Consider the following 55,310-nt stretch of genomic DNA (forward strand, 5'->3'; position numbering starts at 1 on the left):
GCGACGAGCTGGGCGACCTGGCCTCCACGATCAACCGCATGGCGGACGACCTGGAGGCGGTGGACCGGCACCGCAAGGAGCTGGTCGCCAACGTCTCGCACGAGCTGCGCACGCCCATCGCGGCGCTGCGCGCGGTGCTGGAGAACGTCGTGGACGGGGTGTCGGCGGCCGATCCGGAGACGATGCGGACGGCGCTGAAGCAGACGGAGCGGCTGGGCCGGCTGGTCGAGACGCTGCTGGATCTGTCACGGCTCGACAACGGTGTCGTACCGCTCCGGTCGCGGCGCTTCGAGGTGTGGCCGTACCTCTCGGGCGTACTGAAGGAGGCCAACCTGGCCGCTTCGCAGCGCGCCCTGAGCTCAGGCTCCGGCAATCACACCCGCAAGGACGTGCACCTGCACCTGGACGTCTCGCCGCCGGAGCTGACGGCGCACGCGGACGCCGAGCGGCTGCACCAGGTCGTCGCGAACCTGATCGACAACGCCGTGAAGCACTCCCCGCCGCACGGGCGGGTGACGGTACGGGCCCGGCGCGGGCCGCAGCCGGAGTCGCTCGACCTGGAGGTCGTGGACGAGGGGCCGGGCATTCCGGAGTCGGAGCGGCACAAGGTCTTCGAGCGGTTCAACCGCGGCAGCGTCGCCTCCCCGCACGGTCCGGGCGGCGACGGCGGTACGGGCCTGGGGCTGGCGATCGCCCGCTGGGCCGTGGATCTGCACGGCGGCCGCATCGGAGTGGCCGAATCCGCACGTGGATGCCGGATTCAGGTCACTCTTCCGGGGATCCCGCAGCCACGTAATTGACGTAGGGTTCGAACCGGAAGCACGGGTTCTGCGTGGACGTGTGCGGGACCTGTCCGAGGATGCGCACCACTGCGGGGCGCAGCCGCGATGGCGCCTACCCGCATGCGGCGGAACCACGCTTGTTTCCCGCCATTTCGTGCCCCGAAACACGACGATCAATGTGATGTACGCGACGATGGCCCGCCCGGCCTGCACCTCCAGGCCGGGGAGGCGTAGCCTTTATTTCCGCTGTCCATCACCTTGTGAAGCGGAAGAGGGCGGTTGCCGCCGTGTCGTCTCAGTCCCCCAGTAACCCGAGTATCTCGACCGACCAAGACGGCCAGGGGCCTCAGAACCCCGCCGCCGCCTTCGGTGCCAATGAGTGGCTCGTCGACGAGATCTACCAGCAGTACCTCCAGGACCCGAATTCGGTCGACCGCGCCTGGTGGGACTTCTTCGCCGACTACAAGCCGGGTGCCGCCGGCGCGGCGGACAAGCCCGCGGGCGAGGCCGTAGGTACGGAATCCGCAGCAGGTACGGAATCCGCAGCCCCGACCGCCCAGGCCCCGGCCCAGGCCTCCACTCCGGCTCAGGCCCAGGCCCAGGCCCAGGCTCCGGCCACTCCGGCGAAGCCGGCAGCAGCGGCACCCGCACAGGCCGCTGCTCCCGCCCCCGCCGCGAAGGCCCCGGCTCAGGCCCCGGCCGCCGCGCCCGCCGCGAAGCCCGCCGCCCAGGCGGAGGCCCCGAAGGCCCAGGCCCCGGCCCCGGCCCCCAAGGCGGAGACCGAGGGCCCAGCCGGCCCCGAGTACGTGCCGCTGCGCGGCCCCTCCGCCGCGGTCGCGAAGAACATGAACGCCTCCCTGGAGCTGCCGACGGCCACGTCCGTCCGCGCCGTCCCGGTGAAGCTGCTGTTCGACAACCGCATCGTCATCAACAACCACCTCAAGCGCGCCCGGGGCGGGAAGATCTCCTTCACCCACCTCATCGGGTACGCGATGGTCCAGGCCATCAAGGCCATGCCGTCCATGAACCACTCCTTCGGGGAGAAGGACGGCAAGCCGGTCCTGGTGAAGCCGCCGCACATCAACCTCGGCCTCGCCATCGACCTGGTGAAGCCGAACGGCGACCGCCAGCTGGTCGTCGCGGCCATCAAGAAGGCGGAGACGCTCGGCTTCTTCGAATTCTGGCAGGCGTACGAGGACATCGTCCGCCGCGCCCGCGCCAACAAGCTGACGATGGACGACTTCACGGGCGTCACCGTCTCCCTCACCAACCCCGGCGGCCTCGGCACCGTCCACTCCGTGCCGCGTCTGATGCCCGGTCAGTCGGTCATCATGGGCGTCGGCTCGATGGACTACCCGGCCGAGTTCCAGGGCACCTCGCAGGACACCCTGAACAAGCTGGGCATCTCCAAGGTGATGACCCTCACCTCGACGTACGACCACCGCGTCATCCAGGGTGCGGCGTCCGGCGAGTTCCTGCGGATCGTCGCCAACCTCCTCCTCGGCGAGGACGGCTTCTACGACGACATCTTCGAGTCGCTGCGGATTCCGTACGAGCCGGTCCGCTGGCTGAAGGACATCGACGCGTCGCACGACGACGACGTCACCAAGGCCGCGCGCGTCTTCGAGCTGATCCACTCCTACCGGGTCCGCGGCCACGTCATGGCCGACACCGACCCGCTGGAGTACCGCCAGCGCAAGCACCCCGACCTGGACATCACCGAGCACGGCCTGACGCTCTGGGACCTGGAGCGGGAGTTCGCCGTCGGCGGCTTCGGCGGCAAGTCGATGATGAAGCTGCGCGACATCCTCGGCGTGCTGCGCGACTCGTACTGCCGCACCACCGGCATCGAGTTCATGCACATCCAGGACCCGAAGCAGCGCAAGTGGATCCAGGACCGCGTCGAGCGCCCGCACTCCAAGCCGGAGCGCGAGGAGCAGCTGCGCATCCTGCGCCGGCTGAACGCCGCGGAGGCGTTCGAGACGTTCCTGCAGACCAAGTACGTCGGCCAGAAGCGGTTCTCGCTGGAGGGCGGCGAGTCGGTCATCCCGCTGCTCGACGCGGTCATCGACTCGGCGGCCGAGTCGCGCCTCGACGAGGTCGTCATCGGCATGGCCCACCGCGGCCGCCTGAACGTCCTGGCGAACATCGTCGGCAAGTCGTACGCGCAGATCTTCCGGGAGTTCGAGGGCAACCTCGACCCGAAGTCGATGCACGGCTCCGGCGACGTGAAGTACCACCTGGGCGCCGAGGGGACCTTCACCGGCCTGGACGGCGAGCAGATCAAGGTCTCGCTGGTCGCCAACCCCTCGCACCTGGAGGCGGTCGACCCGGTCCTGGAGGGTGTCGTCCGCGCCAAGCAGGACGTCATCAACAAGGGCGGCACGGACTTCACCGTCCTGCCGGTCGCCCTCCACGGTGACGCGGCCTTCGCCGGCCAGGGTGTCGTCGCCGAGACGCTGAACATGTCGCAGCTGCGCGGCTACCGCACCGGCGGCACGGTCCACATCGTCATCAACAACCAGGTCGGCTTCACCGCCGCCCCGGAGTCGTCGCGTTCGTCGATGTACGCGACCGACGTGGCCCGCATGATCGAGGCGCCGATCTTCCACGTGAACGGCGACGACCCGGAGGCGTGCGTCCGCGTGGCGCGGCTCGCCTTCGAGTTCCGCCAGGCGTTCAACAAGGACGTCGTGATCGACCTCATCTGCTACCGCCGCCGCGGTCACAACGAGGGCGACAACCCGCAGTTCACCAACCCGCAGATGGTGTCCCTGATCGACAAGAAGCGCTCGGTGCGCAAGCTCTACACCGAGTCGCTGATCGGCCGCGGGGACATCACGCTGGAGGAGGCGGAGCAGGCGCTCCAGGACTTCCAGGGCCAGCTGGAGAAGGTGTTCACGGAGGTCCGCGAGGCCACCGCGCAGCCCTCGCCGGCGCCGGTCCCGGACGTCCAGGCCGAGTTCCCGGTCGCCGTCACCACCGCGGTCTCCCAGGAGATCGTGAAGCGGATCGCCGAGTCGCAGGTCAACATCCCGGAGCGGATCACCGTCCACCCGCGTCTGATGCCGCAGCTGCAGCGCCGCTCCGCCTCGGTCGATGACGGCACGATCGACTGGGGCATGGGCGAGACCCTCGCCATCGGCTCGCTGCTGATGGAGGGCGTCCCGGTCCGCCTGGCCGGCCAGGACACCCGCCGCGGCACCTTCGGCCAGCGCCACGCGGTGCTGGTGGACCAGGTGACCGGCGAGGACTACACGCCGCTGCAGTACCTCTCCGAGGACCAGGCCCGTTTCAACGTCTACGACTCGCTGCTCAGCGAGTACGCGGCGATGGGCTTCGAGTACGGCTACTCCCTCGCGCGGCCCGAGTCGCTCGTCATGTGGGAGGCGCAGTTCGGTGACTTCGTCAACGGCGCGCAGACCGTCGTGGACGAGTTCATCTCCTCGGCCGAGCAGAAGTGGGGCCAGACCTCCGGCGTCACCCTGCTGCTCCCGCACGGGTACGAGGGCCAGGGCCCGGACCACTCCTCGGCCCGCCCGGAGCGCTTCCTCCAGATGTGCGCGCAGCACAACATGACGGTCGCCATGCCGACCCTGCCGTCGAACTACTTCCACCTCCTGCGGTGGCAGGTGCACAACCCGCACCACAAGCCGCTGGTCGTCTTCACCCCGAAGTCGATGCTGCGCCTGAAGGCGGCGGCGTCGAAGGCGGAGGAGTTCACCACCGGTGGCTTCCGCCCGGTGATCGGCGACGCCTCGGTGGACGCGAACGCGGTCCGCAAGGTCGTCTTCTGCTCCGGCAAGGTCTACTACGACCTGGACGCGGAGCGGAAGAAGCGCGGTGTGACGGACACCGCGATCATCCGCCTCGAGCGCCTGTACCCGCTGCCGGGTGCCGAGCTCCAGGCCGAGATCGCCAAGTACCCGAACGCCGAGAAGTACCTGTGGGCCCAGGAGGAGCCGGCGAACCAGGGTGCCTGGCCGTTCATCGCGCTCAACCTGATCGACCACCTCGACCTGGCGGTCGGCGCCGACCTGCCCCCGGCCGAGCGCCTGCGCCGCATCTCGCGGCCGCACAGCTCGTCGCCGGCGGTCGGTTCGGCCAAGCGCCACCAGGCCGAGCAGGTCCAGCTGGTCAACGAGGTCTTCGAGGCCTGAGCCGTTTCCGTACGCACCGGAGGGCCCGGCCCCGCGAGCTGATCGCGGTGCCGGGCCCTCCGGCGTCCTGACTTAATCTGAGGGCATGTACTTCACCGACCGTGGCATCGAGGAACTGGAGAAGCGGCGCGGCGAGGAGGAGGTCACCTTCGAGTGGCTCGCCGAGCAGCTGCGGACGTTCGTCGACCTCAACCCTGACTTCGAGGTTCCCGTGGAGCGTCTGGCGACGTGGCTGGCGCGGCTGGACGACGACGAGGACGACGACCTGTAGGCAGCCCGTTCAACTCCTTCAGCCCGTTCGCCAGGCCGAGCAGCGCGCCGTTGGCGATGAGCAGGGCGCCGGCCGTGGCCCATCCGGCGCTGCGGCGTGACAGGGCCCAGGCGAGCAGCGGCACACCGGCCGCCACCTGGACGGCGGCGAGGAACCTCGGGACCGGGAAGCCGTCGTCGGCGCCGACCGCGCTGCCGAGGGTGTGCACCTCGTCCCGTACGGCTTCGCGCAGGCCCGGCCACTCCACCGGGTCGGCGCCCTGCTCCTCGGCGGCGGTACGCAGACGGGCGGCCGGTGCGCCGGGGGCGAGGCCGGGCGGCAGTGCGAGGTCCAGCCGGGCCAGGACGGCGAGCAGGCCGAGCAGCCGGGCGCGGGCGTCAGCGACCCGGTCGGGGCGCGTGAGCGGTTCGAGGTCCTGGACGTCCAGGACCGGGTCGAGGCCCAGGCGGGCGGCGAAGGTGTGCATCGCCTCGTCCTCGCCGGCGGGGGTGCCGTCGGCCAGCCAGGTGTAGCCGACGGGACGGCGGAAGCCGGAGGCCAGGGTGTAGCCCGCCCGGTCCGGGTCCCACCACAGCGCGAGCACCGGCCAGGGCGCCGCGACCCCCAGGGCCGCGGCCCAGCCCGCGGCGACCCGCTCGACCGGTTCGCCCTCGTCCAGCCAGGGGCGGCCCTCGGGTACGAGCACGCTCCAGCCCTGGCCGGCGGCGGTGAGGAGCAGGCGTTCGCGCAGGAGCTGCGCCGGCGCCCGTACGACCGCCGGCTCGGCCCGGCAGAGCAGCAGGGCGCCCGTCGATGTCGCGTCCATGCCCCATACGCTAGGCCACTTCGCCCGGGTTCGTACTGCTACGTACGCCGTACCGCTGCGCACCGATCGAGGGCCGCTTGACTTACCGTCACCGCGATATATCGTGTTTTCGACAGCGGACGCGATATGTTGCGTCATGCCCCAGGGAGGCCCCATGCCGGAGTGGTCCGTCACCGAGCCGCGCACCTTCGCCCTCGACGGCGCCGTGACCGCACTGAAGGTCCGTGTCGTGAACGGGACGGTCAACGTCGTGGGCGTCGACGAGGGCCCGGCGCGGCTGGAGGTCTCCGAGATCGACGGCCCGCCGCTGATCGTCACCCAGCGCGGCTCGACGCTCACCGTGTCGTACGAGGACCTGCCCTGGAAGGGCTTCCTCAAGTGGTTCGACCGCAAGGGCCGCGACCGCAGCGCCGTCGTCTCGCTCGCCGTCCCGGCGGACGCCTCTGTGGAGGTCGGCGTCGTGGGCGCCGAGGCCGTGGTCTCCGGCGTCCGCGGGCGTACGGAGGTGCGCGGCGTCACCGGCGACACCACGCTGGTCGGGCTCGCGGGCCCGGTCCGCGCCGAGACCGTCTCCGGGAACGTGGAGGCGCAGGCGGTCGCGGGCGGGCTGCGGTTCTCCTCGGTCTCCGGCGACCTGACGGTCGTCGACGGCACGGGCGCGTCCGTGCGCGCCGACTCGGTCACCGGCGACATGGTCATCGACCTCGACCCCACCGGCCCGGGCACCGACATCCGGCTCACCACGGTCTCCGGCGAGATCGCGCTCCGCATGCCGCACCCGACGGACGCGCGGGTGGAGGCGAACACCACGAGCGGCGCGCTCTCCAGCGCCTTCGACGACCTGCGGGTGGGCGGCCAGTGGGGCTCCAAGAGCATCAAGGGCACGCTCGGCGCGGGCACGGGCACCCTCAAGGCGACCACGGTCTCCGGCTCCATCGCCCTGCTGCGCCGCCCCGAGGCCACGTCCGAGTCCGCCTCCGGAAAGGTGCTGTGACATGCCGCCCGTCTTCGCCCACGGCCGTCTGCGGCTCTACCTGCTGAAGCTCCTCGACGAGTCACCCCGCCACGGCTACGAGGTGATCCGGCTGCTGGAGGAGCGCTTCCACGGCCTGTACGCCCCGTCGGCCGGCACGGTCTACCCCCGGCTGGCCAAGCTGGAGGCCGAGGGGCTGGTCACGCACACCACCGAGGGCGGCCGCAAGGTGTACTCCCTCACCGACGCCGGCCGCGCGGAGCTGGCCGGCCGCAGCGGCGAACTGGCCGACCTGGAGCAGGAGATCCGCGCCTCCGTCTCCGAGCTCGCCGCCGAGATCCGCGCCGACGTGCGCGGCGCGGCGGGCAAGCTGCGCAGCGAGATGCGCGCGGCGGCGAGCGAGACCCGCAAGGACTCCTGGCGGGAGCAGGCCCGGCGGGCGAAGGAGGAGTCCCACAGGGCCCGCGAAGAGGCGAAGTGGGCGCGCCGCCAGGCCGAGGAGACGCAGGAGAAGGCCCGCGAGGAGGTGCAGCGCCTCGCGCAGCAGGTCCACGACCACCTGACGACGGGCGAGTGGCCCGCGGCCCTCTCCGACCTGACGGGCCGCCTGGGCGGCCTGGGCGGCCTGTTCGGCGGTACGCCCCCGGCCGCGCCGACCGTTCCCACCGCGCCCCGGCCCCCGTACGACCGGCCGGCCGACACGCCCGCCTGGCAGGACATCCCGACCACGGAGGACCCGGCCCGCGACCTGGAGCGCCTGCTGGACCGCTTCCGCGACGACATCCGCGACGCGGCCCGGGACCACGGCGTCACCCCGGCCCAACTCGCCGAGTCCCGCCGTCACCTCTCGACGGCGGCGGCCCACATCGCGGCCCTGCTGCGCGGCGCGCCGCGCGACTGACGGACGCGCCTCGCGGGCGCGGCCGGCTCCGCACCGGGGCCCCGGAACACGAACGAGTGAGGCGCCCGGGCGCGGCCGGCTTCGTACCGCCGACCGGCGCAGGGGCCGGGACGGGGGGGGAAGGCCTCAGCCGGCCTTCGCCGCGCCCCCGGCAGTTCCCAGCACCCGCTCCACCCCCGCGTACGTCGCCCCGTGCTCCGCCAGCACGTCCGCCACCACGCCCGGGCGGGCCGTCAGGGCCAACAGCAGGTGCTCGTCGCCGATGTGGCGGTCCCCGCGGCCCAGCGCGACGCGCAGGGAGCGTTCCAGGACGTCCTTCGCGGGGCGACTGAAGGAGGGCCGGGACCCCGACCACCAGCGCTTCGAGCCGTGGTCGCCCGCCAGGACGCCCTCGCCGTGCACCGCCTCGACGCGCGAGACGATCGCGGTCACGTCGATGCCGATGCCCTCCAGCGCCTCCGCGTCCGCCTTGGTCAGGCCGCCGCGCCGCCGGGCGTCCGCCAGGTCGGCCTCGACCGACGCGCGGCGCCCCGCGACGCCCAGGGCGGCGAAGGCCGCGGAGGACGGCGCGCCCTCCAGGTCCAGCAGGGCCAGCAGCAGGTGCTCCTCCGTCACGGAGTCCGCGCCGGCCCCCTCCGCGAGGGCGACGGCGCCGGTGACCACGGTCCGGGCGCTCTTCGTGAACCTCTCGAACATCAATGCCTCCCGTACTTCTTGTGTACGGCCTGCCGACTGACGCCCAGCTCGGCCGCGATCTCCTGCCACGACCAGCCCTGGGCCCGGGCGCTGCGAACCTGTACGGCCTCCAGTTGCTCCAGCAGCCGCCGCAGCGCGGCGACCGCGCGCAGTCCGACCCTGGGGTCGCGGTCGCCCGCGCGGGCGGCGAGATCGGTTGCTTCCGTCATGGTGTCAACTTACGTTGACACCGGCGGGAGCGTCAACCCCGGTTGACGGTCACCGTGACCGTCGCGCCCGGCACCGCCCGCACCACCACCCGCCCGGCCGGGCTCGGGAGCACCCACGCGCGTCCCTCCACCGTCACCCGCCAGCCGCTCGGGCTCGGCAGCGACAGCTCCGTGGCGCCGCCGCGACCCGCGACGTACACCAGCCGGGACGGGCTCTGCTCGACCACCCGGCCCGCCACCGCCTCCGCGTACGGCGCGGCCGTCTGCTCCTTGTTCGTACGCCAGGCGCCCGAGGCGTCGACGGCGCAGTAGCCGCCGCCGTAACACCACACATAGCCCGCCCACCCCGAGCTGTAGCGGTTCAGGGAGGCGAGCGCCTCGCGGTAGAAGCGGCCCATGTTGGGCAGGGAGTTGTTCAGCGGACCCCACTCCCCCACCACCACCGGCACCCGGTACTCCTTCGGGTACGCCGTCACCGCCGCCTCGTACGCCTCGATCCAGCCGGCCGCGGGGTCGTAGTCCGCGCCCGCCTCCATCGCGGTGTTGTAGAAGTGCGGCGCGTAGACGACCTTCGGGTCCTCGACCTTCCCCAGCCCCGTCGGCACGCCCTCCCCCACGATCGGGGTCGGCTCGACGAAGACCCAGGTGTCGTCGTCGACCGAACGGACCGCGTCCGCCAGGCGGTTGTACATCGGGGTGAGCTGTTCCCGCTCGATGCGGCGGGCGGCCGCCGGCAGGTCCTCGCCCTCGCGCAGCTCGCCCATGGGTTCGTTGATGAGGTCGTAGCCGAGGACCGCCGGATGGTGCTCGAAGCGGTCGGCGAGCACCCGCCACATCCTCGCCTGGGCGCGCCGCAGGTCCTCGTCCTCGTACAGGTGCGTGAAGGCCCGCTGGACGGCGGGCTCGAAGTACTCGGCGAACCAGTCGTCCGGGTGCGGGGTGAAGGGCAGCCCGTCGGTGCGCGTGGCCCACTCGGGGATGCCGCGGTGGCCGAAGGCCGGTCCGAAGACGTCCTGGTGGGCGTCGATGACGACGTGGATGTCGTACGTGTGCGCCCAGTCGAGGATCCGCTCGATCTTGCGCAGGTACGCCTCGCTGTACCGGCCGGGCCGGGGCTCCAGGTCGTCCCAGAAGACCAGCAGGCGGGCGAAGTTGAAGCCCCGCGCGCGCAGGTCGCGGAAGTGCTTCTCGGTGATGGCGGACAGGGCGGCGTCGCCGCGGTGCGTCTTGTCCTCGACGTTCCAGCCGCGCAGAGTCAGGACGCGGCCGCGGTCGTCGGTGAGGCGCGGTATGTCGGTGGTGTCCGCATCCGCGTGCGCGGCCGGGGCGAGGGCCAGCAGGACGGCGGCGGAGAGGGCGAGTGCGAGAGCGCGCATGGGGGACCTCCGGCATCGGGTGCCGGAGATCCCATCAGCGCGGCTGACGCCCCATCAAGAGGTGGTGAGGACAATCTTTCCGAACAGGTCCCCGGCGGCCATCTTCTCGAAGCCCTCGCGCGCCCGGTCCAGCGGCAGCACCTCGTCGATGACCGGCCGTACGCCCGTCGCCGCGCAGAAGGAGAGCAGGTCCTCCAGCTCGTCCTTGGTGCCCATGGTCGAGCCCACGACCTTCAGCTCCAGGAAGAAGATGCGGGTCAGCTCGGCGTGCGAGGGCCGGTCGCCGCTCGTCGCGCCCGAGATCACCAGCGTGCCGGCGGGCCGCAGCGACTTCACGGAGTGCGACCAGGTCGCCGCGCCGACGGTCTCGATGACCGCGTCCACCCGCCGCGGCAGCCGCGCGCCGGGCTCGTACGCCTCGACCGCGCCCAGCTCCAGCGCCCGCGCGCGCTTGGCCTCGTCGCGGCTGGTGGCGAAGACGTTCAGCCCGGCCGCCTTGCCGAGGACGATCGCGGCCGTGGCGACGCCGCCGCCCGCGCCCTGCACGAGGACCGAGTCGCCGGGCCGGACACCGGCGTTGGTGAACAGCATCCGGTACGCCGTCAGCCACGCGGTCGGCAGGCAGGCGGCCTCCTCGAACGACAGCTCCTTCGGCTTCGGCAGGACGTTCCACGCCGGGACGGTGACGCGCTCGGCGAAGGTGCCCTGGTAGCGCTCGGTGAGGATGGAACGGGGCTCGTCCGGTCCGACGCCGTGCCCGCTCTGGCCGATGACGGAGTGGAGGACCACCTCCCGGCCCTGCTCGTCGATCCCGGCGGCGTCGCAGCCGAGGATCATCGGCAGCTTGTCCTCGGCGAGCCCCACCCCGCGCAGCGACCACAGGTCGTGGTGGTTGAGGGAGGCGGCCTTGACGGTGACGGTGGTCCAGCCGGGGCGGACCTCGGGCTCCGGGCGTTCGCCCAGCTCAAGGCCGTTCAGGGGCTGGTCGCGGTCGATTTTGGCGGCGTAGGCAGCGAACATGACCCGAGGTTAGGGCGGCACCGGTGCGCGGCGGAACCGCGCACCGGTGTGATGTCAGTCCCTGCGCCACTGCGCCGGCGAGGACTTCGTCGCCGGGTCCTCGTATGAGCCCGCCCTCCCCCGGTCCACGTGGAAGCTGGTCAGCGTCGTCACCGGTGACACCGGGTCGCGGCGGTCGGCGATCACCCGCATGTGGGCGGAGAAACGTTCCGGCGTGACCTCGTAGACGTCGTAGCCGTACCGGTTGCCCTCGAAGTACTTCAGGTGCGGGTTGGCCTTGCCCATCAGGGGGCCGTTGGTCGCGTTCCAGTCGGCGGAGTACGCGCCCGAGGTCACGGAGTGGGCGGTGAACTCCGTCCCGACGAGCGGCGACGACGTGTCGTCGAAGTCCACCCGGACGTCGTCGACGAACGCCGAGTGCCAGTCGCCCGTGATCACCACCAGGTCCTCCAGCCCACTGGTGTGCACATGGCCGAGGACCTCCTTCCGCTCCGCCAGGAAGCCGTCCCACTGGTCGGTGAACATGTACGAGCCGCCCGGCCGGCCCCGCAGCTGGCTGAGCATGATCGAGTTCGCCCACACGTGCCAGGAGTCGGGTGCGCGGTCGATGTTCCCCTTGAGCCACGCCTTCTGGGCGCCGCCCAGGATGGTGCCGTCCGCGAGGTTCTGCGCCGAGCGGTACGAGCGCAGGTCGAGGACCGTCAGCTCCAGCAGGTCGCCCCAGCGGCGGGTGCGGTGGATCACCGGGTCCGGCAGCGCGGACTCGCCGCCGTCCCGGTGCGGCATGTTCTCGTACCAGGCCTGGTACGCGGCCGCCCGCCGCTGGAGGAAGGGCGCCCCGCCGCCCGTACCGCTGTAGTCGTTGGCGACCTCGTGGTCGTCCCAGGTGAGGAACCAGGGGTGGGCGGCGTGCGCCTCGCGCAGGGAGGCGTCGCCCTTGTAGAGGGCGTGGCGGCGCCGGTAGTCGGCGAGCGTGAACACCGCGGGGCCCTCGTGGTCGCGTACGTGGTCGCCGCCGACCGGCCCGTGCTCGTAGATGTAGTCGCCCAGGTGCACCACGAAGTCGACGTTCTCGCGGGCGATGCCGCGGTGGGCGGCGTAGTACCCGTCGTGGAACGCCTGGCAGTTGGCGGCGGCGAACCGTACGCGCGCGACGGCGCCGACCGGCGCGGTCCGGGTCCGGCCGACCCGGCTCGTCACGCCCAGCGCCTTGAAGGCGTACCAGTAGGGGCGGCCCGCGCTCAGGCCCTGCACCGGGACGTGGACGCTGTGCCCGAGCGTCGCGGAGGCGGGCGCGGTGCCTCTGGCGACGATCCGGCTCATGGCCTGGTCCTCGGCCACCGCCCACTCGACCTCGACGACCTCGGGCAGCCGCTGCTCGGCCGCGAGCGGCTCCGGCGCGAGGCGCGTCCACAGCACGACGCCGGAGGGCTGCGGGTCGCCGGAGGCCACGCCGAGGGTGAAGGGCGCCGGGTCGTACTCCGCGCCGAGCGCCTCGGCGGCCTCGCGGGCCTGCGCGGGCGAGAGGCCGGCGCTGAGCGGCCAGACCACGTTGAGCGCGCCGGCGGCCCCGGCGGCCTTGAGCAGGGTGCGTCGGTCGAGCGTCACTTCTGTACCCCCGTGAGCGTGAGCGTGATCCCGTCGGCGTACCCGTCGTTGGAGGTCCCGCCCCCGGTACGGGTCAGGACGAGCAGCACCCGCGCGGTCCTGGCGCCGGGCGGCACGGCCGCGGCGGCCTTCCGCTCCACGAGCCCCGTCCGCCCCTTGCGCTCGGCGGCCGTCACCGGCCCGAGCACGCTGAGCGCGACGGGCGTCCCCTTGGCGTCCCGGAACTCCACCGAGAGCCGCGCTCCGTCCTCCTGCGACGCGTATCCGCCGAGCCAGGCGCCGACGGCGTACCGCACCTGCCCCGCGTCGACGGCCGCGTGACCGGTGGCGCCGGTCGCGGGCAGCACGATGTCCTGCACCAGCGCGGTGCGCGGCGCGTTCCCACCGGAGAAGAACCGGCTCCCGCGCTGCGCGGGGCCGGGGTCCGAGGCGGTGGGGTATCCCCCGCCGTGGCTGTACGCGACGAGGGCGGGCGCGCCCTGCACGACCCGCCAGCCGGTCACGGCCCCGACGGGTTCGGCGGTCCCTCCGGGCCCGCTCTCGGCGTCACCGTTGACGACCAGGTTCACTCGCGCCTCCTCTGCGTCGGGTGGGGCTTGGCGCGCTGCATCACAGCAGCCGCACATGAACCGACGGAAGCCCGCGGACGAACTTTGCCCGCCGGGTCCAAGGACCTCCGCCGAAAGTCCAAGCCCCTGAGCCTTGGAGGCCCACGCGCGGGGCGTCCGCGTGGGCGGCTCCTGTCGGTGCGGGGTCCGGGGCGGGGCCCCTCCGGGCTCGACTCCTCGGCGCCTCCGGCCTTGGGTACCGCGATTCGGCATGCTTTCGTAGCCGTCGGTCGCCTGCGGGGACGACCCTCCACGGCCCCACCCTCGGCCCGTCGCCCGGCTGCGGGTCGACGTCGGTTTCCCCGCCCGGGTACGTCGCACGGACGGTGGACCGGACCCGGTCACGTGAGGGGGACGGGGGCGGAGCGTGGGGGGGTGCTCGGGCGTAAAACGACTGAACTCGCGCGAAGCGCGGTGAACGAGAGCCCGAGTACCCCCCACCGGAGCCCCCGGCACCCGACCCGCACCCACCGGGCAGCAAGCCTCGCGCAGCGGCCCGCGGACACGCGAAAGGGCCGTGCCGCACCCCCGCGGGGATGCGGCACGGCCCTCGAAACCAGCTACGCCACAGCGGCAAGCGTCACGCGGCCGGCGTCACGCGGCGAGCATCACGCCCGGGCCACGCCCTCCGCGCGCGCCGCCGCCGCGACGGCCGCCGTGACCGCCGGGGCCACGCGCTCGTCGAAGGGCGACGGGATCACGTAGTCGGCCGCCAGCTGGTCGCCGACCACATCGGCCAGCGCGTTCGCCGCGGCGATCTTCATGCCCTCGGTGATCCGGGAGGCCCGGACCTGCAGCGCGCCGGCGAAGATGCCGGGGAAGGCCAGCACGTTGTTGATCTGGTTCGGGTAGTCCGAGCGGCCCGTCGCGACGACCGCCGCGTACTTGTGCGCCACGTCCGGGTGTACCTCGGGGTTCGGGTTGGCCATGGCGAAGACGAAGGCGTTCGGCGCCATGGAGGCGACGGCCGCCTCCGGCACCGTGCCGCCCGAGACGCCGATGAAGACGTCCGCGCCGGCGAGCGCGGTCTCCAGCGAGCCGGTGATCCCGGCGCGGTTGGTGAGCTCGGCGAGCTCGCGCTTGACGTCCGTGAGGTCGTCGCGGTCGCGGCTGACGATGCCCTTGCGGTCGGCGACGGCGACGTCACCGAGACCGGCCTCGAGCAGCATCTTGGCGATGGCGACACCCGCCGCACCGGCGCCGGAGATGACGGCGCGCAGGTCGCCGAGCGTCCGCCCGGTGAGCTTCGCGGCGTTGCGCAGCGCGGCGAGGGTGACGACGGCGGTGCCGTGCTGGTCGTCGTGGAAGATCGGGATGTCGACGCGCTCCTGGAGCTTGCGCTCGATCTCGAAGCAACGGGGCGCCGAGATGTCCTCGAGGTTCACTCCGCCGAAGGAGGGCGCGAGGCGGACGACGGTGTCGACGATCTCGTCGACGTCGGTCGTCGCGAGAGCGATCGGCACCGCGTCGACGCCGCCGAACTGCTTGAAGAGGATCGCTTTCCCCTCCATGACCGGAAGCGACGCCTCCGGGCCGATGTCACCGAGTCCCAGCACGGCCGTGCCGTCGGTGACGACGGCGACGACCTGGGACTTCCAGGTGTAGTCGTGCACGAGCTCGGGACGCTCGGCGATGGCGCTGCACACCTTGGCGACGCCGGGTGTGTACGCGAGGGACAGGTCGTCCTTGTCCCGCACCGGCACCGTGGCCTGGACGGCCATCTTTCCGCCCCGGTGGAGGGCGAATGCCGGATCGATGTCCAGGTCGAAGGACTCGTCGGCCGAGCCCTCCGCGCCGGCACCGCTGTCGGTGCGAGGATTGACGATCTCCGCTGCCATTTGTTTGACCCCTTAAGTCTTTACAGTTGAGGGTGGCCACTCCTGGTTGAGGAGGGGTGGGCGGGCACCGCGTCCGCGCCCCGGCCGGGCGTACTGCCCTGCCGGGAGGAGGTACGGACGCGTCGGACGCGCCGCACACGCGCCCTGAGCCCCGGATGAGGGGTGTAAAGGTCCTTCTTACCGGACGGACCTGTCCGCGGACGAGTCGGTATCCGGTGAGCCAAGGCACCGGATGATCCGGAGGACGCCGCCGCTTCTCTATTCCCCCAGGTGGCGAAGGTGCGACTCATGACCGAATATCTGGACAAGTCCGCACGCCACCCGGATTGCGACCGCAATCCCGTCCATATGACGAGATCAACCGGAGATTTTCCGGCCGGATGAAGGCAACCCCGTAGAAGGTCCGGCCCTGATGTACCGGCCTGTTGGGGTTCGGGGGTCTCCCGTTATCCGATTTTGACATGCGGAGGCCCCTGTTCGGGCTAGTCCGAATGGCAAGATGCCGGTAATCACACGAGGTCGCGACACCCGAAGGTGCGTGCCCGACCCCCGTGCCGACGATGGGCCACCCCTCATACGCCGCTTTTAGCCGGAGGAAACCGACCATGACCGCAAGCACCACCCGCAGTACGACCGCAGCGAGGGCCCGGACGCCGCACACGTCCAAGATGGCCGCGGTCGCCGCGATCGCGGTCGCCGGCACCATGCTGCTGACCGCCTGCGGTGACCAGACCAACCGCGCCAAGTCCGGCGGCAAGGAAGCCGCGGCCGCCCCGGCCGTGCCGCACCCGCTGGCCCACCTCCTCCCGAAGGACATCCGCGACAAGGGCGTCATCAAGGTCGGTTCGGACATCGCGTACCCGCCGGTCGAGTTCAAGGACAAGGGCGGCAAGGTCACGGGCATCGACCCGGACCTCGCCTACGCGCTGAGCAAGCAGCTCGGGGTGCGGTTCGAGTTCGAGAACGGCACCTTCGACACCCTGATCACCGGTCTGCGCGCCAAGCGCTACGACATCGCCATGTCGGCGATGACGGACACCAAGGACCGCCAGATGGGTATCGACTCCGAGACGAAGAAGAAGGTCGGCGAGGGCGTCGACTTCGTCGACTACTTCAGCGCCGGCGTCTCGATCTACAGCAAGCAGGGCGTCGACACGGGCATCAAGACCTGGGCCGACCTGTGCGAGAAGAAGATCGTCGTGCAGCGCGGCACCGTCTCCGAGGACCTCGCCAAGAGCGAGTCCGCGAAGTGCGTGGCGGCGAAGAAGGGCCCGATCGCGATCGAGGCCTTCGACACCGACCAGCAGGCCCAGACCCGTCTGCGGTCCGGCGGCGCCGACGTCGGTTCGTCGGACTACCCGGTCGCGGCGTACGCCGTGAAGACCTCGGGCGGCGGCAAGGACTTCCAGATGGTCGGCGAGCAGGTCGAGGCGGCCCCGTACGGCATCGCCGTCGCCAAGGGCAACACGCAGCTGCGCGACGCGATCAAGGCGGCCCTGGACACCATCATCGCCACCGGCGAGTACAAGACGGTCCTGGACAAGTGGGGTGTCGCCGCCGGTGCGGTGACCGAAGCGAAGATCAACGGCGGTTCCTGACCAGCCGGCCACACCAGCACCGCGTAGGCCTCTGAAAGGCACCACCGTGACTGACATCAAGAAGACGGACGCGGCGGACGCCACGCCGCCCGCCGGACCGGAAGCCCTCAAGGCGATCCCGGTCCGCCACTACGGCCGGTACGTCACCGCGCTCGTCGCCATCGCGGCCTTCGTCGCGATCATCTACGCCTTCTCGCAGGGCAAGATCAACTGGGACGCCGTCCCCACCTACTTCTTCGACGACCGGATCATCGAGGGCGTCGGCCAGACGCTCCTGCTGACCATCCTGTCCATGGCGATCGGCATCGTCGGCGGCATCATCCTCGCGGTGATGCGGCTGTCGAAGAACCCGGTGACCTCCTCCATCTCCTGGTTCTACATCTGGTTCTTCCGGGGCACCCCGGTCCTGGTCCAGCTGTTCCTCTGGTTCAACCTGGGCCTGGTCTTCGAGTACATCAACCTCGGCCCGGTCTACAAGGACGAGTGGTCCGACTTCATGACGCCGTTCCTGACGGCGCTGCTGGGCCTCGGCCTCAACGAGGCCGCGTACATGGCCGAGATCTGCCGCGCGGGCCTCCTCGCGGTCGACGAGGGCCAGACCGAGGCGTCCCACGCCCTGGGCATGAGCCACGGCAAGACCCTGCGCCGGATCGTCATCCCGCAGGCGATGCGCGTGATCGTGCCGCCCACGGGCAACGAGGTCATCAACATGCTGAAGACGACCTCGCTGGTGGCGGCCGTGCAGTACTACGAGCTGCTGCGCAACGCGCAGGACATCGGACAGACGTCCGGCGCCCCGGTGGAGATGCTCTTCGTCGCCGCCGCCTGGTACCTGATCATGACCTCGGTGCTCAGCGTCGGCCAGTTCTACCTGGAGCGGTACTACGCGCGCGGCTCCAGCCGCACCCTGCCGCCCACCCCCTGGCAGAAGGTCAAGACGACCCTCTCCACGTTCCGCCGCCCGGAGGTGGCCCGATGACCGCCATGGTGAAGGCCGAGGGCGTCCACAAGTCCTACGGCGCCGCACACATCCTCAAGGGAATCGACCTGGAGGTCGCCGCGGGCGAGGTGTTCTGCCTCATCGGCCCGTCCGGCTCCGGCAAGTCGACCTTCCTGCGGTGCATCAACCACCTGGAGAAGATCAACGCCGGACGGCTGTACGTCGACGGCGAGCTCGTCGGCTACCGCCAGAAGGGCGACAAGCTGTACGAGCTGAAGGACAGCGAGGTGGCGCTCAAGCGGCGCGACATCGGCATGGTCTTCCAGCGCTTCAACCTCTTCCCCCACATGACGGCCCTCGAGAACGTCATGGAGGCGCCGATCCAGGTCAAGGGCGAGGCGAAGGCCGTCGCCCGCGAGCGGGCCGGCAAGCTGCTGGACCGGGTGGGCCTGGCCGACAAGGCCGGCAACTACCCCTCGCAGCTCTCCGGCGGCCAGCAGCAGCGCGTGGCCATCGCCCGCGCGCTGGCGATGGAGCCGAAGCTGATGCTCTTCGACGAGCCGACGTCGGCGCTCGACCCGGAGCTGGTGGGTGACGTCCTCGACGTCATGCGGGACCTCGCCGAGTCGGGCATGACCATGGTCGTGGTCACCCACGAGATGGGCTTCGCCCGCGAGGTGGGCGACTCGCTCGTCTTCATGGACGGCGGCGTGGTGGTCGAGTCGGGCAACCCGCGCGACGTCCTGACCAACCCGCAGCACGACCGGACGAAGGCGTTCCTGTCCAAGGTGCTGTGACCCCGGCATGACGGAAGGGGCGGTACGGATCACCCGTACCGCCCCTTTCCGCGTTCGGTCTACTTCAGCGCCAGGACGAGCGAGTCCGACGGCGAGGACCACACGGCCCTGGCCTCGGCGAAGCCGGCCTCGCGCAGGGTGCGCGCGTGCCACTCCAGGGACGGGGTGTCGCCCTCGGCGTGCTCGCCGTAGATCGCGAACCGCTCGGCAGTCGGCGCGGCGAGCACCGGGTCCTCGGCGGCGAGCTCCCACCACTGGGTCCAGTCGAGCGCGCCGGCGGCCTTGGCGCGCTCCATGGCGGCGTGGCGGTGGGCGCGCTCGGCGGCGTTGATGCGGGGCGTGGACTCGTCGCGCATGTGGTCGGCGTTCATGAAGACGCCGCCCTCGCGGACGAGGCCGCCGAGCCGCCCGTAGAGGGCGGCGAGCGGCTCGGTCCGCAGCCAGTGCAGCGCCGTGGCGGTCAGGACGGCGTCGTACGTGTCGTACGGCAGCGCCTCGGTCCACGCGGGGTCGGTGAGGTCGGCCCGGACGAACCGGACGCGGTCGTCCCCGGCGAAGTAGCCTTCGGCGATGGTGAGGAGGGCGGGGTCGAGGTCGACGCCGGTGCTGGTGGCGTCCGGGAACCTTCTGAGGAGCCGGTCCGTGATACTCCCCGTACCGCACGCGAGGTCGAGGACCCGCGGTGCCGGGCCGACGATCGCCTCCACCATGTCGAGCATGACCCGGAACCGCTCCTCGCGGTCGGGCATGTACCACTCCTGCTGGCGGTCCCAGCTCTCCTGCCAGGCCCGCCAGTCCGTGCGCGCGAACGCCTCCGTCACCACGACCTCCGTAATACCCTCGTAGGAGATGGGTCTCTTACAGGACCTTAGACCGCTGCCGTAAGGACTACAAGTGGAACTGGCCTCTTACTCGGATTACGCCGTTCGACTGGTGAACACCGAGGAGCCGGCGCGCAACAAGGACTCCCTCACCTCGGTGGAGGCGGTACGCGCGCTGTTCGGCGAGGCGTCGCAGATGGCGCGGCGCGCCACCGACGCGGACGTGACCCGATTCCGCTCCGTACGGGCCCGGCTGCGCGCGGTCTTCACGGCGGCGGACGCCGGCGACCAGACGCACGCCGTGGACCTGCTGAACTCCCTGCTCCTGGAGTTCCCGGTCAGCCCGCAGATCTCCGGCCACGACTACCTCGACGAGGAGGGCCGGCCGCGCTGGCACCTCCACCTGGCCGACCACCCGTCCAACGCGACCGCCGGGTACGCCGCCATCGCCGCGATGGGCCTCGCCATCCACCTGACCGAGTTCGGCGCCGACCGGCTGGGCCTGTGCCAGGCCGCGCCGTGCCGCAACGCGTACCTGGACACCTCGACCAACCGCTCGCGCCGCTACTGCTCCGACCGCTGCGCCACGCGCGCCAACGTCGCCGCCTACCGGGCCCGCAAGCGCCTGGAGACCGAGCGGTCGGCGGGCACCGGCCGCACCGCCGACACCAGCCAGGAGAGCACCACCCCGAGCGACCGCTGACGCCCGGGCCGGATGCCTCGGTACCGGATCCGCACCCGGCCCAGCACGAGCTCGACGGGCACCGCGCCGAACGCCCGGCTGTCCACCACGTCCGCGTCCGGGTTGTCCCCCAGCACCCACCAGCCGTCGGCGCGCCGCTCGGCCAGCCGCTTCACGACGAGCAGATCCTGCTGGAGCGGGTGGCGCAGCACCGCCACGTCCCCGGCCCTGAGCTCGGCCCCGTAGTGCACCAGCAGCTGGTCCCCGTGCCGGAGCGTCGGCACCATGGAAACCCCGGTGACCTCGGCAATCCCGAACGACACCCTCGTTCCCCGCCCCTGCTCCGCCATGACGGCACCTCCCGGTCCTTCCTCCACGAGTCCCATGGTGACCCTGGACTTTTGTCCTAAGCACCCGGGGGCGCCCGCGAAAACCGGTCCCCCACGGAGTAATGTCCCACCTGAGAAGACGATCACGAGGAAGGACAGCTCAATGCTCTCCCGCCTGTTTGCCCCGAAGGTGAAGGTCAGCGCGCACTGCGACCTCCCCTGCGGTGTCTACGACCCGGCCCAGGCCCGCATCGAGGCCGAGTCGGTCAAGGCCGTCCAGGAGAAGATGGCCGCCAACGACGACCCGCACTTCCAGGCCCGCGCCACGGTCATCAAGGAGCAGCGCGCGGAGCTGGCCAAGCACCACGTCTCGGTGCTGTGGAGCGACTACTTCAAGCCCCCGCACTTCGAGAAGTACCCGCAGCTGCACCAGCTGGTCAACGACGCCCTGAAGGCCCTGTCGGCGGCGAAGGCCTCCACGGACCCGAAGACGGGTGAGAAGGCGCTGGAGCTCATCGCCGAGATCGACAAGATCTTCTGGGAGACGAAGAAGGCCTGACCCCAGGTCCCTCTTTCCCCGAAAAGACCGCACCCGGCCTCCCTTGGGGGCCGGGTGCGGCCTTGTTCGCCCGGCCACGGTTCGCGTCAGGCCTCCTCGATGTCGCTCGGCCCAACGGGTTCAGCGGTCCGCACCGCGAGCAACCGCTCCGCCCACGCCCGGGCCTCGGCCAGGTGTTCAGCCTGGAGCCCGGCGCGGGGATCAGGTTGGAGCAGCAGGGTCGCCGAGCCACGGGTGGTGCGCTCCGCGGCCCAGGCGTGGTCGAGGCCGGTGAAGTCGTCGTCGATCCAGACGGCGGGGGCGTCTGCCAGCCAGGCGTCGACGTGGTCACGCTTCCAGAGGTAGCCGTTGGGGTGGCTGGTGGTGATCTGTGGGCGCGGCAGGTCGACGTACGGCAGGTCCGGGAGACCCAGGAGAGGGCCGATCAGGGTGGTGGCGTCCTGCCGCCAGCTGGTGCACCAGACCGGGGTGACCAAGTTGGTGCGGATGACGTCCATGAGCAGGCGGCCGTGGTCGGGGTGGAGCCAGACGGTGACCGGGTTGTCGGCGGTGCGGCCGCTGGGGACGACGTCGTGGCGGACGTGGGTGGCCGGGATCGAGCCGTGCACGTCGGGGAAGGGTACGAAGACGCCGTCGACGTCGAGGAGCAGGTAGGGCGAGCGCATCGGTTCCTCCATGGGAAGCCGGGCGAATGGCTGATCAGAGCTTGCGAGCGTGGATCAGCAGGGTCGTGGGCCAGTGGCCCATGCGGGGGTCGTGGAACTCCTGGGCAGAGGTGAGCCAGAAACCCGCTCGGCTGAGGTGCTTCTCCCACCGGTCCGTGGAGAACTCCCAGCGGGCGACGGGGAGCCGGGTGCGGTCGGGAAGGTTGACGTAGTCGCGGCGAGGCCGGTCGTCCCCCGAGGGGCTTCGGCCGCCGCGCTGCGGGTGGGGGACGGAGAAGGCCAGCACCCGGCCGGGCGTGAGGCGCTGGGCGATGGCTGGTAGCAGCAGTTCGGGGGCGACGAGGCCGACGGCGCCGAAGACGGAGTAGATCGCGTCAAACTGCTCATTGGAGGCGTGCAGGTAGTGCAGCGCGTGGCCGGCCACGAAGGTGAGGTTGTTCAGCCGTCCGTAGTGGGAGCGGGCGCGGCGGACCTGGAGGCCGACCAGGTCGACGCCGGTGACGTGGGCACCGTGGCGGGTGGCGAGGTGGGCGGCGTTGTGGCCGGGGCCGCAGCCGAGTTCCAGGAGCCGCTTGCCGCGCAGATCGGGGCCGAGAATCTCGACCCCGGGCCCCTGGCCGGGCCTCGTGGTCCATTCCATCCGGGCGGGTACGGACAGGGGTTCGGCGCGTCCGGCGGCGGTGCGTTGGAGGGCGTGGGCGTGCCACGGGGAAGCCTGGGCGAGCACGTCAGACCTCCAGGAGGTGGAGGACGTCGGTGAGGTGGCGGCGGACGGCCTTGATGTAGGCGGGGTCGGTGGCCGGGTCGTTGATCCAGCGGATGGCCTGCTCCATGAACCACTCGACGGCCCACATACGGTGCCAGCCCAGGGCCCAGTTCTCGGCGGTGAGCCCGCCGCGCGGAGCGAGGGCGTCGGGGGTACCGCCGGCGGTCACATACTGCTCCAGGAAGACACGCAGGCGTACGGGATGCGGGGGTTCGATGGTGCCGTGCCAACTGGCGAGGTCGAGCAGACCGGGACCGGTGAAGGCACGAGCGAAGTCGAGCAGCCGCCAGCCGCGCTCCCCGATGTGGAGGCTCGTGGGGTGGAACTCGGAGTGCACCCAGCCGAAGGGCTCCATCGTCGTTCCGGCCGAGCGGGCCTCGGTGGCCTGGGCGATCCGGTCGAGCGCGTCCGCGACGTCGTCCACGTCCTGCCACCGGTCGGCCTTGCGCAGCCGTTCGAGATGCTCCAGAGCCCGGGCCGGGAGTGTGCACAGCCGCTCCTGGTCGACGACGGGCAAGGGCGGAGCCGCACGGGTGCCGTGCAGCACCACGGCCGCGGCGACGCCATCGAGGTCGTCGGCCTCGCGTACGGACGGTCCGAGATCCTCCATGAGCATGCCGAGCCAGCCGTCCAGGACGGCGGAGGCGTGGACCTCCGGGACTGGTACGCCGAGGGTGCGGGCCAGGCGAAGGGCCTGGTCCTCGCTGTCGAAGGGCTTCTTGGCGTACTTGAAGATGGCCGTGGAGCCGTCGGGGAAGGCCACGCGTTCGACGCCGGACATGGACCAGACGCGCACCTCCTCCCGTACGGCGATGGTCTGGCCGGCCACGGTGAGCAGGTTGTCGAGGAGTTCGGCGCTGGGGTTCGTGGTCACGTGAGGACTCCGTGGGGCTGGTGGCGTCCGGGGCGGGCGAGGGATGCCGGCCCGCCCCGGAGCCTGATCGGGTGGGTTACGCGGCGGGGTTCACGCGGTGGGCGTAGACCTGCTCGATCCAGCCCGCCTTGAACGCGGCGAGGTCGTCACGGAAGTTCGCCATCGAGGCACCGTAGGGCGCAACGACGCCGCCGGTCTGATCCGGAACGGACTGGCAGCCGTGCACGAGCCGGCCGCCGAGGGCGGCGTGGGCCTTGATGGACTCGATGCGGCGGTGCTCGTTGAACCAGCCGCCGTGGTAGACCTCGTCGAGCATCCCGCCCATGTCGTCGTTCAGGTCGAAGACGACGGAGGTGGCGGCGGGGAAGAACCAGCACGGGCCGACGTTGGAGATGTGCCCATCGAGCTCGACCTTGTTGAGCGCCATGAGCGTGGCGGCCTCGCGGAGCATCCGCAGGTGGTCGGCGGTGATCTGCGGCAGGCCGAGTCCGGCCAGGTGCTCGTCGCGGAAGAGGTACGCGTACACCTCGTACGCGGTGGCCACGACGCGGGCCGCGTCGGATGTGGACTCACCGTGGTGCTTGATGAAGTCGAGCGCGAGCTGCTCAACCGCGCTCTCGGTCGTCTCATCCACGTCCAGGAGCCGGGTCTTGACCAGCTCCCAGTCGGCGACGAGCCACGTGTTCGACTCGAAGCGGAAGAAGTACTCGGCCGGGTCGATGGTGATACGCCGGCCGTCGACCTGGATGCCGGGCAGGCGGCTCCAGCGCGGGTCGAACGCCTCGAGCAGCTCGACCGTGATGGCCGTGGTGTCGATGGTGGTCACCGTGTCTCCGTCTCTGATCGGCCGGACGCAGGCACAGAAATGCCCGAGCCCGGTGTGGGCGTACGGAACTTCGGGGTGCCGCCCGGACCAAGGGGGAGCCTGGATCACGGTCGCGGCGTTCCGGGCGGCTACTGATAAGTGAACCGGCGGTCACGCTCAGTGGGTACGCTGGATGGCAGTTGAAGCGGTATACGCGGTTTACATCTCCGGAACGGAGGCGATCGTGGCGGCGGCGCAGAGAGAACCCAATTCCCGTCTGCGCGACGTCATCGACGCGGCCGGCTGCACCTACGAGGCCCTCGCCAGGGACGTTCGGCGGGTTGCAGCCGAGAACGGCGAGATCCTCCAGACCAACAAGTCGGCCATCTCGCACTGGGTAAACGGCACCCGCACCCCTTCGGGCCGGGTAGGCCAGTACCTGGCTGAGGCGCTGTCCCGCCGAGCGGGGCGTACGGTCACCCAGACCGGGATCGGCCTCCGTTCCGCCGAGGCCGAACAGCAGGCGGAGTCAGACCCTGTCCTCGCCGTTACCGACCTTGGCCGGGCCGACGTCGAGCGCCGACGCTTCCTCGCCATCGCGGCCTTCACCACTGCCGGCGTCGCGATGCCGCTCGGATACGACCACGAGGCCACCGCCCGCATGCTCCGCGCCCGCACCGGCACGTCCGTGGTCGGCGCGGAGGAGGTGGACGTCGTACGGCAGATCACGGCTGCCTTCAGCGCGGCCGACGAGCGCCTCGGCGGCGGGCACGGCCTGACCACGGTCACCGCCTACCTCGCCGACACCGCCGCCCCGATGCTCCGCGGACGCTTCTCCAGCGAAGCGTTACACCGGGCCGCCTTCGGCGCCGTCGCCGAACTCGCCTACCTCGCGGGGTGGAAGCACCACGACCTTGGCCAGGAAGGCGCCGCCCAGCTCTACTACCAGGTCGGCTACCAGCTCGCCTGCGAAGCCGACCCCCATGGCCACGCCGCCTGGATGATGCGCGCCCTTGCCCACCAGGCCCTCAGCCTCAAGCAGCCCCACCACTGCGTCGACCTCGTCGAAGGCGCCCTCCGCACAGGCCTCGGCCACGTCGACGGCCAGACCGAGGCCCTCCTCCACATCACCCACGCCCGCGCCTACGCTGCGGTGGGCGCGAAGCCAGCAGCAGCCCGCGCCCTGCTCGCCGCCGAAGATGCCCTCCTGCGCGAGGACGGCCCTCAGCCCAGCTACTCCCGCGTCAGCGGCCCAGCCGCCGGCACCGTCGCCAGCCACACTGCCCGCACCTTGACCGACCTCGCCGACCACATCGGCACCGAGCAGCAGCACCGCGACGCCCTCACCCGCTGGGACCCGGAGAAGTACAAGCGCGTCCATGCCCTCACCCACGCCGACCTCGGTGACAGCCTCGCCGCCCAGGCCCGCGCCGACGAAGCCGTCGCCTCCTGGACCCAAGCCCTCGTCCTCATGGAGGGCATGACCTCCGACCGCACCCGCAAGGCGATCACCTCGATCCGCTCCACCCTCGCGGTCTACCAGCGCCGCCGCGTCCCCGGCGCCGCCGATCTCGCCCGCCGCGCTCGTGAGGCCCTCGCCTAACATGCCCAACAACCCGCCCGACGAAGGGAACACCGTGGCCCAACAGACCGACGACCAGCCGAAGGCGCTCAAGCCAGCCCTGGAATCCATGACCCTGCTGGTCGCCGCCGTCATCGTCCACGACAAGGCCACCAACCGCGTCGTCCTCCTCCAGCGCAGCGAGAACGCCAAGTTCGCTCAGGGCATGTGGGACCTCCCCGTCGGCAAGAGCGAACCGGGCGAGCCCATCACCGAAACCGCAGTCCGCGAGCTCTACGAGGAGACCGGCCTCACGGTGAAGCCCGAGTCCCTCAAGGTCGCCCACATCATCCACGGCGCCCGGGGCGTCGAAGCTCCCAACGGCTTCCTCACCGTCGTCTTCGCCACCCACGACTGGACCGGCGAACCCGAAAACCGCGAACCCCGCAAGCACTCCCAGGTGTGCTGGGTCGACGCCGACGCCATCCCCGACGCCTTCGTGGACACAACGGCCAGCGCCCTCCACAGCTATCTGACGGGCGGGCCCCACGTATCGCTGGACGGCTGGCAGTAGGCAAGCTAAACCTGTCGAGCATGGCATGGTAAGCCGAAGCCTCCCCGCCGAGAGCTTGGCCCGTCCCAGCGGAGACAGGCAGCCGCGGCAATTCACATGGAACACGACCCCACTGGCCCTGCACGCTCGGTACCGTCTGGAGTGTCCGTCACGACCCGAATCCAACATGGACGAAGGGGGGTTCAAGTCATGGCAGTGCCGACCAGTCGCCCATTGCGTGACCTCGGGGTCGTCAAAGGCACCGCCATCCTCGCCGGACAGTCCGCCTAATCGGCCTGCACCGAACGCGACGAGGCCGCGTCACGGGCGCGACTGGGCCGACCACCTACGACTGCGACATCGCCCGCCTCTTCCGCCACAAGATCGACTAACTCGACAGCCCGCTGTTCCCGGCTGACATGAGGCCCGCGTCGAGCCGATCCGTGTGGAGGAATGCCTGCCTACAGACCAACGGAGCCTGGGCCTAGAAGGGACACCCACCCGTGGAGCCTTCGGAATTGAAAAGCAACGCGCGGACCGCAGGACCGGTGTCGACCAACGTCACACGCGCAGCCATTGCCGTGTGCCGTGATGCATTGCATTGGCGTGACGATCTACGTGCCATCTTCTATACGGCGGGCGTCCCTCGGCAGCTATGCGACCGATACGATCAACCTGGCATGAGCAAGGCGAAGATCGCGCGGGCCATCTTTGACGAACTCCACGAGAAAGGTGCATCTGGATACACCATCCAACGCAAGATCATCGAAGAGCTTTGCCATATGCGGAAGCCGCATGCGGACGCACCTGACCAAAAAGCTGGCGCCGAGGCTCTCGCCGAGCTGAAGCAAGTAGCACAGGAACAAAAGGTCCTTATCGACCCGGAACGAGCAGCAGCTACTGCCCGCCGGGCCACTGAAAAGAGACGCCTCCAACTGCTCCAAGAACGCCAGGCCACGATCGGAGAGCTGCGTCTCGACTTCTTGAAGCTCCTTCAGCAAGGTGCAACCGAATCTGCGCAACGGCGTGGTTACGACTTGGAGAGGCTATTCGCACAGCTTTTCCGGGCCTACGACCTGGACTACCGCCCCTCCTACCGCATAGCCCATGAGCAAATCGACGGCTCTTTCCACTTCCGAGGGTTTACATATATCGTCGAAGCCCGATGGCGAACCGCGCAGCCAGACCTTGGGGACCTGCTCGATTTCAAGGGCAAGGTCGATGGAAAACTCGACAGCACGCGGGGTGCTTTCGTATCCATGGCTGGCTACGACCCCGGCGTCCTTGACCACTTCGTGCGCAACTCCCGAGGCAGTCGCAACAACGTCATCATGTTTACTGGGCAGGACGTATCCCAACTGTTCGAGGGCCGTATCGGCCTCATTGATGCACTGACCAAGAAAGTCGACGCAGCCGAGCAAGAAGGTCGAGCGCTGTGTGAACTCTGATCGGGACCCCTACGCCCTGGCGATCACCCTGTGCGGCGCCGCCCACCTCCAGGCCTACACCGAGCACCTCGCCGGCCCCGGGGCCCTCCGCGGCACCCGCGAGCACCGCGTCGCCGCGCTCGTCGACACCCTTCTGGCCGCCGCGGCACCGCCCGTCGCGCCAGCGTGACCATCACTGCCGACAGAAAGCCGCCGAAGATGACCGCCCAGCTGACCCTGGAAGCCGCCAGGACCCTCCACCGCATGCTCGGGGCCGACATCGCTCCCGGTCTCAGCGACGCGGAGCTCGACGCGGTCGAGGAGCGGTTCGGCTTCACCTTCGCCGCGGACCACCGGGTCTTCCTGGCGGCCGGTCTTCCGCGGGGATCGCGACACTGGCCCGACTGGCGCCACGGCGACCCCGAGGACCTGACCGAGCGGCTGGCCAGGCCGGTCGAGGGGGTGCTCTTCGACGTGGAGCACAACGGGTTCTGGCATCCCGCCTGGCCGTCGAGGCCGACGGAGACAGCCGAGGCACTGCGCGCCGCGAGGGCCGAGCTGGCGAGCGTGCCGCGGCTGGTCCCGGTCTACAGCCACCGCTACCTGCCCGGCACGGCGGGCGAGCACGGTCATCCCGTTCTGTCCGTCCACCAGACCGACATCATCCTGTACGGCAACGACCTCGCCGACTACATCCGCCACGAGTTCACCAGCCGCGCGGGCTCCTCCCTTTCCGCCCGCGCGACCGTCGACTTCTGGTCGTACTTCGTGGAGGGCGGCCCCGACTTCGACGCCACCGCGCCCACGCCGTACGCCCCGTACGCCGCGACCGCCCCGGAGGCCGTCGAGTGCCTCCGCATGCTGGCGCTGGAACGCCTGATCGGCCGCCGCCCCTCTCCGGAGCAGCTGATCGAAGCCGGCCTCACGGCCCTGGTCCTCGACGTCGAGGCCCCGTCCCTCCCCCTGCTCGCCGGCCTGTTGCGCGCCGAGCGCGACAAGGCGGACGCCCTCTTCGACGAGGTACTCGCCGAGCTGGACCTGGTGCAGGACCTCCCCGCCGAAGCGGCCCGCCGGCAACTGCTGCACTGGTGGCTCCGCCTCATCGTGTCCGGCAGCCTGGCCCCCGGCCCCGGGGGCGACCTGGTCAAGCACGAGGGCTGGGCCGCCCTGGGCCACCCCGAGGAGCTCAGGCCTCTGGTCGACGCGGTCGACGCGTACAACGCCTGGGCGGCGCAGCCGCCGAGCCGCCGCGAGCCCCTGGCGGAGGCGATCGTCACCGAGGCCGAGCGGCTGCTCTCGGGGGCTTGGCCCCCGGGGGCCTGACACCGCCGGGGCCTGACTCCGGCGTCGCCGTAGGAACCGCCGGAGCCGCAGCCGCCCGTCCCGCAGGACTTCGGCCACATCGCGGGACGGAACCCGCCATCCCCCCGGCGGCCGGTTGAAGGTGCGACGAGTCATCAACTGAACTGGGGCGCGGGCCCGCCGCCTTGCCGCGTCTCACGAGGACGCGCCCGTGCCGCTCCCACACATGTGTGTGGTGACATCGCCTCCTCCCACACGTTGGACAGTGCGCACGTACGCACCCCCAGTCCCACCGACGTCAGGAACCGCCCGCATGACGACCGACGCCGTCACCACCCAGCTCGCCGAACGCCGACTGACGCTCGGGATCGACCCGGAGATCGCCGACCGCTACCCCGACTGCCGGACCGCCGTCGTCCTGGCGCTGGGCGTGGACAACTCCCGTCCGTGGACGCGGACCGAGTCCGAGCTGGCCGCCCTCGAGACCGAGGTGGCCGACGGCCGGCGTGCCATGCCCGGCGAGGACCACCCGGCCATCGCCGCCTGGCACAGCCTGCTGCGCAGCTTCGGGACCAATCCGCGGCGGATGCGGCCGAGCGTCGACGCGCTGGGCCGGCGTCTCGCCAGGTCCGGGCGGCTGCCGCGGATCTCGCCGCTCGTCGACACCTGCAACCTCGTCTCCCTGCGGTACACCCTGCCCACCGGCGGCTACGACCTGGACCACATCCGCCACGGCTTCACGCTGCGCTACGCCCGCCCCGGCGACGTACACATCCCCCTGGGGCAGCCGGACGTGCGCGAGACCCCGCTGCCCGGGGAGATCGTGTACGCGGACGGCGGCCAGGTGCTCACGCGCCACTGGAACCACCGGGACGCCGACAACACCAAGGTCACGGAGGCCACCGTCGACGCCGTGCTGTTCCTGGAGGGCATCTCCCCCGCCATCGGGCCGGAGGTGCTGGAGCGGGCGCAGCGGGAGCTCGCCGACCGGGTCGCCCCGTACGCCGCGTCGGTCACCCTGCACGCCTTCGACCCGGCCCGGGAGACGACGGTCGCCTGGTCGCCCACACGCTGATCCGTGGAGACCTACTTCGCGGGGATGCTGCTCGGGCTGGCCATGATCACGCCGATCGGGCCGCAGAACATCTTCCTCATCAACCAGGGCTTCACCTTCGGCGTGCCGCGCGTCTTCGTCGCGGTCGTGGCCGCCGGGGTCTGCGACACCGTGCTGATATCCCTCGGCGGTGCCGGGACCTCGGCGGTCCTGACCCGCATACCGGGCCTCAAGACGTTCCTCCTGGCCGCCGGGGTGGTCTTCCTGACCTACCTGGCGGTCAAGTCGTTCCGGGTCCGGCCCGAGGACTTCGACCAGTCCGCCGCCCCCGAGATGCGCTGGCGGCGGGTGGTCGCCCAGTGCGGTCGCAGGTCGTCCACTCGCTGCTGGAGTGGATCGACGCCTCCGACCACCCCTCCGTCACCGCCTTCCGCGACGGCTTCCCGGTGATCGCCGAGTCGCCGGCCGTCGCGGCCGGACACCGCATGCTCTACGGCGACCCGCTGCTGGACCGCGAGATCGAACGGTGGTGGACGGAGACGGTCGTGGAGCGCTTCCCGGCGGAGTGGGCGGACGCGGGCCGGTACATGTACGCCTTCGAGCGCTGGAGCCGTCCCGTCTACCAGCCGCCGGGGGCCGCGCTGCCGACGGGATGGCGCGAGGCCGGGGACGGTACGTACGAGAGCGAGGAGGTCGCCTTCCCGTACCCCATGGCGGAACTCCTCGACGCCGTCGCCGCCGGGGACCTCACGCCGCCGCGCGCGGCGGAGACCCGCTATGTGTTCCGGGGCCTGCGCGGCTTCTACCAGCACCTCGACAACCACGAGACCGGCGCCCACTACTTCACCCGTGCCGCCCGCGTGCCCGTGCCGGCCTGAGCCGAGCCGCGCTCTCAGGCCGCGTGCGGGAGCGGGTTCCCGTGGCGCAGCAGCCACTGCCGGTACGGGGCCGCGCGCAGGGCCGCCTCGCGGTAGGCGGCCGCGAGCTCCGCGTACGCCGCCTCGGCGGCCTCGGCGCCCGGCCGGTGGTACAGCAGCAGGCGTACGGCGAGGGGGTCGTCGCGTAACGGGCGGATCGCCATGTCGTCGCGCGGCCCCGAGGTCGGCTGGCACGGGGCCACGACCTCACCGGCCACGATGAGCGACGCGGCCGTGTGGTAGTCGCCGTGCAGCACGGGCGGGTCGATCCCGGCCGCCCACAGCACCCGCCGCAGCCCGTCCCACTCGCCGTCCACGGTCGGGTCGACCATCCACCGGTCGCCCGCCAGGTCGGCGAGGTCCACGACGGGCGCGGCGGCCGCCGGGTGGTCCCGGGCCAGGGAGACGAACTGCGGCTCCCGCTCGACCAGCAGGCGCCGCTCCAGCCCCTCCGGCACGCGCAGCGGACAGCCCTCCACCTCGTGGACGAAGGCCACGTCGAGCCGCCCGGCCGCGAGGCCGCGCAGCAGGGCGCCCGCCGAGACGTCCATGTGCAGCGAGATGTCCGTGCCCGGCAGCCGTCCGCGCAGCCGCCGCAGCCAGCCCGCGAGCGCCCGGCTGGCGGTGGAGCCGATACGGAGCCGGGTCGTGCCGTCGGCACGCGCGGCGGCGGCACGGGTCTCGCTGACGAGCCGGTCCAGCTGTGCCACCAGGGGGCGGGCGCGGCTCAGTACGGCGAGGCCGATCGGGGTCGGCCGGCAGCCGGTCCGCTCGCGGGCGAAGAGCTCGGCGCCCAGGGCGTGTTCGATGCGGCGCAGCTGGGTCGTCAGCGACGGCTGGCTGATGCCCAGGTGCCGGGCGGCCTTGTGCAGGCTGCCCGTGTCGGCGATGGCGCACAGCGCCCGCAGATGCCTCACCTCCAGCTCCATGCCCCGAGGGTAGGGCGGGCCCCTGGCGTCACACCAGACTCAAGGACCGGGCGGGAACAGCCTGTTGAGGGGTGATGCGCTCGTCCTATCGCCCGTTGACATCATCCGTACGCGCGGTGGGCTCCTCGACACTCTGTCCCACCGACGTCCCGCCGGCGTCGGTCCGACATCCGACCGAACGCGTCCACCCAACCGTTCGGGAGCGAGTAGGAGCCCCCCATGAGACACCGCAAGGCCGTACTGGCCGCCGCCCTGAGCCTGACCGCGGCTCTGGCGGCCGTACCCGCCACGACCGCCACCGCCGCGCCCTCCCCGGCCCCCGGCTACGCGGCGTACGCCGGGTCGGCCGAGAACGCCAAGGCCAACAAGGCGTTCTACGAGGCCGTGATGCGCTCGGTCGCCGAGAAGCGCGCCGCCGACCCCGGCGCGCTCGCCGTCACCGTCGTCTACTCGGCGGCCAACGCGCCGAGCTTCCGCACCCAGATAGCCCGCTCCACGCAGATCTGGAACAGCTCCGTCAGCAACGTGAAGCTGCAGGAGGGCAGCAACCCGGACTTCCGGTACTACGAGGGCAACGACTCGCGCGGCTCGTACGCGTCGACCGACGGGCACGGCAACGGCTACATCTTCCTCGACTACCGGCAGAACCAGATCTACAACTCCACCCGGGTCACCGCCCACGAGACCGGCCACGTCCTCGGCCTGCCGGACCACTACTCGGGTCCGTGCAGCGAGCTGATGTCGGGCGGCGGCCCCGGCCCGTCCTGCCAGAACGCGCAGCCGAACGCGCAGGAGCGCAGCCGCGTGGACTACCTGTGGCGCAACGGCCTCGCGGCGGCGGTCGCGGCGGCGAAGGCCTCCTGACCCCCTGGTGGGCGCCCCGCGGCCTCGCGGGGCGCCCCGTCCGCCGTCAGGCGGCTTCCAGGAGCCTCCGGTCGAACCGCGCCCCGGGCGGCAGCTGACGCAGGATGCGGTCCAGCGCCAGGTCGAAGTCGCCGCCGGCCAGGCCGGACTCGTACGCCGCGCCGCCGAAGTGCAGGGTCAGCTGAAGATCCACCCGCTCGGGTGAGCCGTCGGACAGGGCTTCACCGAGCGCCAACAGGCAGCTGAGCGTGGACCGTTGGGGCGTGCCGTCGATGACGACGGGCAGTGGCAGGTCCCACTCCAGCACGCAACCCGCCAACGGCAGGCCGCCGTTCTCCTCCGCTGCCCGCAGCGCGGCGCAGCTCGCGCCCGCGTATTCCACGCCCCTGATACGGGTGGCGATGCGCTTCCCGTCGGACGTGATGGTGATGGCTTCCGCACCCCGGCGGTCCCGGTACCAGCCGGTCCAGACTTCCGTCGACTCCGATGACATGGCGCGGACTGTAGCGGTATGACTGCCTCCGACGTGCGGCCGGACACCCCCTCAGCCGGACTTCAGCCGGTCTTCGCCGTCTTGCCCGACTCGTCCGCGGAACCCTCCTCGTGGGGCTCGTGGGAGAGGTCGCAGCCGGGGTTCCGGCATGGCTGGGGCTCCCACACGGGTGCCCAGACACCGAGGATCTTGCGTCGTTTGAGCGCCGTACCGACAGGCTGTCCACAGGAGGGGCACACGTGCTCGGGCCCTTCCCGGGGGCGGCGGACGGTAGGGCGTCCTTCGCTGCTGCCCATGGACTCAGGATAGGGCGGTTTCCGCCGGCCGCACAGGCCGGTACGGCCGGCCGGGCGAGATCCGCGCGGAAGGGGCGGGAGCGTGCCCGTCCGGTGGGCCCGAAGGCTCCGGACGGGCACGCCGGGGCGCCTCAGCGCGTACGGCGGGTGACGAACTCCGCCAGGGCCAGCAGGTCCCCGGCCGCCGCCAGGTCCGGCACGGCCCGCGACAGCTGGTGCACCGCCCGGGCCATCCGGTCGGCGGCCTGCGCCTGGGCCCAGTCACGGCCGCCCGCCCGTTCCACGGCGTCGGCGGCGCGCCGTACGCCGTCCTCGTCCAGGGCGGGCCGCCCGTAGAGCTCGGCCAGCTCGGCCCCGGCCGCCGTCCCGGAGCCGAGCGCGGCGACCACCGGCAGCGACTTCTTGTGCGCGGCGAGGTCGGCCCCGGCGGGCTTCCCCGTCCGCTCCGGGTCGCCCCAGATGCCGATGAGGTCGTCGATCAGCTGGAACGCCAGGCCGGCCTCCCGCCCGAACGCGTCCAGCGCCACCACCTCCTCCTCCGCCGCGCCCGCGTACAGCGCGCCCAGGGCGCAGGCGCAGCCGAGCAGCGCACCCGTCTTGGCGGTCGCCATGGCGAGGCACTCCTCCAGCGACACCTCGTCGGGCCCACGCCCCTCGAAGGCGCAGTCCGCCTGCTGGCCCGCGCACAGCTCGATCACGCAGGCGGCGAGCCGGGCCGAGGCCCGCGCGGCCGCCGGGTGGCCGTCCTCGGCGAGCAGCCGCAGCGCCAGGGCGAGCATGGCGTCCCCGGCGACCAGCGCGTCCGGCATGCCGAAGACGGTCCACGCGGTCGGCCGGGAGCGGCGGGTGGAGTCCGCGTCGACGATGTCGTCGTGGAGCAGCGTGAAGTTGTGCGCGAGCTCCACGGCGGCGGCCGCCCGGACGGCGGCGTACGGGTCGCCGCCCAGGGCCCGCGCGGCCGCGAGCACCAGCGCGGGCCGGATCGCCTTGCCGCCCTGCTGCCCGGCGGCCGGGCTGCCGTCGGCGTGCTCCCAGCCGAAGTGGTACATCGCCACCCGCCGTATGGGGCCGGGCAGCGACTCCACGGTCGCGCGCAGCTGGGGCTGGACGACGGTACGGGTGCGGTCGAGGAGCGACGCCGCGGCCTCCGCGGCCTCTGCGGCCTCCGCGGTGGCGCCCCTGTCCGTGCTCGTCATGGTCATCGCCAGCGGCTGACTTCGACGTTCTCCAGCACGCCGAGGGCGTCCGGAACCAGGATCGCCGCCGAGTAGTAGGCGGTCACCAGGTACGAGATGATCGCCTGCTCGTCGATGCCCATGAACCGCACCGAGAGGCTCGGCTCGATCTCGTCCGGGATGCCGGTCTGGTGCAGGCCGATGACGCCCTGGTCGGCCTCGCCCGTACGCATGCAGAGGATCGAGGTGGTGCGGGCCTCGGAGATCGGGATCTTGTTGCAGGGGAAGATCGGCACGCCGCGCCAGGCCGGGATCTGGTGGCCCGCCACGTCGACGGTGTCGGGGACGAGCCCGCGCCTGTTGCACTCGCGCCCGAAGGCGGCGATGGCGCGCGGGTGGGCGAGGAAGAGCTTGTTGCCCCGGCGGCGGGAGAGCAGCTCGTCCATGTCGTCGGGGCTGGGTACGCCGTCGTGCGGCTGGAGCCGCTGCCCGTAGTCGCAGTTGGCGAGCAGGCCGAACTCGCGGTTGTTGACGAGCTCGTACTCCTGGCGCTCGCGCAGCGCCTCGACGGTGAGCCGCAACTGCTGCTCGGTCTGGTTCATGGGCTGGTTGTAGAGGTCGGCGACGCGGCTGTGGACCTTCAGCACGGTCTGGGCGACGCTCAGTTCGTACTCGCGCGGCGAGGCCTCGTAGTCGACGTACGTGTGCGGGACGACGGCCTCGCCGACGTGGCCGGCGGAGAGGTCGATGGCCTTCTCGCCGTACTTGTTGGTCCGCTGCCGCGGCAGGGCCGCCAGGCCGGCGAGGTGTCCGGCCAGGGACTCGGCCCGTTCGGCGAGGTTGGTGACGTCCGCGCGGCTGAGTTCCAGGACGGTGCAGGCGGTCGCCGCGCGAACCGTCCACTCCCAGGTGGCGTCCCGGTCGGTGAGGGAGTCGTCGCCGATGTACGCCCCGTCGGCGAGGACGCCGAGGATCGCCTCGTCGCCGTACGGACCGGTGCCGATCTGCTCGATCCTGCCGTGCGCCAGCAGGAACACCCGGTCCGTCGGCGCGCCCGCCTCGGCGATGACGTCACCGGGCCCGAACTCCCGCTGGACGCACCGCTGCGCCAGCTCGGCGAGTGCCGCGTCGTCCTCGTACCCGCGCAGGGCGGGCAGCTCCCGCAGCTCGTTCGGGATCACGGCGACGCGCTCGCCGGTCTGCACGAAGGTGACCCGTCCGTCGCCGACCGCGTAACTGAGGCGCCGGTTCACCCGGTACGTACCGCCCTGCACCTGCACCCACGGCAGCATGCGCAGCAGCCACCGGGAGGTGATCTCCTGCATCTGCGGGACCGACTTGGTGGTGGTCGCCAGGTTCCGCGCGGCGGCGGTGCCGAGACTCTGCTGCGGCGCCTGCTGCTCGGTGCGGACGTCCTCGCCAACCGAACCAACCGACATGTACTTCCCTCTCGATCATTGTCCGACCTTCCGAGGAAAAGCCTTTCAGCACGTGGCGTAGTCACGCCATTACACAAATGAGCGAGACTGAATCACCCGTCACGGGGCATGACACACGTTTCATGTCCGGATCGGTTCGTACGCCGCCCGAACGCCGTCGCGGTGCGGGGCCGGCTGGGGATGGCTCCGACAGGAGCCCCGGTACGGCTCGCTCACGTAAGGAGGCGGAGTGGCCACACCCCTGTCCGCGAACACTTTTCTCGACGCGCTGCGCGACGAAGGCCTCACGGTCGTGGAGGTCGGCGGATGGCGCACCCACAACCGCAACCACAAGGGGCCGTGGGGGCCGGTGCACGGCGTGATGCTGCACCACACCGCCTCGAAGGGCGGCGAACAGACCGTCCGCGTCTGCCGGGAGGGCCGCCCGGGGCTCCCCGGGCCGCTGTGCCACGGTGTGATCACCAAGGACGGCCGCGTCCATCTCGTCGGCTACGGCCGCGCCAACCACGCCGGCAAGGGCGACGACGACGTCCTGCGCGCCGTGATCGCGGAGAGGCCGCTGCCCCGGGACAACGAGGGGAACCGGGACGGCAACCGGTACTTCTACGGCTTCGAGTGCGAGAACCTCGGCGACGGCGAGGACCCGTGGCCCGCCGTCCAGCTGGAGGCGATCGAGAAGGCCGCGGCCGCGATCTGCCGCCGCCACGGCTGGTCGGCCCGCTCGGTCATCGGGCACAAGGAGTGGCAGCCGGGCAAGATCGATCCGCGCGGCTTCTCGATGAACACCATGCGGACGCGCATCCAGGAGCGGCTGAACTGAGCGCACGGGCCGGTGGCCGGGGCTGGTGGACCGGGCCGGGCCGGGTGCAGGGCCGGTGGCTGCGTGACAATGGCCGGGTGACCGCGCTCGACCTGCCCTCCCTCGGCCCGCTGCTCCCCTCCCCCCTGCGGGCCGTCGAGGACGAGCGCCTCGCCCGGCACGGCGTACGGCTGCTGCTCAAGCGGGACGACCTGATCCACCCGGACCTCGTCGGCAACAAGTGGCGCAAGCTCGCCCCGAACCTGGACGCCGCGGCCGGCCGCCCGGTGCTCACCTTCGGCGGCGCCTACTCCAACCACCTGCGGGCCACGGCCGCCGCCGGCCGCCTGCTGGGTTTCCCCACCGTCGGGGTGGTACGGGGCGAGGAGCTCGCCGACCGCCCGCTGAACCCGTCCCTCGCGCGGTGCGCGGCGGACGGGATGCGGCTGCTGTTCGTGGACCGGGCGACGTACCGCGCCAAGGACGACCCGGAGGTGCGCGCGCGACTGCTGGAGCGGGCGCCCGAGGGCTGCTTCGTCGTACCGGAGGGCGGCAGCAACGCGCTGGCGGTACGGGGCTGCGTGGAGCTCGGGCGCGAACTGCGCGACGCACCGGCCGGGGCGGACGGGCACGTGGACGTGGTGGCGGTGGCCTGCGGCACGGGCGGCACGCTGGCCGGCCTGGCCGCCGGCCTGGGCCCCGGACAGCGCGCGCTCGGCATACCGGTGCTCAAGGGCGGGTTCCTCGGCACGGAGATACGGGCCCTCCAGGAGCGGGCGTTCGGCGGCCCCGCGGGCGACTGGAGCCTCGACGAGCGGTTCCACTGCGGTGGTTACGCCCGCGGAACGCCCGACCTGGACGACTTCGCCGACGACTTCGCCCAGCGGCATGGACTCGCCATCGAGCGTATATATGTCGCCAAAATGCTGTACGGACTCTTCACCTTGGCCGCGGAGGGCTCCTTCCCGCGCGGCACCACGCTCGCCGCCGTGATCACCGGCCGCCCCGAGCCCTCTCAATCCGACGAGGTCCCCTCCCGGTAGGCCGCCGCCTCCTCCAGGTCGAGCCGGCGCAGCAGCGTGCGCATCATCTCGTCGTCGATGCGCCGCGCGTCGCGCAGCCGTACGAAGACCTCACGCTCGGCGTCGATCACCTCCCGCGCGAGACGCCGGTACGTGTCGTCCGCCGACTCCCCGGTGAGCGCGTTGACCGCGCCCAGCCGCTCCCAGACGGCGTTGCGCCGCCGCTCCAGGACCGTGCGGAGCCGGTCGGCCAGGGGCTGCGGCAGCGCGTTGCGCTCGTCGGCGAGGAGCTCCTCCAGCCGCCGTTCGGCGGCCCGGGACGCCTCGCTCTGGGCCTGCGCCTCGGCGAGGGTCTCGGCGGTGGCGTCCCGCCCGGGCAGCTTCAGGGCGCGGATCAGCGGCGGCAGGGTGAGGCCCTGCACCACCAGGGTTCCGATCACGGTCGTGAAGGTGAGGAACAGGACCAGGTCGCGCGCCGGGAACGGCTCGCCGTCCATGGCCACCGGGATGGAGAACGCGATGGCCAGCGAGACCACCCCGCGCATCCCCGCCCAGCCGACGATCACCGGCGAGGTCCAGGTGACCCCCGGCTCCCGCTCGCGCACGCGCCGCGACAGCCACCGCGGCAGGTAGGTGGCCGGGAACACCCACACGAACCGCACGACGACGACCGCGGCGAAGACCCCCAGCGCGTACCAGACGGCCTCCCCGGCGCCGTACGGATCGAGCCCCCGCACCACGTGCGGCAGCTGGAGTCCGATCAGCGCGAAGACGGACGACTCCAGCAGGAAGGCGACCACCTTCCACACCGCCTCCTCCTGGAGGCGGGTGGCGAAGTCGACCTGCCAGGAGCGGTGCCCCAGGTACAGGGCCACCACGACGACCGCGAGGACCCCGGAGGCGTGGACGCGCTCGGCCGCCGCGTACGCCACGAACGGGATCAGCAGGGAGAGGGTGTTCTGGAGGAGGGGTGCGCGCAGGCACCGGCGCAGCCAGTGGATCGGCACCATGAGGACCAGCCCGGCCGCGATGCCGCCGATGGCGGCGAGGGCGAACTCGGCGAGGGAGCCCGCCCAGCCGATGGACGCGCCGAGCGCCGCCGCGAGCGCGACCTTGTAGGCGGTGATGGCGGTGGCGTCGTTCACCAGGGACTCGCCCTGGAGGATGGTGGTGATCCGGCCCGGCAGCCCGAGGCGCCGGGCGACGGCGGTGGCGGCCACCGCGTCCGGCGGCGCGATCACCGCCCCGAGCACGAGCGCGGCGGTCAGCGGCAGGTCCGGCACCATCAGGTGCGCGAGGTAGCCCACGGCCAGCGTCGCGAAGAGCACGTAGCCGACCGACAGCAGCGCGACGGGCCGCACGTTGGCGCGCAGGTCGAGGTACGAGGAGTCGAGCGCCGCCGTGTGCAGCAGGGGCGGCAGCACCAGCGGCAGCACGATGTGCGGGTCCAGCGTGTAGTCCGGCACCCCCGGTACGTACGCGGCGGCCAGCCCGGCCGCCACCAGCAGCAGCGGCGCCGGGACCGGTGTCCTGCGCGCCGCCCCGGCGATCGCGGCGCTCGCCGCGACCAGCCCCACCAGGGGCAGCACGTCCATCGCCCCACCGCTCATCGTCTCCCCGCTCTCGCTCGTGCCGACTCGTCCGTCACCCGGGGCTCGTCCGTGCGCGGCCGGAACGCGCGCCCCCGTCGTAACCTGGCCATCGTGAGCCAGTGCCCCCACGTTGCCGAACTGCCGCGCCCCGAGCCGGTGCCGCTGAGCGAGACCTGCCCGGAGTGCCGGGCCGACGGTACGCACCCCGTCCAGCTGCGGCTGTGCCTGGTGTGCGGGTACGTCGGCTGCTGCGACTCCTCGGCGGGGCGGCACGCCACACGGCACTTCAAGGACACCGGCCACCCGGTGATGCGGACCCTCGAACCCGGCGAGAGATGGCGTTGGTGCTTTGTCGACGGTTCGATCGTCTGAGGCCTGGGTACGTCAACCCTCCGCCGGTTTCTCGCGATTGGGTGCCGCAACCCCCTAGCCACTGTCCGTACTCATGTGCTTACCATGAGTGACAGGCGTCGGAGCAGGAGGCCCCGGCGACACGGCACGATGGAATCGCGATAGCGTCACGGCGGACTACGCACACCCGCGTATACCGCACGGCCCGGCCCCGGGAGGAGCTTCCTTCCGCGAGCCGAGCCCCGAATGAGCTTGTGCCACCTTGGAGGTGAGGGTGTCCCAGATCGCAGGCGAGCCCGGGACCCAGGACTTCGTGGAAGTCCGGCTGCCCGCTGCGGGTGCCTACCTGTCCGTGCTGCGTACGGCCACGGCCGGCCTCGCGGCGCGCTTGGACTTCACCCTCGACGAGATCGAGGACTTGCGCATCGCGGTCGACGAGGCCTGCGCGATCCTGCTCCAGCAAGCCGTGCCCGGCTCGGTCCTGAGCTGTGTGTTCCGCCTCGTCGACGACTCCCTGGACGTGACCGTCTCGGCGCCCACGACCGACGGCCGGGCCCCGGAGCGGGACACGTTCGCCTGGACGGTGCTCTCGGCACTGGCCGGCAAGGTCGACTCGTCCGTCGCCGACGACCGGACGGTCTCCATCAACCTGTACAAACAGCGCGGCGCGGGACCCGGGCCGGCGTGAGGAACGGGGACGGTCCGGTGCGAAACGAGGAGCGCGGGCCCCGGGCGCTGAGCTCGCCGGAGGGCATCCCGGAACAGCAGGCGCGGCCCCACCCGGTGGACGGTCTCGTGGAGACGTCGGAGGGGGCCGCCACGGCGCGGGCCACGACGGCCCGGGCCTCGACGGCGCGGGCAGAGCAGGTGGACCGGATGAGCGAGCAGCACGAGCCACAGGAGCCGCAGGAGTCGCACGACCAGCACGAGCGGCACGAGCGGCCCCGGCAGGCGGCGCAGCACGACCCGCAGGACCGCAGCGGCGCACGGGCGATGTTCATCCGGCTGCGCGAGCTGCCGGACGGCTCCCCCGAGCGGGCCGAGCTGCGCAACCAGCTCGTCCGGATGCACCTGCCGCTCGTGGAGCACCTGGCGCGCCGGTTCCGCAACCGCGGCGAACCGCTGGACGACCTGACGCAGGTCGCCACCATCGGCCTGATCAAGTCGGTGGACCGGTTCGACCCGGAGCGCGGCGTCGAGTTCTCGACGTACGCGACCCCCACGGTGGTCGGCGAGATCAAGCGCCACTTCCGGGACAAGGGGTGGGCGGTGCGGGTGCCGCGCCGGCTCCAGGAGCTGCGGCTGTCGCTGACCACCGCGACGGCGGAGCTGTCCCAGCAGCACGGCCGCTCGCCGACCGTGCACGAGCTGGCCGAGCGGCTCGGCATCTCGGAGGAGGAGGTCCTGGAGGGCCTGGAGTCCGCCAACGCGTACTCGACGCTCTCGCTGGACGTCCCGGACACGGACGACGAGTCCCCGGCGGTGGCGGACACCCTGGGCGCGGAGGACGAGGCGCTGGAGGGCGTCGAGTACCGCGAGTCGCTCAAGCCGCTGCTGGAGGACCTGCCTCCGCGCGAGAAGCGGATCCTGCTGCTGCGGTTCTTCGGGAACATGACCCAGTCGCAGATCGCGCAGGAGGTCGGCATCTCGCAGATGCACGTCTCCCGGCTGCTGGCCCGCACGCTGGCGCAGCTGCGGGAGAAGCTCCTGGTGGAGGAGTAGCCGCTCCCGTGACCCGGGCCCGGCGGAGGTCAGGCGCGGCGGAGGTGGTCAGGCCCGGCCGCGGATGCCGAGGGCCCTCGGGGTCTCCGGGTGGAGCAGCAGCACCAGGCCGGTGACCGCGGCGGCGGCCAGGGCGATGCCGCCCGGGATGGCGGCGCTGTCCGCCTGGAGCAGGGTCCAGGCGACGGGCAGGGCCATCAGCTGCGTGATGATCGCCGGGCCGCGGCTCCAGCTGCGGCAGCGCAGCAGGCCCCGGGCGGCGAAAAACGGGATGAGGCCGAGTGCGATGAGCGTCACACCGCCGGTCAGGGCCTGGGTAAGGCCGTCGGGCTTGCCCGTGAGGCTCGTCACGAGCAGGTAGGCGCCGCCCGCGAACAGGGCGAGCGCCTCCAGCCCGGCGACGGCCGCTGCGGCCGTGACCCGGGCGGGGCGCTGGGCGTCGGCGGCGGTCTGGACGGGGGTCGGCTCCGTACTGCTCACCCCAGCAGGGTAGCGGCCGGGCCCGTCCACGTACTGGACAGGGGTCGGGAGCGCCTGTGCCCGGTACCGCGCGGTAGGTAACCTGGCGGGCATGCGCGCACTTCTCGTGGTCAACCCGGCAGCCACCACCACCAGTGCCCGCACCCGTGACGTACTGATCCACGCGCTGGCCAGCGAGATGAAGCTGGAGGCGGTGACGACCGAGTACCGGGGCCACGCCCGCGACGTGGGGCGGCGGGCGGCCGAGGCCTCCGACATCGATCTGGTCGTCGCGCTCGGCGGCGACGGCACGGTCAACGAGGTGGTCAACGGCCTGCTGCACCACGGCCCGGATCCGGACCGGCTGCCGCGCCTCGCGGTGGTGCCCGGAGGCTCCACCAACGTCTTCGCCCGCGCGCTGGGGCTGCCGAACGACGCCGTGGAGGCGACCGGCGCGATCCTGGACGCGCTGGGCGAGCGGCGCGAGCGGACCGTGGGACTCGGGCTGGCCTCCGGCACCCCGGGCTCCGAGGACGAGGCGGTGCCGGCCCGCTGGTTCACGTTCTGTGCCGGTTTCGGCTTCGACGCGGGCGTGATCGGCCGCGTCGAGCAGCAGCGGGAGCGCGGCCGGAGATCGACGCACGCGCTGTACATCCGGCAGGCGATGCGCCAGTTCCTGGACGAGCCGCACCGCCGGCAGGGCGTGATCACGCTGGAGCGCCCCGGCGCGGACCCGGTCCACGACCTGGCGCTGTCGATAGTCTGCAACACCGCCCCCTGGACCTACCTGGGCAATCGCCCGGTGTACGCGGCGCCCGAGGCGTCCTTCGACACGGGGCTCGACGTGCTCGGTCTGAGCAGGCTGTCGACGGCCGCGGTGGCGCGGTACGCGACGCAGCTGCTCACCTCGACCCCGGAGCGCGGACCGCGCGGCAAGCACGCCCTCTCCCTGCACGACCTGACCGACTTCACCTTGCATTCGAAGGTCCCGCTGCCGTTCCAGATGGACGGAGACCACCTGGGGCTGCGCACGAGCGTGACGTTCACAGGCGTTCGCCGTGCACTGCGTGTGATTGTGTGAGTAGAAGAGCCTCGGACCCTTTATCTCGAACGTATGGGCCAGGATCCACCCCATAGAAGTACGGCTGTGACCTAGCCGACACCGAGGAATCAAAAAAAACTTCCCGGAAGGGGTTGTATCCGCAGCCGAGGTTTGCGAATCTCTACATGGCGATCGGGACGGCCCGCAGAACCGGCCTCCAGGGAAAGCCAGAACCCCTCCTCAAATCACAGGACCACACGCCCACCCGGCGGTAGGCCCTTCACTTGTTGAGGGATTCGTGAAAGCGTTCACATTCACAAGCAACCTGAATGCAACACCAAGGAGAGGTAGCAGCCATGGACTGGCGTCACAACGCCGTTTGTCGTGAGGAAGACCCCGAGCTGTTCTTCCCCATCGGCAACACCGGTCCTGCGCTGCTGCAGATCGAGGAAGCCAAGGCTGTCTGCCGTCGCTGCCCCGTCATGGAGCAGTGCCTGCAGTGGGCGCTCGAGTCCGGCCAGGACTCCGGCGTCTGGGGTGGCCTCAGCGAGGACGAGCGCCGCGCGATGAAGCGCCGCGCCGCCCGCAACCGGGCGCGCAACGCCAGCGCCTGAGCGACGCCACCGCGACGAGCCTGAGGCCCGGCGGCGCGTACAGCGAGTACGCACCCACCCGCCTCCCGAGCCGCAGCGCGCAGCAGTAACCCCAAAGCGTTCGAGCCCCGGACCGTTCCCACGGTCCGGGGCTCGCTGCTGTGTCGGGGCTCGCTGCTTCTGGGCCCGGGGCCTCGTTACCGGGCCGGGGCCTCGCTACTTCTGGGCCCGCACCGGGACGTCGAGCACCACGCGCGTGCCGCGGCCGGGGGCGGGCTGCATGTCGAACGTGCCGCCCAGCTCCCCCTCCACCAGCGTCCGTACGATCTGCAGACCGAGGTTGCCGGCGCGCTGCGGATCGAAGTCCTCGGGCAGGCCGCGCCCATCGTCCTGCACGGTGATCAGCAGGCGGGCGTCGGCGGCGCGCGAGTCGCCGCGTACGGCGGAGACTTCGACGGTGCCGAGCTCGCCGGGGGCGAAGGCGTGTTCGAGGGCGTTCTGGAGGATCTCGGTGAGGACCATCGACAGCGGGGTCGCGACCTCGGCGTCGAGGATGCCGAAGCGGCCGTTGCGGCGGCAGGTCACCTTGCCGGGTGAGATCTCCGCGACCATCGAGATGACCCGGTCGGCGATGTCGTCGAACTCGACGCGCTCGTCGAGGTTCTGCGAGAGCGTCTCGTGCACGATCGCGATCGAACCGACGCGCCGCACCGCCTCGTTGAGCGCCTCGCGTCCCCGGTCGGAGTCCATGCGGCGGGCCTGGAGGCGCAGGAGCGCGGCGACCGTCTGGAGGTTGTTCTTCACCCGGTGGTGGATCTCCCGGATGGTGGCGTCCTTGGTGATCAACTCGCGCTCGCGGCGGCGCAGTTCCGTCACGTCCCGGAGCAGCACGAGCGAACCGATGCGAGTTCCCTTGGGCTTGAGCGGGATGGCGCGCAACTGGATGACGCCGCCACTGCCCTCGACCTCCGTCTCCCGCGGGGCGTAGCCGCTGGCCAGTTTGACCAGCGCTTCGTCGACGGGGCCGCGGGAGGGGGCGAGTTCGGCGGTGATCTGGCCGAGGTGCTGGCCGACGAGGTCGGCGGCGAGGCCGAGACGGTGGTACGCGGAGAGGGCGTTGGGTGACGCGTACTGGACCACGCCGTCCGCGTCGAGCCTGATCAGCCCGTCGCCGGCGCGGGGCGAGGCGTCCATGTCGACCTGCTGCCCAGGGAAGGGGAAGGTGCCGTTCGCGATCATCTGGGCGAGGTCGGACGCGGACTGGAGGTAGGTGAGCTCCAGGCGGCTGGGCGTGCGGACGGTGAGCAGGTTGGTGTTGCGCGCGATGACGCCGAGGACGCGGCCCTCCCTGCGTACGGGGATGGACTCGACCCGGACCGGGACCTCCTCGCGCCATTCGGGGTCGCCCTCGCGGACGATGCGGCCCTCGTCGAGGGCGGCGTCGAGCAGGGGGCGGCGGCCGCGCGGGACCAGGTGGCCGACCATGTCGTCCTGGTAGGAGGTGGGGCCGGTGTTGGGCCGCATCTGGGCGACGGAGACGTAGCGGGTGCCGTCGAGGGTGGGGACCCAGAGGACGAGGTCGGCGAAGGAGAGGTCGGAGAGCAGCTGCCACTCCGACACCAGCAGGTGGAGCCACTCGAGGTCGGAGTCGCTCAGGGCGGTGTGCTGGCGTACGAGGTCGTTCATGGAGGGCACGTGTGCGAGCGTACCCGTGCGGCCGCGCCTGGTGTTCTGTCGGCCGGTGAGGGAGGATGGGCGCGGGATTACCATCTGCTTACCGATGGACAGACCGGATTGGTCTAGTCCACAATGCGACAACGACCTCCGCCCTCCCCGCACAGGAGGGTGGATCGAGGACCCGGCGCTCTCTGCCCTGACTGCGCCCGGGACCTCCCACACGGCCGCGGGACCGCACACCCGACGGCCGGGCAACTCCGGGCTGCGGTGCCGGACGGGTTGAGGGTCCCGTCGGGCGCCGCGGCCCGCGGGTGCTTTCGGGCCTGTGACGTTTCCGGGCCCGTGACGCTTCCGGTCCGTGGCGCTTCCGGCCCGTGGCGCTTCTGGGCCCGTGACGCTTCCGGGCCCGTGACGCTTCCGGGCCCCGCGTGCTCGCGCGGCCCGCGGATGCTCGCGCGGCCCGCGGGTGCTTTCGGGAGCCGCGGCCGCGTTCGACGCCCGCGTCCCGGCCGCTACGCCGGCCAGGCGCGCATCGCGGCTTCGGCCACCGCCTCCAGCTCCTCCTTCGTCGCGCCGTCGCGCGCCTGCTGCGACATGCCCTGCAGTACGGCCCCGCTGAGGCGGGCCAGCGCGGCGGCGTCCGTGTCGGCCGGGAGGCGGCCCGCCGCGACGTCGGCGCGTATGCGGGACTCCAGGCCGGCCAGGTTGGCGTTGCGGCGCTCGCGGAGGCCCTGCTCCACCTCGGGCGTCGAGCAGTTGATCGCGGCCGAGATCACCAGGCAGCCGCGCGGGTGCGCCGGGTCGGTGTACTCGCTCGCCGCGTCCCGCAGCATCCGCGCGATGCCGGCGCGGGCGGTGGGCTCGGCGTCCAGGGCGCGGCTCCCGAAGGAGCCGTACCGCTCCACGTACACGCCGAGGGCCTCCTCGAACAGCGTCTTCTTGTCGCCGAAGGCGGCGTACAGGCTCGGCGCGCCGATGCCCATCGCGTGGGTGAGGTCGGCCACGGACGTCGTCTCGTACCCGTGCTCCCAGAAGGCCATCACCGCCTTCTCCAGAGCGGTGGCACGGTCGAAGGAGCGGGGCCTGCCGCGCTGTTTCGTCGCCATGGCCTCATTCTATAGCGCGCACTAAAGAAAGTCTGCTACCGTCTTTCTGTACCAATCGCTAGAAAAATCGGGGGGTGGCGTCATGGGCGCGCTCACGGGCAGGACGGCACTGGTCACGGGCGGGAGCCGGGGCATCGGGCGGGGCATCGCGGAGCGGCTCGGCCGCGACGGGGCGCGGGTCGCGGTGCACTACGGCACGAACGAGACGGCCGCGAAGGAGACGGTCGCCGCGATCGAGGCGGCCGGCGGCTCCGCCTTCGCGATCGGGCAGGAGCTCGGCACACCGGGGGACGCCGAGGCGCTGTGGGCGGCGTTCGACCGGCATGCCGAGGGCCTGGACATCCTGGTGAACAACGCGGGCATCGGCGCGTCCGAGCCGTTCGGCACGATCGGTGAGGCGGAGTACGACCGGGTGTTCGCGGTCAACACGAAGGCGCCGTTCTTCGTGACGCGGCTGGGCCTGGAGCGGATGCGGGACGGCGGCCGGGTCGTCAACGTGTCGACGGGGCTGACGCGGGCGGCGATGATGCCGGACGCGATGGCGTACGCGATGAGCAAGAGCGCGCTGGACACCTTCACGCGGTACCTGGCGAAGGTGGTGGGCGCGCGGGGCATCACCGTCAACACGGTGGCGCCCGGCATCGTCGACACGGACGTCAACGCGGCGTGGCTGCGCGCCGACGAGGCGGCGTGGGCGGGCGCGGAGGCCTTCTCGGCGCTGGGGCGGGTCGGCGTTCCCGCCGACGTCGCGGACGTGGTGGCGTTCCTGGCGTCGGACGGCGCCCGCGCGATAACGGGGCACTGGCTGGACACGACGAACGGCTCGCTGCCGTAGGGCCGCTCGCCGGGCCGGTCAGCGGGTCTCGGTGACCTTCGCCAGCGCGCGTGGGGCGTCGGGGTCCTGGCCGCGGGCGATGGTGACCTCGTAGGCGAGGAGCTGGAGCGGGAGGATCTCCAGGATCGGCTGGAGCTCCTCCGGGATGCCCTCCGTCGGGAGGACGAAGCCCGCGGAGGCCGCCGCGACCTGGGGCCGGGGGCCGACGACCACCAGGTCCGCGCCGCGGCCGCGGAGGCGGTCGAGGACCGGCTGGAGGGCCTCGCCGCCCTTGCCGTCCGGGACGACCGCGATGACGGGCGAGATGTTGTCGACCATGGCGAGCGGGCCGTGCAGCAGATCGGCGCCGGAGTAGGAGAGAGCCGGGATGTAGCTGGTCTCCATCAGCTTCAGGGCCGCTTCCTTCGCGGTGGGGTAGCCGTAGCCGCGCGAGGTGATGACCATCCGCTCGGCGAAGCGGTAGCGGGCCGCGAGGGCGCGGACCTCGTCGCGCCGTTCCAGGACGGAGGCCGCCCGGTCCGGGAGGGGCGCGGCGGCGGCGGGGCCGCCGTCGCCGGCCAGGCCCTCGATCAGGAGGTAGAGCGAGAGGAGCGAGGCGGTGTAGGTCTTGGTGGCGGGCAGCGCCTTCTCCGGACCCGCCAGGATGTCGATGTGGTGCTCGGAGACCGCCGCGAGCGACGAGTCCGGGTTGTTGGTGACCGCCAGGGTGATCGCCCCCGCCTCCCGGGCCGCGCGCGTGGAGGCGACGAGGTCCGGGGAGCCGCCGGACTGGCTGACGGTGACGACCAGGACGTCGGTGTAGTCGGGCTTGGCGCCGTACGCCGTGGTCGTGGACATGGACGTCAAACCGCAGGGCATGCCCAGCCGGATCTCCAGCAGGTACTTGGCGTACAGCGCCGCGTTGTCCGACGTGCCGCGCGCCGTCAGCAGGACGAAGCGCGGACGGCGCTCCCGGATCGCCTGGGCCACGGCACGGATCCGCGGCGCGCCCTGGTCGAGGATCCGTCGCAGCACCGCGGGCTGCTCCGCCATCTCCCCCGCCATGATCCGCCCCGGCTGCTCGCTCATGCGCACCAGTCGAACACGGGCCGCCGAGAAGCCGCCAGCGGAGAGGGCCATTCTGCTAGATTGGTCTATACCACCTTGTCATCCGTCACCCATCAGATCGGCAGGCCCAGCGTGGAAGTTGTCATCGTCCAGGACGCCAAGGCAGGCGGCGAGCTCATCGCCGAGGGCATCGCCGCCCTCCTGCGCCGCAAGCCCGACGCTCTGCTCGGCGTGGCCACCGGCTCGACCCCGCTGCCCATCTACGACGCGCTGATCGCCAAGGTCCGCTCCGGGGCCGTGGACGCCTCGCGCGCCCGCATAGCCCAGCTGGACGAGTACGTGGGGCTGCCCGCGGGCCACCCCGAGTCGTACCGCTCGACCGTGCTGCGCCAGGTCGTCGAGCCGCTCGGGCTGAGCCCCGACGCCTTCATGGGCCCCGACGGCTCCGCCGAGGACGTCCAGGCCGCCTGCGAGGCGTACGACAGGGCGCTCGCCGAGGCGGGCGGCGTGGACCTGCAGATCCTCGGCATCGGCACCGACGGGCACATCGGCTTCAACGAGCCGTGCTCCTCGCTCGCGTCCCGCACCCGGATCAAGACGCTCACCGAGCAGACCCGCGTGGACAACGCGCGCTTCTTCGACGGTGACATCGAACAGGTGCCGCACCACGTCATCACGCAGGGCATCGGCACCATCCTGGAGGCCCGCCATCTGGTGCTCCTCGCCACCGGCGAGGGCAAGGCGGAGGCGGTCGCGCAGACCGTCGAGGGGCCGGTCGCCGCGCTCGTACCCGCCTCCGCGCTGCAGCTGCACCCGCACGCCACGGTCGTCGTCGACGAGGCCGCCGCGTCCAAGCTGAAGCTCGCCGACTACTTCCGGCACACCTACGCCAACAAGCCCGCGTGGCAGGGCATCTGACAGGCGCACACGCGCACACGCACCACGCACGAAGGGCCCGGTTTCCCCCCGGAACCGGGCCCTTCGGCGTACGCGCGACCCTCAGACGGCGCCCGCGATCACCTCCGCCGCCGCGGTGCCGCAGACCCGCGCCGCGCCGTACGTGGCGATGTGCAGCGCCCCGCGCGCCGGCGCCTGGTTCAGGCCCATCTCCACGACGATCGTGTCGGGCCGGGCCACCAGCAGGGCGTCCAGCGTCCGCCCCATCCACGGGTGGCGGTGGGTGTCCCGCACCACCGCGACGATGGGCCGCTCCCCCGCGTCCCGCAGCACCCGGTCCACGGCCGCGTCGGAGGCGTACGTCCCGGTCGTCGTGGACGGCAGCAGCCGCGCCAGCTCCGGGCCGACGCCCCACGGGGTCTCGTCGCCGACCGCGAAGTTGGTGGCGGGGGTGAAGGCGGCGACGTACGCCGGGCCGGTGAGCGGCTCCCGCGTGCCCGTGACGGTCAGCGCCCGCCGGGCCGCCACGAGACCGATGTCGGTGCCGGGCGCGGTCCCCTCCTCTGAAGCCGCGCCCGGCCCCGTCTGAGCCCCCCTGGCCCGGTGCGCCCGGGTCCACGACGCCAGCGCGCGCACCCGCGCGGCCGCGTCGGCCAAGCGCTCCTCGGGCAGTTCGCCGGTCCGTACCGCCGCCACCAGCGCGTCGCGCAGCCGCAGTACGGTCCCCTCGTCCGCCAGGCCGCCGCCGACGCAGATCGCGTCGGCGCCCGCCGCGATCGCGAGGACGGAGCCGCGCTCGATCCCGTACGTCGCGGCGATGGCCTGCATCTCCATGCCGTCGGTGACGATCAGGCCGTCGTAGCCCAGCTCCTGGCGCAGCAGACCGGTGAGGATCTGCGGGCTCAGGGTGGCCGGGCGGTCGGGGTCGAGCGCGGGAAGCAGGATATGCGCGCTCATCACCGATTTGGAACCCGCCGCGATGGCGGCGCGGAAAGGTACCAGCTCACGGGCGTGCAGTGTGGCGAGGTCCACATCGATGCGGGGAAGCGCGTCGTGCGAGTCGACATTGGTGTCGCCGTGCCCGGGGAAGTGCTTGGTGCACGCGACGACGCCGGCGGACTGCAGGCCCTCGATGTAGGCCACGGTGTGGCGGGCGGCCAGTCGCGGGTCGGCGCCGAAGGAGCGGACGCCGATGACCGGGTTGTCCGGGTCGGAGTTGACGTCCGCGGAGGGCGCCCAGTTGAAGTCGACGCCGCAGGCGGCGAGCCGGCGGCCGAGCTCCGCCGCCACGGCCCGGGTCAGGCCGGTGTCGTCGACCGTGCCGAGCGCGTAGTTGCCGGGGAAGGACGAGCCGGTCCGCACCTCCAGGCGCGTGACGTCGCCGCTCTCCTCGTCGATCGCGACGAGCAGGTCGTCCCGCTCGGCCCGCAGCCGGGCGGTCAGCGCGGCCAGTTGCTCGGGGCCGGTGACGTTGCGCCCGAACAGGCCGACGGAGGAGAGCCCCTCGCCGATGCGGCGCAGCAGCCAGTCGGGTGGCGTGGTGCCGGCGAAGCCCGGCTGCAGGACGGCGAGCGCGTCCCGGACGAGGGTCGGGGAGGCGCCGCGTACGAGAGTCGTCATGGGGGCCGTTATCCCTTCACTGCGCCGGCGGTCAGACCCGCGGCCATCTTGCGCTGGACGAGGAGGAAGAGGATGACGACGGGGACGGCCATCATCGTGGCGCCGGCCATCATCGGGGCGTACTCGGTCCCGTTCTTGGTGGTGAAGTTGCCCAGCCAGACGGTGGCCGTCTGGTTCTGCTGGCTCATCAGCATCAGGGCGTACAGGTACTCGTTCCAGGCCTGGATGAAGCCGTACACGGAGGTCGCGACCATGCCGGGGGCGAGCAGCGGGAACACCACCCGGACGAAGGCGCCGGTGCGGGTGCAGCCGTCGACCATCGCCGCCTCCTCCAGCTCCTTGGGGATGTTGACGATGAAGCCGCGCAGCGTCCACACCGTGAAGGGGAGGATGAAGGTGAGGTACGTGATGATCAGGCCGGTGAGCTTGTCGTACTGACCGAGGTCGTTGAGCAGCAGGAACACCGGGATGATCATCGCGACGAGCGGGACCATCTGGACCGCGAGGATGCCGACGATGACGATCTTGCGGCCGCGGAAGGCGAAGCGCGAGATGGCGAGTGCGGCCAGCATGCCGACGACGACGCCGATGAGGACGACGACGAACGAGACGATCAGCGAGCGGCCGACCGGGCCCCAGAAGTCCGCGACCTGGAGGGCCCGCTCGAAGTTCTCCAGGGTGAACGTGCGGGGGAAGAAGTGCGGATCGGGGTCGATGGCGTCCTTGGCCGGCTTGAACGCCGTGTTCAGCATCCAGTAGACCGGGAAGCCGATGGAGACGAAGACGAGCAGGCCGATCAGGTTCCAGCCGAGCTTGCGGCCGGGCCTGCCCTCCGGCGTACGCCCGGGCCTGCCCGCGGAGCCGGCCCCCGGCGTGGCCCCGGACGCGGCGCGCGGCGCGGTGGTCGTGGCGCTCACTCGACTTCTCCGATCTTGAGCATCTGACGCATGTACACGGCGACGACACCGAGCAGCAGGACCACGGTGACGACCGCGATCGCCGAGCCGCCGCCGTAGTCGTTGACCACGAAGGCCTTGTCGTACGAGTACGTCGTCAGGAGCTGGAACTCGGCCTCCGGGTGGCCGTTGCGCATCACGAAGACCTGCGGGAAGACGCCCATGTCCCAGATCACCGAGAGCGTCGTGAGCATCACGATGATGGGCTTGAGGATCGGCAGGGTGACGTACCGGAAGACGCCCCAGGCGCCGGCGCCGTCGAGGCGGGCGGCCTCCTCCAGCTCCTTGGGCACTTGGGTGAGGCCGGCGCTGAGCGTGATGACGACGAAGGGCACCGCGCCCCAGACGACCAGCAGCATGATGACGGCGAGGCCCTGGGGACCGCTGGCGAACCAGTTGTGCCCGATCATGTCGACGCCCGGCACCTGGCTGAGCAGCCAGTTCAGCACGCCGTAGTCGGCGTCGAAGAGCCACTTGAAGATGGCGGTGGCGACGATGATGGGCATGCCCCAGCTCGCGACGAGCGCGATGTTGATCAGGGTTTTGACCCAGCCGGAGACGCGCTGCAGCAGCAGCGCGATCAGCATCCCGATGACCATGGTGAAGATCACCGCGCCGGCGGCGAAGAGCACGGTCCGCAGCACGACGGTCCAGAACTCACCGTCCCCGAGGATCTTGGCGAAGTTCCCGAAGCCGACGGACTCGGGCTCCTTGAAGCCCCAGAGCTGGGGCTGCTCGAACTTCTGGAAGGCGAGGGTGACCAGCCGCACCAGCGGATAGCCGAGGACCAGCAGGAGGACGAGCAGGCAGGGCGCGAGCAGCGCCCACGGCACCGCGGCTCCCCCGGTCCCGGGCTTCCCGGGCTGTGCGGCCCGCTTCGCGGGGCCACCGGGCGGGGCGGACTTCCGTACCCGCGATGGCCGCGTGGGCGGCACCTTGGCAGTGGTTGTGTCGGCGGCACTCATCGCGACAGCGGTCCCTCTTCTCGTACGGGCGCCGGGGCCCCGCCCGGCGGTGGCGGGGCCCCGGCGTCAGGTCACTTGGTGTTGATGACCTTGTCGATCGCGGCGTCCGCGTCCTTCGCGGCGGCCTCGACCGACTTCTTGCCGGTACCGATCTCCTGGAGCAGGGTCTTGAGGGTCTGCGCCTTCTCGACCTGGCCCCAGCCGGGCGCCATGGGGACGAACCAGTTGGACTCGGCCGCGGTGGCGGCGACCGTCGTCTTCGGGTCGGCCTTCAGGGTCGCGAGGTCCGTCTTGTTGTTGGGCAGGTTGCCCTTGGCGAGCAGGCCCTTCTGGCCCTTGGCGCCCGTGTAGGCGTTGATCCACTCCGCCGCGACGTCCTGCGCCTTGGACTTGACCGGGATGGCGAGGTCGGAACCGCCGAGGAAGACGGGGATGTTCTTGCCGGACGGGCCGGGCATCACGAAGTTCTCGAGGTTGTCCTTGAGCTTGCCCGTCTTGTCGTTCTTCGGGTCGGCGGCGGTGCCGCCCTCCCAGCCGGCCGCGAAGATCATGGCGGCGTTGCCCTGGCCGAAGACGATGGGACGGTCCGACTCGTCCTTGGTCTTGTCGGCCTTCATGTAGGTGTCGAGGACCTTCTTGTACTCGTTGAGCCCCTTGAGGGACTCGGGCGAGGACAGGTTGGCCTTCCAGGTGTCGCCGTCCTTCTTGGCGATGGAGCCGCCCGCGTCGTACACGAAGGACATCGCGGCGTACCAGTCCGGCGAAGGCTGGTACCAGGCGCTGAACTTGTCGCCCTTCTTCGCCTGGATCTTGTCCAGGGCGGCGGTGAGCTCGGCGTACGTCTTCGGCGGGGTCTTCACGCCGACCTCGGCGGCCAGGTCCTTGCGCCAGGTGGCCACGCGGCCGCCGGCGTAGTAGGGGACGCCGTAGGTCTTGCCCTCGTAGGTGACGGACTCCTTGAGGCCGTCCAGCCACTGGTCCGACTGCTCGAACTTCTTCGGGTCGACCTCGGCGAAGGCGCCCTTGACCATGTAGCCGAGCATCTCGGTGTTGCCCATCTCGACCACGTCCGGCGCCTTGTCCGTGGCGAGTACGGCGTCGAGCTTGGCGTTCTTGTCCGGCCAGCCGTAGTACTCGTGCTTGATCTTGATGCCCGGGTACTTCTTCGCTATCGCGTCGTCGGCCGCCTTCACCAGGTCCGGCCAGTTGTTCTGGGCGTCGACCGTCAGCCAGACGGTGAGCTCCTTGGCGCCGCCCCCCGCGGCGTCCCCGCCCTTGTCGGAACCACACGCCGCCACGCCGACCACCATGCCCGCGACGCCGATCGCCGCGATGAGCTTGCGCTTCACGCCACCCTCCTCAGGGATGCCTGCAACCCTTGCCCCCACCGCGAAGCCATACGACGGCCATACGACGTGTACTGGTGTACGTGTCCTGCCTGTGCTGCCCGTGGGACTGGGACCGGCCTTTAATGGTTTAGACCAGTAACCGGGAGCTTGGCCTAGACCTTTAGGGGTGTCAAGGGTGTATAAGAAGGGCAGTCGGCTCCGTTACGAGACCGACACCTGAGGAGGGGCGACGACCCGTGACCGGTCCGTGCCACCATGTGAGCCGCAAGGGACGGAGGAGCCGGTGACGGCAGCAGCACAGGAGTCGGGAAGGCGGGCGGCCATGGCCACGGACGGGGGCGGCAGCACCGAGAGCGAGAGCGGAACGGCCACTCGCACCGCACGCGTGCCCAAGTACTACCGGCTCAAGCGGCATCTGCTCGACATGACGCAGACCATGCCCCCGGGCACCCCGGTGCCCCCGGAGCGCACGCTCGCCGCCGAGTTCGACACCTCTCGCACCACCGTGCGCCAGGCGCTCCAGGAACTGGTCGTCGAGGGCCGGCTGGAACGCATCCAGGGCAAGGGCACGTTCGTCGCGAAGCCGAAGGTCTCGCAGGCGCTCCAGCTCACCTCGTACACCGAGGACATGCGCGCCCAGGGCCTCGAACCCACCTCGCAGCTCCTGGACATCGGGTACGTCACGGCCGACGACACCCTCGCCGGGCTGCTCGACATCTCGGCCGGCGGCCGCGTGCTGCGCATCGAGCGGCTGCGGCTGGCGAGCGGCGAGCCGATGGCCATCGAGACGACGCACCTGAGCGCGAAGCGCTTCCCCGCGCTGCGGCGGTCGCTGGTCAAGTACACCTCGCTGTACACGGCACTGGCGGAGGTCTACGACGTCCGGCTCGCGGAGGCCGAGGAGACCATCGAGACCTCGCTGGCCACGCCGCGCGAGGCCGGGCTGCTCGGTACGGACGTGGGCCTGCCGATGCTGATGCTGTCGCGCCACTCGCTGGACGAGGACGGCAAGCCGGTGGAGTGGGTGCGCTCGGTGTACCGGGGCGACCGGTACAAGTTCGTGGCGCGACTGAAGCGCCCGAACGACTGACGGCGAACGCCCGCCGCGGCGACGACGCGGACGAGGTACGAGGGGGGCCGGCGCCGCGCGCGCCGGCCCCTCCCGTCGTCTTCCCGCCCGCTCCA

At 71.5% G+C, this 55,310-nt stretch carries 57 protein-coding genes (1 of these 57 only partly in view); 29 read left to right on the forward strand and 28 right to left on the reverse strand.

All coding sequences use genetic code 11. The annotated features are described in order from the left end of the window. From AC07FJ_RS11260 to AC07FJ_RS11270, 3 genes are all read left to right on the forward strand, one after another. Positions 1-800: the 3' portion of a HAMP domain-containing sensor histidine kinase gene (locus tag AC07FJ_RS11260; protein ID WP_479047700.1), read on the forward strand. Its footprint begins 367 nt before the window's first position; 800 of the gene's 1,167 nt are visible here — the last part of the coding sequence; its start codon lies off the left edge, out of view; it ends in the stop codon at positions 798-800. A gap of 269 nt (positions 801-1,069) precedes the next feature. After that, positions 1,070-4,942, forward strand: a complete 3,873-nt coding sequence (locus tag AC07FJ_RS11265; protein ID WP_479047702.1) for a multifunctional oxoglutarate decarboxylase/oxoglutarate dehydrogenase thiamine pyrophosphate-binding subunit/dihydrolipoyllysine-residue succinyltransferase subunit — start codon at positions 1,070-1,072, stop codon at positions 4,940-4,942. Between the two features lie 85 nt (positions 4,943-5,027). Further along, complete coding sequence (locus tag AC07FJ_RS11270) at positions 5,028-5,213, forward strand: DUF6104 family protein (protein WP_031076920.1); 186 nt, start codon at positions 5,028-5,030, stop codon at positions 5,211-5,213. On the opposite strand, the gene AC07FJ_RS11275 is transcribed toward AC07FJ_RS11270, so the two are convergent. Next, entirely contained in the window at positions 5,131-6,018 is an 888-nt protein-coding gene (locus AC07FJ_RS11275) for a hypothetical protein (RefSeq protein WP_479047704.1), read from the reverse strand. The two genes, AC07FJ_RS11270 and AC07FJ_RS11275, sit on opposite strands and share 83 nt — an antisense overlap. A gap of 154 nt (positions 6,019-6,172) precedes the next feature. On the opposite strand from AC07FJ_RS11275, the gene AC07FJ_RS11280 reads away from it, so the two are divergent. Both AC07FJ_RS11280 and AC07FJ_RS11285 read left to right on the forward strand, forming a co-directional pair. After that, positions 6,173-7,012, forward strand: a complete 840-nt coding sequence (locus AC07FJ_RS11280; RefSeq protein WP_479047706.1) for a DUF4097 family beta strand repeat-containing protein — start codon at positions 6,173-6,175, stop codon at positions 7,010-7,012. Between the two features lies 1 nt (position 7,013). Next, positions 7,014-7,892 (forward strand): PadR family transcriptional regulator, encoded by an 879-nt coding sequence (locus tag AC07FJ_RS11285; protein ID WP_479047709.1) that lies wholly within the window; start codon positions 7,014-7,016, stop codon positions 7,890-7,892. A gap of 126 nt (positions 7,893-8,018) precedes the next feature. Here AC07FJ_RS11285 and AC07FJ_RS11290 read toward each other — a convergent pair whose 3' ends face one another. From AC07FJ_RS11290 to AC07FJ_RS11320, 7 genes are all read right to left on the reverse strand, one after another. Continuing rightward, entirely contained in the window at positions 8,019-8,588 is a 570-nt protein-coding gene (locus AC07FJ_RS11290) for a Clp protease N-terminal domain-containing protein (RefSeq protein ID WP_479047710.1), read from the reverse strand. Then, positions 8,588-8,797 carry a helix-turn-helix domain-containing protein gene (locus AC07FJ_RS11295; protein WP_056794174.1) on the reverse strand — a complete coding sequence of 70 codons (210 nt, stop codon included), beginning with the start codon at positions 8,795-8,797 and terminating at the stop codon, positions 8,588-8,590. The genes AC07FJ_RS11290 and AC07FJ_RS11295 overlap by 1 nt, the downstream gene beginning before the upstream one ends. Before the next feature lie 32 nt (positions 8,798-8,829). Further along, positions 8,830-10,173 carry a cellulase family glycosylhydrolase gene (locus tag AC07FJ_RS11300; RefSeq protein WP_479047712.1) on the reverse strand — a complete coding sequence of 448 codons (1,344 nt, stop codon included), beginning with the start codon at positions 10,171-10,173 and terminating at the stop codon, positions 8,830-8,832. A gap of 54 nt (positions 10,174-10,227) precedes the next feature. After that, complete coding sequence (locus AC07FJ_RS11305) at positions 10,228-11,193, reverse strand: zinc-binding dehydrogenase (RefSeq protein WP_479047714.1); 966 nt, start codon at positions 11,191-11,193, stop codon at positions 10,228-10,230. Between the two features lie 54 nt (positions 11,194-11,247). Beyond that, positions 11,248-12,801, reverse strand: coding sequence for an alkaline phosphatase D family protein (locus AC07FJ_RS11310; protein ID WP_479047716.1), 1,554 nt, complete (start codon positions 12,799-12,801; stop codon positions 11,248-11,250). After that, positions 12,798-13,370 (reverse strand): phosphoesterase, encoded by a 573-nt coding sequence (locus tag AC07FJ_RS11315; RefSeq protein WP_479047717.1) that lies wholly within the window; start codon positions 13,368-13,370, stop codon positions 12,798-12,800. Before AC07FJ_RS11315 ends, AC07FJ_RS11310 begins: the two co-directional genes overlap by 4 nt. A 647-nt stretch (positions 13,371-14,017) precedes the next feature. After that, positions 14,018-15,247: an NAD(P)-dependent malic enzyme gene (locus AC07FJ_RS11320; protein WP_361419284.1), complete on the reverse strand. Its 1,230-nt coding sequence runs from the start codon at positions 15,245-15,247 to the stop codon at positions 14,018-14,020. 605 nt (positions 15,248-15,852) lie between these two features. Here AC07FJ_RS11320 and AC07FJ_RS11325 point away from each other — a divergent pair. The 3 genes from AC07FJ_RS11325 to AC07FJ_RS11335 are packed head-to-tail and all read left to right on the forward strand — an operon-like array spanning position 15,853 to position 18,582. Continuing rightward, on the forward strand, positions 15,853-16,845 hold the full coding sequence (locus tag AC07FJ_RS11325; RefSeq protein ID WP_479047719.1) for an ABC transporter substrate-binding protein: 993 nt from the start codon (positions 15,853-15,855) through the stop codon (positions 16,843-16,845). 46 nt (positions 16,846-16,891) lie between these two features. After that, positions 16,892-17,824, forward strand: coding sequence for an amino acid ABC transporter permease (locus AC07FJ_RS11330; RefSeq protein WP_479047721.1), 933 nt, complete (start codon positions 16,892-16,894; stop codon positions 17,822-17,824). Beyond that, a complete protein-coding gene (locus AC07FJ_RS11335; RefSeq protein WP_361419293.1) occupies positions 17,821-18,582 on the forward strand; it encodes an amino acid ABC transporter ATP-binding protein in 762 nt (253 codons plus the stop codon). The genes AC07FJ_RS11330 and AC07FJ_RS11335 overlap by 4 nt, the downstream gene beginning before the upstream one ends. A gap of 59 nt (positions 18,583-18,641) precedes the next feature. On the opposite strand, the gene AC07FJ_RS11340 is transcribed toward AC07FJ_RS11335, so the two are convergent. Continuing rightward, the gene (locus AC07FJ_RS11340; protein ID WP_479048319.1) at positions 18,642-19,331 is read right to left on the reverse strand and encodes a class I SAM-dependent methyltransferase; all 690 of its coding nucleotides are present in this window, start codon (positions 19,329-19,331) and stop codon (positions 18,642-18,644) included. 145 nt (positions 19,332-19,476) lie between these two features. Here AC07FJ_RS11340 and AC07FJ_RS11345 point away from each other — a divergent pair, with 145 nt between their 5' ends. Next, positions 19,477-20,106, forward strand: coding sequence for a CGNR zinc finger domain-containing protein (locus AC07FJ_RS11345; protein WP_479047723.1), 630 nt, complete (start codon positions 19,477-19,479; stop codon positions 20,104-20,106). Here AC07FJ_RS11345 and sodX read toward each other — a convergent pair. Further along, positions 20,010-20,435, reverse strand: coding sequence for a nickel-type superoxide dismutase maturation protease (gene sodX, locus AC07FJ_RS11350; RefSeq protein WP_468284635.1), 426 nt, complete (start codon positions 20,433-20,435; stop codon positions 20,010-20,012). The two genes, AC07FJ_RS11345 and sodX, sit on opposite strands and share 97 nt — an antisense overlap. Before the next feature lie 142 nt (positions 20,436-20,577). Here sodX and sodN point away from each other — a divergent pair, with 142 nt between their 5' ends. Then, complete coding sequence (gene sodN, locus AC07FJ_RS11355; protein WP_328479758.1) at positions 20,578-20,973, forward strand: superoxide dismutase, Ni; 396 nt, start codon at positions 20,578-20,580, stop codon at positions 20,971-20,973. 86 nt (positions 20,974-21,059) lie between these two features. Here sodN and AC07FJ_RS11360 read toward each other — a convergent pair whose 3' ends face one another. The 4 genes from AC07FJ_RS11360 to AC07FJ_RS11375 all read right to left on the reverse strand — a co-directional run bounded on the left by AC07FJ_RS11360 (position 21,060) and on the right by AC07FJ_RS11375 (position 24,104). Beyond that, positions 21,060-21,638: an HAD domain-containing protein gene (locus tag AC07FJ_RS11360; RefSeq protein WP_479047725.1), complete on the reverse strand. Its 579-nt coding sequence runs from the start codon at positions 21,636-21,638 to the stop codon at positions 21,060-21,062. 34 nt (positions 21,639-21,672) lie between these two features. Then, a complete protein-coding gene (locus AC07FJ_RS11365) occupies positions 21,673-22,365 on the reverse strand; it encodes a class I SAM-dependent methyltransferase (protein WP_479047726.1) in 693 nt (230 codons plus the stop codon). A gap of 1 nt (position 22,366) precedes the next feature. Beyond that, positions 22,367-23,278 (reverse strand): phosphotransferase family protein, encoded by a 912-nt coding sequence (locus AC07FJ_RS11370; protein ID WP_479047728.1) that lies wholly within the window; start codon positions 23,276-23,278, stop codon positions 22,367-22,369. Between the two features lie 76 nt (positions 23,279-23,354). After that, positions 23,355-24,104 (reverse strand): hypothetical protein, encoded by a 750-nt coding sequence (locus AC07FJ_RS11375; protein WP_479047730.1) that lies wholly within the window; start codon positions 24,102-24,104, stop codon positions 23,355-23,357. Between the two features lie 172 nt (positions 24,105-24,276). Between AC07FJ_RS11375 and AC07FJ_RS11380 the strand changes: the two genes are divergently transcribed. From AC07FJ_RS11380 to AC07FJ_RS11415, 8 genes are all read left to right on the forward strand, one after another. Continuing rightward, positions 24,277-25,686 (forward strand): helix-turn-helix domain-containing protein, encoded by a 1,410-nt coding sequence (locus AC07FJ_RS11380; protein WP_479047732.1) that lies wholly within the window; start codon positions 24,277-24,279, stop codon positions 25,684-25,686. A gap of 1 nt (position 25,687) precedes the next feature. Continuing rightward, complete coding sequence (locus AC07FJ_RS11385; protein WP_479047735.1) at positions 25,688-26,218, forward strand: NUDIX domain-containing protein; 531 nt, start codon at positions 25,688-25,690, stop codon at positions 26,216-26,218. Between the two features lie 659 nt (positions 26,219-26,877). Continuing rightward, a complete protein-coding gene (locus AC07FJ_RS11390) occupies positions 26,878-27,645 on the forward strand; it encodes a hypothetical protein (RefSeq protein ID WP_479047737.1) in 768 nt (255 codons plus the stop codon). Then, the gene (locus AC07FJ_RS11395; protein ID WP_479047739.1) at positions 27,635-27,814 is read left to right on the forward strand and encodes a hypothetical protein; all 180 of its coding nucleotides are present in this window, start codon (positions 27,635-27,637) and stop codon (positions 27,812-27,814) included. The genes AC07FJ_RS11390 and AC07FJ_RS11395 overlap by 11 nt, the downstream gene beginning before the upstream one ends. 29 nt (positions 27,815-27,843) lie before the next feature. Further along, a complete protein-coding gene (locus tag AC07FJ_RS11400; protein ID WP_479047741.1) occupies positions 27,844-28,947 on the forward strand; it encodes a hypothetical protein in 1,104 nt (367 codons plus the stop codon). Between the two features lie 292 nt (positions 28,948-29,239). Continuing rightward, entirely contained in the window at positions 29,240-30,001 is a 762-nt protein-coding gene (locus AC07FJ_RS11405; protein ID WP_479047743.1) for a B3/B4 domain-containing protein, read from the forward strand. A 3-nt stretch (positions 30,002-30,004) separates the two neighbouring features. Further along, on the forward strand, positions 30,005-30,430 hold the full coding sequence (locus AC07FJ_RS11410) for a LysE/ArgO family amino acid transporter (protein WP_479047746.1): 426 nt from the start codon (positions 30,005-30,007) through the stop codon (positions 30,428-30,430). Continuing rightward, positions 30,340-30,858 (forward strand): hypothetical protein, encoded by a 519-nt coding sequence (locus tag AC07FJ_RS11415; protein WP_479047748.1) that lies wholly within the window; start codon positions 30,340-30,342, stop codon positions 30,856-30,858. Before AC07FJ_RS11410 ends, AC07FJ_RS11415 begins: the two co-directional genes overlap by 91 nt. A gap of 14 nt (positions 30,859-30,872) precedes the next feature. Here the strand turns inward: AC07FJ_RS11415 and AC07FJ_RS11420 are convergent, their stop codons facing one another. After that, positions 30,873-31,826: a LysR family transcriptional regulator gene (locus tag AC07FJ_RS11420; RefSeq protein WP_479047750.1), complete on the reverse strand. Its 954-nt coding sequence runs from the start codon at positions 31,824-31,826 to the stop codon at positions 30,873-30,875. A gap of 219 nt (positions 31,827-32,045) precedes the next feature. On the opposite strand from AC07FJ_RS11420, the gene snpA reads away from it, so the two are divergent. Continuing rightward, positions 32,046-32,690, forward strand: coding sequence for a snapalysin (gene snpA / locus AC07FJ_RS11425; protein WP_361419348.1), 645 nt, complete (start codon positions 32,046-32,048; stop codon positions 32,688-32,690). A 46-nt stretch (positions 32,691-32,736) separates the two neighbouring features. On the opposite strand, the gene AC07FJ_RS11430 is transcribed toward snpA, so the two are convergent. From AC07FJ_RS11430 to AC07FJ_RS11445, 4 genes are all read right to left on the reverse strand, one after another. Beyond that, complete coding sequence (locus AC07FJ_RS11430) at positions 32,737-33,183, reverse strand: DUF6304 family protein (RefSeq protein WP_479047753.1); 447 nt, start codon at positions 33,181-33,183, stop codon at positions 32,737-32,739. Between the two features lie 62 nt (positions 33,184-33,245). Continuing rightward, positions 33,246-33,479 carry a hypothetical protein gene (locus AC07FJ_RS11435; RefSeq protein WP_479047755.1) on the reverse strand — a complete coding sequence of 78 codons (234 nt, stop codon included), beginning with the start codon at positions 33,477-33,479 and terminating at the stop codon, positions 33,246-33,248. A gap of 131 nt (positions 33,480-33,610) precedes the next feature. Further along, positions 33,611-34,681 (reverse strand): family 2 encapsulin nanocompartment cargo protein polyprenyl transferase, encoded by a 1,071-nt coding sequence (locus AC07FJ_RS11440; RefSeq protein ID WP_479047758.1) that lies wholly within the window; start codon positions 34,679-34,681, stop codon positions 33,611-33,613. Next, the gene (locus AC07FJ_RS11445) at positions 34,678-36,093 is read right to left on the reverse strand and encodes a family 2B encapsulin nanocompartment shell protein (protein WP_479047761.1); all 1,416 of its coding nucleotides are present in this window, start codon (positions 36,091-36,093) and stop codon (positions 34,678-34,680) included. The genes AC07FJ_RS11440 and AC07FJ_RS11445 overlap by 4 nt, the downstream gene beginning before the upstream one ends. Positions 36,094-36,322: 229 nt before the next feature. Here AC07FJ_RS11445 and AC07FJ_RS11450 point away from each other — a divergent pair, with 229 nt between their 5' ends. Both AC07FJ_RS11450 and AC07FJ_RS11455 read left to right on the forward strand, forming a co-directional pair. Beyond that, positions 36,323-36,913 (forward strand): N-acetylmuramoyl-L-alanine amidase, encoded by a 591-nt coding sequence (locus AC07FJ_RS11450; protein WP_479047763.1) that lies wholly within the window; start codon positions 36,323-36,325, stop codon positions 36,911-36,913. 77 nt (positions 36,914-36,990) lie between these two features. Next, entirely contained in the window at positions 36,991-37,935 is a 945-nt protein-coding gene (locus tag AC07FJ_RS11455) for a 1-aminocyclopropane-1-carboxylate deaminase/D-cysteine desulfhydrase (protein ID WP_479047765.1), read from the forward strand. Here AC07FJ_RS11455 and AC07FJ_RS11460 read toward each other — a convergent pair. Continuing rightward, complete coding sequence (locus AC07FJ_RS11460) at positions 37,908-39,509, reverse strand: Na+/H+ antiporter (RefSeq protein ID WP_479047767.1); 1,602 nt, start codon at positions 39,507-39,509, stop codon at positions 37,908-37,910. The genes AC07FJ_RS11455 and AC07FJ_RS11460 overlap by 28 nt on opposite strands. Before the next feature lie 108 nt (positions 39,510-39,617). Between AC07FJ_RS11460 and AC07FJ_RS11465 the strand changes: the two genes are divergently transcribed. From AC07FJ_RS11465 to AC07FJ_RS11475, 3 genes are all read left to right on the forward strand, one after another. Further along, entirely contained in the window at positions 39,618-39,878 is a 261-nt protein-coding gene (locus AC07FJ_RS11465) for a UBP-type zinc finger domain-containing protein (protein WP_361419373.1), read from the forward strand. A 253-nt stretch (positions 39,879-40,131) separates the two neighbouring features. After that, on the forward strand, positions 40,132-40,545 hold the full coding sequence (locus tag AC07FJ_RS11470; RefSeq protein ID WP_031076871.1) for an ATP-binding protein: 414 nt from the start codon (positions 40,132-40,134) through the stop codon (positions 40,543-40,545). Then, the gene (locus tag AC07FJ_RS11475) at positions 40,542-41,579 is read left to right on the forward strand and encodes an RNA polymerase sigma factor SigF (protein WP_479047769.1); all 1,038 of its coding nucleotides are present in this window, start codon (positions 40,542-40,544) and stop codon (positions 41,577-41,579) included. The genes AC07FJ_RS11470 and AC07FJ_RS11475 overlap by 4 nt, the downstream gene beginning before the upstream one ends. 48 nt (positions 41,580-41,627) lie before the next feature. Here AC07FJ_RS11475 and AC07FJ_RS11480 read toward each other — a convergent pair whose 3' ends face one another. Then, positions 41,628-42,059: a hypothetical protein gene (locus tag AC07FJ_RS11480; RefSeq protein ID WP_479047771.1), complete on the reverse strand. Its 432-nt coding sequence runs from the start codon at positions 42,057-42,059 to the stop codon at positions 41,628-41,630. 91 nt (positions 42,060-42,150) lie between these two features. Between AC07FJ_RS11480 and AC07FJ_RS11485 the strand changes: the two genes are divergently transcribed. Then, a complete protein-coding gene (locus AC07FJ_RS11485) occupies positions 42,151-43,119 on the forward strand; it encodes a diacylglycerol/lipid kinase family protein (RefSeq protein ID WP_479047773.1) in 969 nt (322 codons plus the stop codon). Positions 43,120-43,436: 317 nt separating this feature from the next. Then, a complete protein-coding gene (locus tag AC07FJ_RS11490; RefSeq protein WP_003953983.1) occupies positions 43,437-43,694 on the forward strand; it encodes a WhiB family transcriptional regulator in 258 nt (85 codons plus the stop codon). A gap of 195 nt (positions 43,695-43,889) precedes the next feature. Here AC07FJ_RS11490 and AC07FJ_RS11495 read toward each other — a convergent pair whose 3' ends face one another. Together AC07FJ_RS11495 and AC07FJ_RS11500 are read right to left on the reverse strand one after the other, a co-directional pair. Further along, the gene (locus tag AC07FJ_RS11495) at positions 43,890-45,359 is read right to left on the reverse strand and encodes a sensor histidine kinase (RefSeq protein WP_479048322.1); all 1,470 of its coding nucleotides are present in this window, start codon (positions 45,357-45,359) and stop codon (positions 43,890-43,892) included. Positions 45,360-45,862: 503 nt separating this feature from the next. Continuing rightward, the gene (locus AC07FJ_RS11500) at positions 45,863-46,456 is read right to left on the reverse strand and encodes a TetR/AcrR family transcriptional regulator (RefSeq protein ID WP_479047775.1); all 594 of its coding nucleotides are present in this window, start codon (positions 46,454-46,456) and stop codon (positions 45,863-45,865) included. A gap of 82 nt (positions 46,457-46,538) precedes the next feature. Here AC07FJ_RS11500 and AC07FJ_RS11505 point away from each other — a divergent pair, with 82 nt between their 5' ends. Continuing rightward, entirely contained in the window at positions 46,539-47,291 is a 753-nt protein-coding gene (locus tag AC07FJ_RS11505; RefSeq protein ID WP_479047777.1) for an SDR family oxidoreductase, read from the forward strand. Positions 47,292-47,309: 18 nt separating this feature from the next. Here the strand turns inward: AC07FJ_RS11505 and AC07FJ_RS11510 are convergent, their stop codons facing one another. Then, positions 47,310-48,359 (reverse strand): SIS domain-containing protein, encoded by a 1,050-nt coding sequence (locus AC07FJ_RS11510; protein WP_479047779.1) that lies wholly within the window; start codon positions 48,357-48,359, stop codon positions 47,310-47,312. Positions 48,360-48,470: 111 nt separating this feature from the next. On the opposite strand from AC07FJ_RS11510, the gene nagB reads away from it, so the two are divergent. Continuing rightward, the gene (gene nagB / locus AC07FJ_RS11515; protein ID WP_479048324.1) at positions 48,471-49,256 is read left to right on the forward strand and encodes a glucosamine-6-phosphate deaminase; all 786 of its coding nucleotides are present in this window, start codon (positions 48,471-48,473) and stop codon (positions 49,254-49,256) included. Between the two features lie 81 nt (positions 49,257-49,337). Here nagB and AC07FJ_RS11520 read toward each other — a convergent pair whose 3' ends face one another. The 4 genes from AC07FJ_RS11520 to AC07FJ_RS11535 all read right to left on the reverse strand — a co-directional run bounded on the left by AC07FJ_RS11520 (position 49,338) and on the right by AC07FJ_RS11535 (position 54,125). Further along, a complete protein-coding gene (locus AC07FJ_RS11520; protein WP_479047780.1) occupies positions 49,338-50,855 on the reverse strand; it encodes a glycoside hydrolase family 3 protein in 1,518 nt (505 codons plus the stop codon). 8 nt (positions 50,856-50,863) lie between these two features. Next, positions 50,864-51,655 carry a carbohydrate ABC transporter permease gene (locus AC07FJ_RS11525; RefSeq protein ID WP_479048326.1) on the reverse strand — a complete coding sequence of 264 codons (792 nt, stop codon included), beginning with the start codon at positions 51,653-51,655 and terminating at the stop codon, positions 50,864-50,866. A 113-nt stretch (positions 51,656-51,768) separates the two neighbouring features. Then, a complete protein-coding gene (locus tag AC07FJ_RS11530) occupies positions 51,769-52,776 on the reverse strand; it encodes a carbohydrate ABC transporter permease (RefSeq protein ID WP_361419397.1) in 1,008 nt (335 codons plus the stop codon). A 71-nt stretch (positions 52,777-52,847) separates the two neighbouring features. Continuing rightward, positions 52,848-54,125, reverse strand: coding sequence for an extracellular solute-binding protein (locus AC07FJ_RS11535; RefSeq protein WP_479047782.1), 1,278 nt, complete (start codon positions 54,123-54,125; stop codon positions 52,848-52,850). Positions 54,126-54,447: 322 nt separating this feature from the next. On the opposite strand from AC07FJ_RS11535, the gene AC07FJ_RS11540 reads away from it, so the two are divergent. Then, on the forward strand, positions 54,448-55,215 hold the full coding sequence (locus AC07FJ_RS11540; protein ID WP_361419809.1) for a GntR family transcriptional regulator: 768 nt from the start codon (positions 54,448-54,450) through the stop codon (positions 55,213-55,215). Positions 55,216-55,310 lie beyond the last annotated feature (95 nt).

The sequence above is a fragment of the Streptomyces sp. NPDC045998 genome, assembly GCF_056430285.1.

Bases quoted from the DNA above. Each gene is read 5' to 3' on its own strand.
- AC07FJ_RS11270 (WP_031076920.1), top strand. From the start codon at position 5,028: ATGTACTTCACCGACCGTGGCATCGAGGAACTGGAGAAGCGGCGCGGC.
- AC07FJ_RS11275 (WP_479047704.1), bottom strand. From the start codon at position 6,018: ATGGACGCGACATCGACGGGCGCCCTGCTGCTCTGCCGGGCCGAGCCG.
- AC07FJ_RS11280 (WP_479047706.1), top strand. From the start codon at position 6,173: ATGCCGGAGTGGTCCGTCACCGAGCCGCGCACCTTCGCCCTCGACGGC.
- AC07FJ_RS11285 (WP_479047709.1), top strand. From the start codon at position 7,014: ATGCCGCCCGTCTTCGCCCACGGCCGTCTGCGGCTCTACCTGCTGAAG.
- AC07FJ_RS11290 (WP_479047710.1), bottom strand. From the start codon at position 8,588: ATGTTCGAGAGGTTCACGAAGAGCGCCCGGACCGTGGTCACCGGCGCC.
- AC07FJ_RS11295 (WP_056794174.1), bottom strand. From the start codon at position 8,797: ATGACGGAAGCAACCGATCTCGCCGCCCGCGCGGGCGACCGCGACCCC.
- AC07FJ_RS11300 (WP_479047712.1), bottom strand. From the start codon at position 10,173: ATGCGCGCTCTCGCACTCGCCCTCTCCGCCGCCGTCCTGCTGGCCCTC.
- AC07FJ_RS11305 (WP_479047714.1), bottom strand. From the start codon at position 11,193: ATGTTCGCTGCCTACGCCGCCAAAATCGACCGCGACCAGCCCCTGAAC.
- AC07FJ_RS11320 (WP_361419284.1), bottom strand. From the start codon at position 15,247: ATGGCAGCGGAGATCGTCAATCCTCGCACCGACAGCGGTGCCGGCGCG.
- AC07FJ_RS11325 (WP_479047719.1), top strand. From the start codon at position 15,853: ATGACCGCAAGCACCACCCGCAGTACGACCGCAGCGAGGGCCCGGACG.
- AC07FJ_RS11335 (WP_361419293.1), top strand. From the start codon at position 17,821: ATGACCGCCATGGTGAAGGCCGAGGGCGTCCACAAGTCCTACGGCGCC.
- AC07FJ_RS11340 (WP_479048319.1), bottom strand. From the start codon at position 19,331: ATGCCCGACCGCGAGGAGCGGTTCCGGGTCATGCTCGACATGGTGGAG.
- sodX (WP_468284635.1), bottom strand. From the start codon at position 20,435: ATGGCGGAGCAGGGGCGGGGAACGAGGGTGTCGTTCGGGATTGCCGAG.
- sodN (WP_328479758.1), top strand. From the start codon at position 20,578: ATGCTCTCCCGCCTGTTTGCCCCGAAGGTGAAGGTCAGCGCGCACTGC.
- AC07FJ_RS11360 (WP_479047725.1), bottom strand. From the start codon at position 21,638: ATGCGCTCGCCCTACCTGCTCCTCGACGTCGACGGCGTCTTCGTACCC.
- AC07FJ_RS11380 (WP_479047732.1), top strand. From the start codon at position 24,277: ATGGCAGTTGAAGCGGTATACGCGGTTTACATCTCCGGAACGGAGGCG.
- AC07FJ_RS11385 (WP_479047735.1), top strand. From the start codon at position 25,688: ATGCCCAACAACCCGCCCGACGAAGGGAACACCGTGGCCCAACAGACC.
- AC07FJ_RS11390 (WP_479047737.1), top strand. From the start codon at position 26,878: ATGAGCAAGGCGAAGATCGCGCGGGCCATCTTTGACGAACTCCACGAG.
- AC07FJ_RS11400 (WP_479047741.1), top strand. From the start codon at position 27,844: ATGACCGCCCAGCTGACCCTGGAAGCCGCCAGGACCCTCCACCGCATG.
- AC07FJ_RS11405 (WP_479047743.1), top strand. From the start codon at position 29,240: ATGACGACCGACGCCGTCACCACCCAGCTCGCCGAACGCCGACTGACG.
- AC07FJ_RS11420 (WP_479047750.1), bottom strand. From the start codon at position 31,826: ATGGAGCTGGAGGTGAGGCATCTGCGGGCGCTGTGCGCCATCGCCGAC.
- snpA (WP_361419348.1), top strand. From the start codon at position 32,046: ATGAGACACCGCAAGGCCGTACTGGCCGCCGCCCTGAGCCTGACCGCG.
- AC07FJ_RS11430 (WP_479047753.1), bottom strand. From the start codon at position 33,183: ATGTCATCGGAGTCGACGGAAGTCTGGACCGGCTGGTACCGGGACCGC.
- AC07FJ_RS11435 (WP_479047755.1), bottom strand. From the start codon at position 33,479: ATGGGCAGCAGCGAAGGACGCCCTACCGTCCGCCGCCCCCGGGAAGGG.
- AC07FJ_RS11440 (WP_479047758.1), bottom strand. From the start codon at position 34,681: ATGACCATGACGAGCACGGACAGGGGCGCCACCGCGGAGGCCGCAGAG.
- AC07FJ_RS11445 (WP_479047761.1), bottom strand. From the start codon at position 36,093: ATGTCGGTTGGTTCGGTTGGCGAGGACGTCCGCACCGAGCAGCAGGCG.
- AC07FJ_RS11460 (WP_479047767.1), bottom strand. From the start codon at position 39,509: ATGGACGTGCTGCCCCTGGTGGGGCTGGTCGCGGCGAGCGCCGCGATC.
- AC07FJ_RS11485 (WP_479047773.1), top strand. From the start codon at position 42,151: ATGCGCGCACTTCTCGTGGTCAACCCGGCAGCCACCACCACCAGTGCC.
- AC07FJ_RS11490 (WP_003953983.1), top strand. From the start codon at position 43,437: ATGGACTGGCGTCACAACGCCGTTTGTCGTGAGGAAGACCCCGAGCTG.
- AC07FJ_RS11495 (WP_479048322.1), bottom strand. From the start codon at position 45,359: ATGAACGACCTCGTACGCCAGCACACCGCCCTGAGCGACTCCGACCTC.
- AC07FJ_RS11500 (WP_479047775.1), bottom strand. From the start codon at position 46,456: ATGGCGACGAAACAGCGCGGCAGGCCCCGCTCCTTCGACCGTGCCACC.
- AC07FJ_RS11505 (WP_479047777.1), top strand. From the start codon at position 46,539: ATGGGCGCGCTCACGGGCAGGACGGCACTGGTCACGGGCGGGAGCCGG.
- AC07FJ_RS11510 (WP_479047779.1), bottom strand. From the start codon at position 48,359: ATGAGCGAGCAGCCGGGGCGGATCATGGCGGGGGAGATGGCGGAGCAG.
- AC07FJ_RS11520 (WP_479047780.1), bottom strand. From the start codon at position 50,855: ATGACGACTCTCGTACGCGGCGCCTCCCCGACCCTCGTCCGGGACGCG.
- AC07FJ_RS11530 (WP_361419397.1), bottom strand. From the start codon at position 52,776: ATGAGTGCCGCCGACACAACCACTGCCAAGGTGCCGCCCACGCGGCCA.
- AC07FJ_RS11540 (WP_361419809.1), top strand. From the start codon at position 54,448: ATGGCCACGGACGGGGGCGGCAGCACCGAGAGCGAGAGCGGAACGGCC.